The 55022-nt window shown below is 67.1% G+C and carries 56 protein-coding genes, 1 other RNA gene and 1 riboswitch (2 of these 58 cut by a window edge); of the genes, 37 read left to right on the top strand and 20 right to left on the bottom strand.

The window, feature by feature from the left end:
- From EJE94_RS04580 to ilvD, 3 genes are all read right to left on the bottom strand, one after another.
- A protein-coding gene (locus EJE94_RS04580; RefSeq protein WP_243642525.1) for a thioredoxin domain-containing protein crosses the window boundary here: on the bottom strand, window positions 1-71 show its start. The gene continues 1939 nt to the left of window position 1, outside the view; 71 of the gene's 2010 nt are visible here — the first part of the coding sequence; its start codon is at window positions 69-71; its stop codon lies beyond the left edge, outside the window.
- Between the two features lie 66 nt (window positions 72-137).
- On the bottom strand, window positions 138-557 hold the full coding sequence (locus EJE94_RS04575; protein WP_121240278.1) for a hypothetical protein: 420 nt from the start codon (window positions 555-557) through the stop codon (window positions 138-140).
- On the bottom strand, window positions 557-2404 hold the full coding sequence (gene ilvD, locus EJE94_RS04570) for a dihydroxy-acid dehydratase (protein ID WP_121240277.1): 1848 nt from the start codon (window positions 2402-2404) through the stop codon (window positions 557-559). Before ilvD ends, EJE94_RS04575 begins: the two co-directional genes overlap by 1 nt.
- A 481-nt stretch (window positions 2405-2885) precedes the next feature.
- Here ilvD and EJE94_RS04565 point away from each other — a divergent pair, with 481 nt between their 5' ends.
- Both EJE94_RS04565 and EJE94_RS04560 read left to right on the top strand, forming a co-directional pair.
- On the top strand, window positions 2886-3137 hold the full coding sequence (locus EJE94_RS04565) for an AbrB/MazE/SpoVT family DNA-binding domain-containing protein (protein ID WP_121240638.1): 252 nt from the start codon (window positions 2886-2888) through the stop codon (window positions 3135-3137).
- A 2-nt stretch (window positions 3138-3139) separates the two neighbouring features.
- Window positions 3140-3457, top strand: coding sequence for a type II toxin-antitoxin system PemK/MazF family toxin (locus EJE94_RS04560; protein WP_207855722.1), 318 nt, complete (start codon window positions 3140-3142; stop codon window positions 3455-3457).
- A gap of 252 nt (window positions 3458-3709) precedes the next feature.
- On the opposite strand, the gene EJE94_RS04555 is transcribed toward EJE94_RS04560, so the two are convergent.
- Window positions 3710-4036 (bottom strand): hypothetical protein, encoded by a 327-nt coding sequence (locus EJE94_RS04555; RefSeq protein ID WP_124962396.1) that lies wholly within the window; start codon window positions 4034-4036, stop codon window positions 3710-3712.
- Window positions 4037-4086: 50 nt separating this feature from the next.
- Here EJE94_RS04555 and EJE94_RS04550 point away from each other — a divergent pair, with 50 nt between their 5' ends.
- The 8 genes from EJE94_RS04550 to EJE94_RS04515 all read left to right on the top strand — a co-directional run bounded on the left by EJE94_RS04550 (window position 4087) and on the right by EJE94_RS04515 (window position 10319).
- Complete coding sequence (locus tag EJE94_RS04550) at window positions 4087-4716, top strand: hypothetical protein (protein ID WP_124962395.1); 630 nt, start codon at window positions 4087-4089, stop codon at window positions 4714-4716.
- A gap of 181 nt (window positions 4717-4897) precedes the next feature.
- A complete protein-coding gene (locus EJE94_RS04545; protein ID WP_121240275.1) occupies window positions 4898-5500 on the top strand; it encodes a DUF5625 family protein in 603 nt (200 codons plus the stop codon).
- A 178-nt stretch (window positions 5501-5678) separates the two neighbouring features.
- Entirely contained in the window at window positions 5679-5969 is a 291-nt protein-coding gene (locus EJE94_RS04540) for a BrnT family toxin (RefSeq protein WP_121240636.1), read from the top strand.
- Window positions 5941-6222 carry a hypothetical protein gene (locus tag EJE94_RS04535; protein WP_121240274.1) on the top strand — a complete coding sequence of 94 codons (282 nt, stop codon included), beginning with the start codon at window positions 5941-5943 and terminating at the stop codon, window positions 6220-6222. Before EJE94_RS04540 ends, EJE94_RS04535 begins: the two co-directional genes overlap by 29 nt.
- A gap of 367 nt (window positions 6223-6589) precedes the next feature.
- Complete coding sequence (lgt, locus tag EJE94_RS04530; protein WP_121240273.1) at window positions 6590-7366, top strand: prolipoprotein diacylglyceryl transferase; 777 nt, start codon at window positions 6590-6592, stop codon at window positions 7364-7366.
- 2 nt (window positions 7367-7368) lie between these two features.
- Complete coding sequence (locus EJE94_RS04525; protein WP_121240634.1) at window positions 7369-7848, top strand: VOC family protein; 480 nt, start codon at window positions 7369-7371, stop codon at window positions 7846-7848.
- Between the two features lie 2 nt (window positions 7849-7850).
- Window positions 7851-8939, top strand: a complete 1089-nt coding sequence (locus EJE94_RS04520) for an alkene reductase (protein WP_121240272.1) — start codon at window positions 7851-7853, stop codon at window positions 8937-8939.
- 12 nt (window positions 8940-8951) lie between these two features.
- A complete protein-coding gene (locus EJE94_RS04515) occupies window positions 8952-10319 on the top strand; it encodes a carbohydrate porin (RefSeq protein WP_124962394.1) in 1368 nt (455 codons plus the stop codon).
- Between the two features lie 3 nt (window positions 10320-10322).
- Here the strand turns inward: EJE94_RS04515 and EJE94_RS04510 are convergent, their stop codons facing one another.
- Genes EJE94_RS04510 through EJE94_RS04490 form a run of 5 tightly spaced genes read right to left on the bottom strand, consistent with a single transcriptional unit; the run spans window position 10323 to window position 16854 of the window.
- Window positions 10323-11096, bottom strand: coding sequence for a transporter (locus EJE94_RS04510; RefSeq protein WP_121240270.1), 774 nt, complete (start codon window positions 11094-11096; stop codon window positions 10323-10325).
- A 17-nt stretch (window positions 11097-11113) separates the two neighbouring features.
- A complete protein-coding gene (locus EJE94_RS04505; protein WP_121240269.1) occupies window positions 11114-12376 on the bottom strand; it encodes a TolC family protein in 1263 nt (420 codons plus the stop codon).
- On the bottom strand, window positions 12373-12684 hold the full coding sequence (locus EJE94_RS04500; RefSeq protein ID WP_121240268.1) for a DUF3240 family protein: 312 nt from the start codon (window positions 12682-12684) through the stop codon (window positions 12373-12375). The genes EJE94_RS04505 and EJE94_RS04500 overlap by 4 nt, the downstream gene beginning before the upstream one ends.
- Complete coding sequence (locus EJE94_RS04495; RefSeq protein WP_121240267.1) at window positions 12681-15752, bottom strand: efflux RND transporter permease subunit; 3072 nt, start codon at window positions 15750-15752, stop codon at window positions 12681-12683. Before EJE94_RS04495 ends, EJE94_RS04500 begins: the two co-directional genes overlap by 4 nt.
- Window position 15753: 1 nt before the next feature.
- Entirely contained in the window at window positions 15754-16854 is a 1101-nt protein-coding gene (locus EJE94_RS04490) for an efflux RND transporter periplasmic adaptor subunit (protein WP_121240266.1), read from the bottom strand.
- A gap of 102 nt (window positions 16855-16956) precedes the next feature.
- Between EJE94_RS04490 and EJE94_RS04485 the strand changes: the two genes are divergently transcribed.
- Complete coding sequence (locus tag EJE94_RS04485; RefSeq protein ID WP_121240265.1) at window positions 16957-17865, top strand: cation diffusion facilitator family transporter; 909 nt, start codon at window positions 16957-16959, stop codon at window positions 17863-17865.
- Window positions 17866-17954: 89 nt separating this feature from the next.
- Here the strand turns inward: EJE94_RS04485 and accC are convergent, their stop codons facing one another.
- From accC to scpA, 4 genes are all read right to left on the bottom strand, one after another.
- A complete protein-coding gene (gene accC, locus EJE94_RS04480; RefSeq protein WP_121240264.1) occupies window positions 17955-19943 on the bottom strand; it encodes an acetyl-CoA carboxylase biotin carboxylase subunit in 1989 nt (662 codons plus the stop codon).
- 20 nt (window positions 19944-19963) lie between these two features.
- Window positions 19964-21496 carry an acyl-CoA carboxylase subunit beta gene (locus tag EJE94_RS04475; protein ID WP_121240263.1) on the bottom strand — a complete coding sequence of 511 codons (1533 nt, stop codon included), beginning with the start codon at window positions 21494-21496 and terminating at the stop codon, window positions 19964-19966.
- Window positions 21497-21511: 15 nt separating this feature from the next.
- Window positions 21512-22528 (bottom strand): methylmalonyl Co-A mutase-associated GTPase MeaB, encoded by a 1017-nt coding sequence (gene meaB / locus EJE94_RS04470; RefSeq protein ID WP_121240262.1) that lies wholly within the window; start codon window positions 22526-22528, stop codon window positions 21512-21514.
- Window positions 22529-22893: 365 nt separating this feature from the next.
- On the bottom strand, window positions 22894-25083 hold the full coding sequence (gene scpA, locus EJE94_RS04465) for a methylmalonyl-CoA mutase (RefSeq protein WP_121240261.1): 2190 nt from the start codon (window positions 25081-25083) through the stop codon (window positions 22894-22896).
- A 134-nt stretch (window positions 25084-25217) separates the two neighbouring features.
- Between scpA and EJE94_RS04460 the strand changes: the two genes are divergently transcribed.
- The 12 genes from EJE94_RS04460 (at window position 25218) to EJE94_RS04405 (ending at window position 37123) form a co-directional block, all read left to right on the top strand.
- A complete protein-coding gene (locus EJE94_RS04460; RefSeq protein WP_121240260.1) occupies window positions 25218-25871 on the top strand; it encodes a GntR family transcriptional regulator in 654 nt (217 codons plus the stop codon).
- A gap of 74 nt (window positions 25872-25945) precedes the next feature.
- Entirely contained in the window at window positions 25946-26149 is a 204-nt protein-coding gene (locus tag EJE94_RS04455) for a hypothetical protein (protein WP_121240632.1), read from the top strand.
- Window positions 26150-26174: 25 nt separating this feature from the next.
- The gene (locus tag EJE94_RS04450) at window positions 26175-27443 is read left to right on the top strand and encodes an NAD(P)/FAD-dependent oxidoreductase (RefSeq protein ID WP_121240259.1); all 1269 of its coding nucleotides are present in this window, start codon (window positions 26175-26177) and stop codon (window positions 27441-27443) included.
- A gap of 96 nt (window positions 27444-27539) precedes the next feature.
- A complete protein-coding gene (locus EJE94_RS04445) occupies window positions 27540-29207 on the top strand; it encodes a cyclic-di-GMP receptor FimW-related protein (protein WP_121240258.1) in 1668 nt (555 codons plus the stop codon).
- A gap of 39 nt (window positions 29208-29246) precedes the next feature.
- A complete protein-coding gene (gene yrfG / locus EJE94_RS04440; RefSeq protein ID WP_121240257.1) occupies window positions 29247-29915 on the top strand; it encodes a GMP/IMP nucleotidase in 669 nt (222 codons plus the stop codon).
- Between the two features lie 74 nt (window positions 29916-29989).
- A complete protein-coding gene (locus tag EJE94_RS04435) occupies window positions 29990-30442 on the top strand; it encodes a DsrE family protein (RefSeq protein ID WP_121240256.1) in 453 nt (150 codons plus the stop codon).
- Window positions 30443-30553: 111 nt separating this feature from the next.
- Window positions 30554-31243, top strand: coding sequence for a GntR family transcriptional regulator (locus EJE94_RS04430; RefSeq protein ID WP_121240255.1), 690 nt, complete (start codon window positions 30554-30556; stop codon window positions 31241-31243).
- Window positions 31240-32499, top strand: coding sequence for a malonyl-CoA decarboxylase (locus tag EJE94_RS04425; RefSeq protein WP_121240254.1), 1260 nt, complete (start codon window positions 31240-31242; stop codon window positions 32497-32499). The genes EJE94_RS04430 and EJE94_RS04425 overlap by 4 nt, the downstream gene beginning before the upstream one ends.
- Before the next feature lie 16 nt (window positions 32500-32515).
- Complete coding sequence (gene dctP / locus EJE94_RS04420; protein ID WP_121240253.1) at window positions 32516-33532, top strand: TRAP transporter substrate-binding protein DctP; 1017 nt, start codon at window positions 32516-32518, stop codon at window positions 33530-33532.
- A 15-nt stretch (window positions 33533-33547) separates the two neighbouring features.
- Entirely contained in the window at window positions 33548-34060 is a 513-nt protein-coding gene (locus tag EJE94_RS04415) for a TRAP transporter small permease subunit (RefSeq protein WP_121240252.1), read from the top strand.
- A 166-nt stretch (window positions 34061-34226) separates the two neighbouring features.
- On the top strand, window positions 34227-35564 hold the full coding sequence (locus EJE94_RS04410) for a TRAP transporter large permease (RefSeq protein WP_121240251.1): 1338 nt from the start codon (window positions 34227-34229) through the stop codon (window positions 35562-35564).
- Window positions 35561-37123, top strand: a complete 1563-nt coding sequence (locus EJE94_RS04405) for a malonate--CoA ligase (protein WP_121240250.1) — start codon at window positions 35561-35563, stop codon at window positions 37121-37123. The genes EJE94_RS04410 and EJE94_RS04405 overlap by 4 nt, the downstream gene beginning before the upstream one ends.
- Here EJE94_RS04405 and EJE94_RS04400 read toward each other — a convergent pair.
- Both EJE94_RS04400 and EJE94_RS04395 read right to left on the bottom strand, forming a co-directional pair.
- On the bottom strand, window positions 37112-37915 hold the full coding sequence (locus tag EJE94_RS04400) for a sulfite exporter TauE/SafE family protein (protein ID WP_121240249.1): 804 nt from the start codon (window positions 37913-37915) through the stop codon (window positions 37112-37114). The genes EJE94_RS04405 and EJE94_RS04400 overlap by 12 nt on opposite strands.
- Entirely contained in the window at window positions 37912-38373 is a 462-nt protein-coding gene (locus EJE94_RS04395) for an EVE domain-containing protein (RefSeq protein WP_121240248.1), read from the bottom strand. The genes EJE94_RS04400 and EJE94_RS04395 overlap by 4 nt, the downstream gene beginning before the upstream one ends.
- Window positions 38374-38524: 151 nt before the next feature.
- Between EJE94_RS04395 and EJE94_RS04390 the strand changes: the two genes are divergently transcribed.
- The gene (locus tag EJE94_RS04390) at window positions 38525-38881 is read left to right on the top strand and encodes a PA2779 family protein (protein ID WP_121240247.1); all 357 of its coding nucleotides are present in this window, start codon (window positions 38525-38527) and stop codon (window positions 38879-38881) included.
- Window positions 38882-38931: 50 nt separating this feature from the next.
- Window positions 38932-39909, top strand: a complete 978-nt coding sequence (locus EJE94_RS04385; protein WP_207855720.1) for a PA2778 family cysteine peptidase — start codon at window positions 38932-38934, stop codon at window positions 39907-39909.
- A 26-nt stretch (window positions 39910-39935) separates the two neighbouring features.
- Here the strand turns inward: EJE94_RS04385 and ssrS are convergent.
- The 3 genes from ssrS to EJE94_RS04375 form a co-directional block, all read right to left on the bottom strand.
- Window positions 39936-40117: non-coding RNA, 6S RNA (gene ssrS, locus EJE94_RS15035), on the bottom strand.
- 29 nt (window positions 40118-40146) lie between these two features.
- Window positions 40147-40452 carry a cell division protein ZapA gene (locus EJE94_RS04380; RefSeq protein ID WP_121240246.1) on the bottom strand — a complete coding sequence of 102 codons (306 nt, stop codon included), beginning with the start codon at window positions 40450-40452 and terminating at the stop codon, window positions 40147-40149.
- 7 nt (window positions 40453-40459) lie between these two features.
- Window positions 40460-40654 (bottom strand): hypothetical protein, encoded by a 195-nt coding sequence (locus EJE94_RS04375; RefSeq protein WP_121240245.1) that lies wholly within the window; start codon window positions 40652-40654, stop codon window positions 40460-40462.
- 112 nt (window positions 40655-40766) lie between these two features.
- Window positions 40767-40966, top strand: a riboswitch (cobalamin riboswitch).
- 112 nt (window positions 40967-41078) lie between these two features.
- Here EJE94_RS04375 and EJE94_RS04370 point away from each other — a divergent pair.
- The 3 genes from EJE94_RS04370 to EJE94_RS04360 are packed head-to-tail and all read left to right on the top strand — an operon-like array spanning window position 41079 to window position 44358.
- Entirely contained in the window at window positions 41079-42962 is a 1884-nt protein-coding gene (locus tag EJE94_RS04370) for a TonB-dependent receptor domain-containing protein (protein ID WP_121240244.1), read from the top strand.
- Window positions 42959-43477 (top strand): bifunctional adenosylcobinamide kinase/adenosylcobinamide-phosphate guanylyltransferase, encoded by a 519-nt coding sequence (gene cobU, locus EJE94_RS04365; protein WP_121240243.1) that lies wholly within the window; start codon window positions 42959-42961, stop codon window positions 43475-43477. Before EJE94_RS04370 ends, cobU begins: the two co-directional genes overlap by 4 nt.
- Complete coding sequence (locus EJE94_RS04360) at window positions 43474-44358, top strand: cobalamin-binding protein (RefSeq protein WP_121240242.1); 885 nt, start codon at window positions 43474-43476, stop codon at window positions 44356-44358. Before cobU ends, EJE94_RS04360 begins: the two co-directional genes overlap by 4 nt.
- Here the strand turns inward: EJE94_RS04360 and EJE94_RS04355 are convergent.
- Window positions 44343-45098 (bottom strand): ABC transporter ATP-binding protein, encoded by a 756-nt coding sequence (locus EJE94_RS04355; protein WP_121240241.1) that lies wholly within the window; start codon window positions 45096-45098, stop codon window positions 44343-44345. The two genes, EJE94_RS04360 and EJE94_RS04355, sit on opposite strands and share 16 nt — an antisense overlap.
- Window positions 45095-46066 (bottom strand): FecCD family ABC transporter permease, encoded by a 972-nt coding sequence (locus EJE94_RS04350; RefSeq protein ID WP_121240240.1) that lies wholly within the window; start codon window positions 46064-46066, stop codon window positions 45095-45097. The genes EJE94_RS04355 and EJE94_RS04350 overlap by 4 nt, the downstream gene beginning before the upstream one ends.
- A 42-nt stretch (window positions 46067-46108) precedes the next feature.
- On the opposite strand from EJE94_RS04350, the gene cobT reads away from it, so the two are divergent.
- From cobT to EJE94_RS04305, 9 genes are all read left to right on the top strand, one after another.
- The gene (gene cobT, locus EJE94_RS04345; RefSeq protein WP_121240239.1) at window positions 46109-47149 is read left to right on the top strand and encodes a nicotinate-nucleotide--dimethylbenzimidazole phosphoribosyltransferase; all 1041 of its coding nucleotides are present in this window, start codon (window positions 46109-46111) and stop codon (window positions 47147-47149) included.
- Window positions 47146-47943, top strand: a complete 798-nt coding sequence (locus EJE94_RS04340; RefSeq protein WP_121240238.1) for an adenosylcobinamide-GDP ribazoletransferase — start codon at window positions 47146-47148, stop codon at window positions 47941-47943. Before cobT ends, EJE94_RS04340 begins: the two co-directional genes overlap by 4 nt.
- Complete coding sequence (gene cobC / locus EJE94_RS04335; protein WP_121240237.1) at window positions 47928-48467, top strand: alpha-ribazole phosphatase family protein; 540 nt, start codon at window positions 47928-47930, stop codon at window positions 48465-48467. The genes EJE94_RS04340 and cobC overlap by 16 nt, the downstream gene beginning before the upstream one ends.
- Window positions 48460-49533, top strand: coding sequence for a putative lipopolysaccharide heptosyltransferase III (gene rfaQ / locus EJE94_RS04330; RefSeq protein WP_121240236.1), 1074 nt, complete (start codon window positions 48460-48462; stop codon window positions 49531-49533). Before cobC ends, rfaQ begins: the two co-directional genes overlap by 8 nt.
- Window positions 49534-49669: 136 nt before the next feature.
- A complete protein-coding gene (locus EJE94_RS04325; protein WP_121240235.1) occupies window positions 49670-50824 on the top strand; it encodes a glycosyltransferase family 4 protein in 1155 nt (384 codons plus the stop codon).
- Between the two features lie 52 nt (window positions 50825-50876).
- Window positions 50877-52646 (top strand): lipid A export permease/ATP-binding protein MsbA, encoded by a 1770-nt coding sequence (gene msbA / locus EJE94_RS04320; protein ID WP_207855718.1) that lies wholly within the window; start codon window positions 50877-50879, stop codon window positions 52644-52646.
- 197 nt (window positions 52647-52843) lie between these two features.
- Complete coding sequence (locus EJE94_RS04315) at window positions 52844-53929, top strand: glycosyltransferase family 4 protein (protein ID WP_121240234.1); 1086 nt, start codon at window positions 52844-52846, stop codon at window positions 53927-53929.
- Window positions 53926-54738 (top strand): polysaccharide deacetylase family protein, encoded by an 813-nt coding sequence (locus tag EJE94_RS04310; RefSeq protein ID WP_121240233.1) that lies wholly within the window; start codon window positions 53926-53928, stop codon window positions 54736-54738. The genes EJE94_RS04315 and EJE94_RS04310 overlap by 4 nt, the downstream gene beginning before the upstream one ends.
- Window positions 54722-55022: the 5' end (the start) of an SGNH/GDSL hydrolase family protein gene (locus EJE94_RS04305; protein WP_121240232.1), read on the top strand. The gene runs 473 nt beyond the window's last position; the window shows 301 of its 774 coding nt (coding positions 1-301); the start codon lies at window positions 54722-54724; its stop codon lies beyond the right edge, outside the window. Before EJE94_RS04310 ends, EJE94_RS04305 begins: the two co-directional genes overlap by 17 nt.

The following is a 55022-nucleotide window of genomic DNA, read 5'->3' as shown; positions in this document are numbered from 1 at the left end:
GGAAACCATGCGACCGGGTTGTCGGCGTGCTGCAGCAGATAGGGGGAGGTTTCTTGCGCGAGTCGATTCATGATGTGCTCGGGACGGACAATCCCGAGGAATCTAGTCGACTGCTTACCCTGTGCGCAACGGGGATATCAGTTGAACAGCTTGGCCCACCAGCGCTTGCGCCCCTCGGGCAGCGGGTGTGCGGGCTTGAGATCGTCCGGCGGCACCTGGCACATGATCCAGCCGGGCAGCGGCGGGTTGTCGGAAAAGCCGCAGGACACGCCGAGGTTGTTGGGGTCGTAGATCTTGATGAAGCTCGGCTTCTCGATGTCGTCGGCGTAGACGATGGCGCAGTAGTCGTGGTGGTGCTCGCGCCGCAGCAGCTCGTCGATGTGATGGATGCAGCTGCTCGTCGCCTCGGCAGTGGCGGGCGCGATCGGCACCGCTTCGCCGACGGCGTAGAGGTACCAGCCGGCGGCGGGGTCGATGCGGCCCCAGAACGCGGTGAGCTGGTCCCACGACATGATGGACCAGAGGCGACCGGTGTAGAGGTCGTGAAAGGCGCTCATCACTGCAGTTGCGTCACGTCGCGCACCGCGCCGGTATCGGCGCTGGTGGTCATCGCGGCATACGCCAGCAGCGCCGCCGATACCGCGCGCACGCGGCCGACGGGCTTCCACGCGGCCGCACCCTTCGCCTCCATCGCCGCGCGCCGTGCCGCCAGCACCGAGTTTTCCACGGCGAGGTGGATGCGGCGGTGGGGGATGTCGATCTCGATGGTGTCGCCCTCCTCGACCAGGCCGATGGCACCGCCTGCCGCCGCTTCGGGCGAGGCGTGGCCGATGCTCAAACCCGAGGTGCCGCCGGAGAAGCGGCCGTCGGTGAGCAGCGCGCACTGCTTGCCCAGCCCCATCGACTTGAGATACGAGGTCGGGTAGAGCATCTCCTGCATGCCGGGGCCGCCCTTGGGTCCCTCGTAGCGGATCACCACGACATCGCCGGCGACGATCTGTCCGCCGAGGATCTTTTCGACGGCCTCGTCCTGCGATTCGCAGACCCGCGCCCGGCCGCTGAATTTCCAGACGCTCTCGTCGACACCCGCGGTCTTGACGATGCAGCCCTTCTCGGCGATGTTGCCGAAGAGCACGGCGAGGCCGCCTTCCTTGGTGTAGGCGTTGTCGTAGTCGCGAATGCAGCCGCCGGCCCGGTCGAGGTCGAGCGTGCGATAGCGGCGGTCCTGCGAGAAGGCCTCCTGCGTCGGCACGCCACCCGGCGCGGCGCGGTAGAAGTCATGCACGGCCCTGTCGCCGTTGCGCTTCACGTCGCAGCAGTCGAGCGCCTCGCCCAGCGTCTTGTAGAGCACCGTCGGGCAGTCGCGGTTGATGAGGCCGGCGCGGTCGAGCTCGCCGAGTATGGCCATGATGCCGCCGGCGCGATGCACGTCCTCCATGTGGTACTTCTGCGTCGCCGGCGCGACCTTGGCCAGGCAGGGCACGTTGCGCGACATGCGGTCGATGTCGGCCATGGTGAAGTCGACGCCGGCTTCCTGCGCGGCGGCCAGCAGATGCAGCACGGTGTTGGTCGAGCCGCCCATGGCGATGTCGAGGGCGATGGCGTTCTCGAAGGCGGAGAACGAGGCGATGTTGCGCGGCAGGACGGAGGCGTCGTCCTGCTCGTACCAGCGCTGGCAAAGTTCGACGGCCAGTCGGCCAGCCTTGAGGAAGAGCATGCGGCGGTCGGCATGGGTCGCCAGCAACGAACCGTTGCCCGGCAGCGAGAGGCCCAGCGCCTCGGTCAGACAGTTCATCGAGTTGGCGGTGAACATGCCCGAGCAGGAACCGCAGGTCGGGCAGGCCGAGCGCTCCAGCGCATTCACTTCGGCATCGCTGTTCTTGCTGTCGGCCGCCTCGATCATCGCATCGACGAGATCGACCATGCGGTATTCGCCGTGCCACTTGACCTTCCCCGCCTCCATCGGCCCGCCGGAAACGAACACGGTCGGGATGTTGAGGCGCAGGCTGGCCATCAGCATGCCCGGGGTGATCTTGTCGCAGTTGGAGATGCACACCATGGCGTCGGCGCAATGGGCATTGACCATGTACTCGACCGAGTCGGCGATCAGCTCGCGCGAAGGCAGCGAATAGAGCATGCCGCCGTGGCCCATGGCAATGCCGTCGTCGACGGCGATGGTGTTGAATTCCTTGGCCACGCCGCCGGCCGCCTCGATCTCGCGCGCCACCATCTGGCCGAGGTCCTTAAGGTGCACGTGGCCCGGCACGAACTGGGTGAAGGAATTGACCACGGCGATGATGGGCTTGCCGAAGTCGCCGTCCTTCATGCCGGTGGCGCGCCACAGCGAGCGGGCGCCGGCCATGTTGCGGCCGTGGGTGGATGTGCGGGAACGGTAGGCGGGCATGGGGTATCTCCTGCGGGCGGCGCGGGCGGCCGGGAACGAACGGATAATTCTAGCCCAAGGCCGGACCGAAAGCCCCGCGCTTGCCTAGACCGCAGGCCAAGGGTCGGGCCGCCGCCTCATGCGCTCCCGCCCTGCGGGTGCCCTTGCGCCGGCGCGCCCGCCGGCCGGCCTCTAAACTCGCGGCTGCGCCGCTCAAACAACGAGACCGGACCCCCCCGGCGAGCACCCCGTCGCGGCGGCGGTCGCGAAAATCGGCCGCACCCCGGCCCTCGGCCTGCTCTGTAGTTCGGCGAAATTGACGGCACTCGGCCAGGTGCGACCATTAATCACTGTCCCCCGAAGCGGACAATGGGCGGACTACGGGGATGCTATCGGCGTTTTTTCGGTCGGCAGCTCAACAATAACGCGAGCCAAGCTGCCTTTGCTATTTTGCGCTCACGGCGTATAGTTATAACAATGTAAAACATCGCAGGAGATGACCATGCGCACCGCCATTCGCAAGATCGGCAATTCACAAGGAGTATTGATCCCGAAGCCCATGCTGGCCGAAACCGGCCTGGACGCCGAGGTCGATATCTCCGTGGAGAACGGCACCATCGTTCTGCGCCCCATTCAGGATCACCAGCCGCGTGCCGGCTGGGCCGACGCGGCACGCGAGATCGCCGCGCAAGGCGCCGATGTTCCGGTCTGGCCGGAATTCGCCAACGCAGGGGATGCGGAATTGAAATGGTGAAGGTGAAACGCGGCGACATCTGGCTGGCCGCGCTCGATCCAACCATGGGTGCCGAAATCCAGAAGACGCGCCCCTGCGTGATCGTCTCGCCTCCCGAAATTCATGACTGGCTCCGCACCGTGCTGATCGCCCCCATGACCACCGGCAGTCATCCGGCACCGTTCCGCATTCCCGTCAGCTTCGGCGGCAAGAAGGGCTTGATCCTGCCCGAACAGATGCGTGCGCTCGACAAGGCGCGGCTCGTCAAGCGCATGGGCAAGGTGGATGCAGCAACCCTGTCCGCGCTCCTGGGCGTGTTGCGCGATACGTTCGAGGAATAGTCCTGCGTGAAAGTCGGCGCTGGTGGGACAGCGGCACTCGGCCAAGAGCGGACTCTGGCCTAATTCCCACGAAGCGGCCGTTCATTGATGCCGAGAGCATTGTCAGCGGCCGCCATGCGGAGCAGAATGCGTCCGGTCGACACGCGATCGCTGTATTAGGTCCTGCTAAATTGACACAACCTTCTGATTCGGCAGTGACACGCGGTCATGCGGATGAATTAGCCAGCCTAGTGTCGGAAAGTTTTCCGACTTTTAGGCGCCAGACATTACGTTAGGTGTCGTCGGCATGAACGAAAGATCGAGGAAGCACTCCCCGAAACTGAGCGCCAGCGTGAACACCATCCGTCCGTGCGCCTTCGTCACCGCTGGCCCGATCTGCTTCATACCGTGGTAGTGGCAAACGCTATCAACGCACTGCTGCGGTCTGACAGGTTCGTGGTGCCACGGAATCGCCACAAGATCAAAGTCACGCGAGAGGCTTCCGTGAACAGCCAGCGCCCATCCTTTCGTCCTAAAGCCCTCTGCCAGTTCAGGGTAAAGGCAGGCCGCGTAAATCGGTGCGTAATTCGCTGCTTGCATATCTCTCTCCGTAGTGACCAGCCACCTAACCCGGCAGTGCATCGGACGCCGTGCCGGCGCCGCTGACTTTTGCGTTGGGCTGCCACATGAACCGATTGCGGGGGCGGCTATGCGCATCGTTTTTGGTTGCAGCAATCTCGCAGGGCTGCGTCACTGTTCATGCACCGTTGGTGGCCGATTTGGAATACCCCTCCAGTGCTTGGGGAGAGCCACTAGCCTTAGGCCCCGAGTGCAAAGCGGTCGATGGCACATATTCCAATGAAGGGGTGGTAATTGGAGCCGATGGCGGAAACAGTCAGCCACTGTTGCTTACCTCCGCATTGAACATTTCCAGTAATGCTCAAACTGTTTCTTTGAGTGTTCGTACACGGCGGCTCGATCGCAATGGAGATGCTTTCATCACCCTCCGTGTAGTTCCCGACGGCAATCTAGCTGGCCTGCACGAACTCGAAGGCTGTTTCTGTATTAAGCAGACTCTGGCATGTACACAAGTCAGTGAAACCTACTGGTCGTTGCCTTACTTCGGCCTAGGTGGAACGCAGCAAAATGTCTATTTTGCGTTGTCGCATGATCACTCGTTGATTGCCAAGCTTCAGAACTACCATGCAGATGTAATCCTGGGCTTGCCTATTTTTGGCATGAAGGAACCATGGGCGCGGTTTCCTCGCCTCGATCGATAGGATGCAATTGGCAGCCCAACCCATCATTCCACCGGACCTTGCGCATAAAGCCGCATAGGCCGGCGAATTCAAACGTTGGGCGCCTTAGTCACGACCAGGGCTAAGTAACATCGGTGACGGTCGGCTGCGATTCGACATGCGAGGGGAAAACGGTGGAAATCACCAAGCTACGGGACAACCAATGAACAACAAGAAGGAGCATGTCATACGAAGCAAACGCAGCCTGTTGGCATTGCTGGCACTGTTTCCACTGCTTTCCACATGGGCCTATGCAGAAATAGGCATTCCGACGATTCCGCCCGGTCGCTTCTTCAAATGGGATATTGCCCCGAAAGGCAGCCGTATTGAAGTTGACTTCATTGTCACCGAGTACCGGGTGTACGAGTTCGATATCGGATTCGGCAACAAGAACGATCCAGATGCCAAGGACCAATCTTGGCGAGATGACGACAAGAACTGGCAATTCATTAGTGGCGGGCGCGACAAACTCAACAACGGTATGTACCCCCATCCGAGTGTCGTGGTGCCAGTGCACATCAAAGTGGAGAAGCTACTTAATGTCTCAGCAGCGCCTGCCTTGGTGACGGAACAAACCATTGACACAGAAAGCCGGTATGCCGGCGGTAATTTGGTGATGCGCAGAATCATCCATCAGAAACTCCGGCCCGGGAAATATCGAGTCACGGCGATCACCACGCGGGAGAGTTCGTTGCCAGATTCGCTTGGCACCTATCTGCGCATCGGCTTCTACGCCAAGGCCAGCATCCTGAATGACGACGAATAGGGACGAGAAAAGCATGCCGTTCGTAACGAACAACATCGCAAACAGAGGAACGCCAGAGACGCCCAACCCGGCAGTCGAGGGGACCTGCGCGGATTATCGCGCAGTCCGCTCACTTCTACGTTGAGGCTCGCCATATCTCCGTATGGCGTTTTGTATGGGCTGGTGCTACTCTGTATCCATGGCAAAAACTCGCTTTGATTGGGATCCCGACAAGGACGCCGAGAATCAGGAAAAGCACGGGGTCTCCTTCTCCCGTGCCCAATACGCCTTTGCGGACCCGCAGCGCGTGATTGCCAGGGACGAGACACACAGCCAGACCGAAGAGCGGTTCTATTGCTTCGGCGAAGTCGATGGTGGTGTTCTCACAGTGCGGTTCACTTACCGCGCTTCGGTTATTCGAATCATCGGCGCCGGCTATTGGCGCAAAGGAAAGGCAATCTATGAGCGCGAAAATCAAATACACGGATGAGCCCCTTGGCAAGGTTCAGGTGGTTCCCGACTTCCTCCCTTCGCCAGCCGAATTGGCATTTCGTGAAGAAGGCGTGAAGGTAACTCTGGCTCTTAGCAAGAAGAGCATTGAGTTCTTCAAGTCCGAGGCTACAAAGCATCACACTCAGTACCAACGCATGATTCGTCGGCTTCTTGACGCTTATGTCGATGGCCAAGCCCCAACCCGGCAGTCCACACGGACGCCGCGCGATAAGGCCGCGCAGCGCCGGTGACTTCTACGTTGAACGTCTGCTTTCGCACCCAAGCTAGTTCCGCTGAGGGTCGATTTGATACCCGCGCACGTGCCCGGCTCCTTACGGTATCGCTGATCGCACAGACGCATCTGCGACAAATGACGGACACGGCAGGCCGGGTTGCCGCCGATTTCGCGACCGCCGCGGCGCCGGGGTGCTCGCCGGGGATGTCCGGTCTCGATGTCTGAGCGGCGCAGCCGCGAGTTTCGAGACCGGCTGGCGAGCGGTCCGGCGCAAGGGAACCCGCAGGGCGGGAGCCCATGAGGCGGCGGCCCGGCCTGCCGTGGCCGGCGCACCACCGTACCGCCAGCGCCGACTTTCTACGGGCGGTTAGAATCACCCGACCATGCTGATCCATCCCCAGTTCGACCCCGTCGCCGTTTCGTTCGGGCCGCTGGCCGTGCGCTGGTACGGGCTGATGTACCTCGCCGGCTTCGTCGCCTTCCTCTGGCTCGGACGGCTGCGCGCGACGTCTCAGCCGTGGCACGTGATGACGGCGCAGGATCTCGACGACCTGCTGTTCTATGGCGTGCTCGGCGTGATCGTCGGCGGCCGGCTCGGCCAGGTGCTGTTCTACGAGCCGGGCTATTACCTAGCGCATCCGCTCGAAATTCTCGCGGTATGGAAGGGCGGCATGAGCTTCCACGGCGGCTTCCTCGGCGTGCTGGCCGCCATGCTGCTGTTCGCCCGCAAGCGTGGCTCGCGCTTCCTCGCCGTCACCGACTTCATCGCGCCGCTGGTGCCGCTCGGGCTTGGCGCCGGTCGCATCGGCAACTTCATCAACGGCGAGCTGTGGGGGCGCATCGCCTCGCCCGAGCTTCCGTGGGCCATGATTTTCCCTCAGGTCGACATGCAGGCGCGCCATCCCTCACAGCTCTACCAGGCCGGGCTCGAAGGCCTCGCGCTGTTCGCGTTGCTCTGGTGGTTCTCGCGTCGGCAGCGGCCGGTCGGTCAGATCTCGGGGCTGTTTCTGGTCGGCTACGGCGTATTCCGCTTCGCAGCTGAATACTTCCGCGAACCCGACGCCGGCATCTTCGGCCTGTCCTACATGGTCAGCATGGGACAATGGTTGAGCCTGCCGATGATCGTCGTCGGTATCGCGCTGATCGTCAGGGGAAAATGATCATGAGCCAGGACAGGCCATTCAAGGTGCTGGGCATCCAGCAGATCGCCATCGGCGGACCGTCGAAGGATAGGCTGAAGACGCTGTGGGTCGACAAGCTCGGGCTGGCCGTCACCGGCAATTTTGTCTCGGAGCGCGAGAACGTCGACGAGGACATCTGCGCCATGGGCGCCGGGCCGTTCAAGGTCGAGGTCGACCTAATGCAGCCGCTCGACCCCGAGAAAAAACCCGCGGTACACACCACGCCGCTCAATCACGTCGGCCTCTGGATCGACGACCTCGCCAAGGCCGTGGAATGGCTGACCGCACAGGGCGTGCGCTTCGCTCCCGGCGGCATCCGCAAGGGCGCGGCGGGCTTCGACATCTGCTTCCTCCACCCCAAGGCCAGCGACGAATTTCCGATCGGCGGCGAGGGGGTGCTGATCGAGCTGGTGCAGGCCCCGCCGGAAGTCATCGCCGCCTTCAAACAACAGGGAGCCTGATCATGCTGTTCGACAAATTCACCAACGGCGCCGTCACCTTCGCCAACCACATCGTCATGGCGCCGATGACGCGCTGCCGCGCCGACCACGCCGACGCGATCCCCAACGCCATGATCGTCGAATACTACCGCCAGCGCGCCGCCGCCGGCATGATCCTGTCCGAGGGCGTGCCGGTCTCCGACCGCGCCCGCGGCTATCTCGGCACGGCAGCCCTGTGGACCGAGGAACAAGCCGCCGGCTGGAAGAAGGTCACCGACGCCGTGCATGCGGCGGGCGGCCAAATCTTCGCCCAGCTCTGGCACTGCGGCCGCATCGCCCATTCGGCGCTGCACGCCGACTCCAGCCCTCCCGCCGGCGCCTCGAACAAGGCGGCGGCCAACAGCCAGACCTTCGTCATCCTCGATGGCCAGCCGGCGATGGTCGACTGCGAGGCGCCGGCCGCATTGTCCACGGCCGAGGTCAAGGACGTGGTGCAGCAGTTCGCGCACAGCGCCTGGCTCGCGCAGAAGGCCGGCTTCGACGGCGTCGAGATCCACGGCGCCAACGGCTACCTGATGGACCAGTTCCGCTGCCCCGTGCTCAACGACCGCAAGGATCAATACGGCGGCACGCTGGAGAATCGCTACCGCCTGCTGCTGGAGATCGTCGACGTCGTCGCCGAGCTGTTCGAGCCGCGCCGCATCGCCGTGCGCCAGTCGCCCTACGGCAACTTCAACGACATGCTGCCCGACCCCGATCCGCTGGTGACCTACCCGTATCTGGCAGCGGAGCTCGACCGGCGCGAGATCGGCTTCCTGCACGTCTATGACCAGAGCGCCTCATGGATCCACGACGCGGCGCATCCGCTGATGGCGGCGCTGCGCGCAGCCTACCGCGGCGCCATCATCGCCTGCGGCGGCTTCGACCGCGCCAGAGCGGAGGCCATCCTCGCCCGCGGGCACGCCGACCTGGTCGCCATCGGCAAGCCCTTCATCTCCAACCCCGACCTCGTCGCGCGGCTGCAGCAGGGCAAGCAACTGACGCCGTTCGACCAGGCAACGTTCTACGCCGGCGGCGCCAAGGGCTACATCGACTACCCCGCGGCCGACTGAGAGACGACCGCCTTGCGTCGACTCATCGTCGCCGCGTCCGCAGCAGTGCTCCTCGGTGCGGTCGCGGCGACGGCGGCGGAGAACGGCGCGGCACCTGACACCCCCGCGCCACCAGCGGAAGAGGCCGCTCCCGATTACGCCGCCACGACCCTGAGCGGCGACTGGGGCGGTTTGCGCGCGCACCTCTACAAGGCCGGACTGACGACGGAATTCATCTGGAAGCTCGATGCCCTTTCCAACAGCCGCGGTGGCATCCAGAGCGGTGACGAAGTCATGGGCAACCTTGACTCCAAGTTCAAGCTCGATCTCGACAGGCTGCTTGGCTGGAACGAGGCCACCGCCTACCTGCATGTCATCGCTCAGCAGGGCGGCAAGTTCAACGCGCGCCATGTCGGCAGCACGCTCGGCGTATCGAACATCGAGACGCCGACCAATACCACCAAGATTCTCCATGGCTGGCTGCAGAAGAACTTCGACGCCGGTCGTGCCTCGCTGCTCGCCGGCCTCTACCCGATCGACTCCGAATTCTCGGTCCTCGACTCGGCCGCGGTCTTCGTGCAGCCGCCCTATGGCGCATCGGGCGAGCTGGCGCTGACGCGCGGGCCGTCGATCTTCAACACCTCGAGCTTCGGCTTGCGCGGCAAGCTGGTGTCGGACGACCAGACGCTCTACGCGCAGGCCGCCGTGCTCGACGGCGTGCCGGGCGATCCCGTCAATCCCAAAGGTACGCATGTGCAGTTCAACAAGGGCGACGGCAGTTTCACCATCGCGGAGATCGGCTGGATGCCGGCGGAGTTCGGCCACGCCTTCGAGCCCACCCAGCCCGCCGCCGTGCCGCAGACGCCGGCGATGGTGGTGCACGAGCGCTATGACACCATCGCGAAATATGCGGTCGGTGCATGGCGTTACACGGCCAAGGCCGACGATCTTTTCGCCGTCGACGCCGCCGGCACTCCGCTGCGCCAGCCGAGCTGGGGCGCCTACCTGCTGGCCGAGCGCACGCTGTTCCGCCTCGACGGCAATCCGCTGCGGCGGCTCGCGGTCTTCGGCCGCTACAGCATGACCGACGGACGGTCGAGCGCCTTGCGCGACGCGTTCAATGTCGGCGTCAGCGTCCGCGGCATCGCGGCGAGTCGCGAAGATGACCATTTGGGCATCGCCTTCACGCGCGGGCGCTACGGCGGCGCCTGGCGCGAAGCCCAGGCGGCGGCCGGCAACGAGACGGTGAATTCGGAGGACGCCGTCGAGGTGCACTACCGCGCCCAGATCAGCCGCAAGTTCTACCTCCAGCCGCTGTGGCAGCGCATCGAACATCCGGGAGGCGACCGCACCGTGAAGAATGCCGACATCCTCGGCCTCAGGTTCGAGCTGGTGATCTGACGTCTACCAGAGCCGGGCAGTGAGGTAGGTCACGCCGAGGAACGCCGACCAGTTCGGCGCAGCCTCGGTCAGGCGGCCGTCCACGCCGAAGTCGAACACCAGGCGTTTCGTCATGGCGTAGCCGAGGGCGGCCAGCCACTGGCTCGAGGTCGCGTCGCCGCGCCGGTAGCTGCTGGACAGCTCCAGCGCGGCGGACCAGCGTTCGCCGAGCGGGCGCGACGCGGCGACGGCGCCGGCATACTGCCAGCGCGCCATGCCGGCGGTTTCGAGACCCAGCCGGGTCGCCCCGAGATTGGCGTCGATGCGCACATCGCCGATGTCGCGGCTGTAGATGCCGTTCATGACATAGTCCTGCTTGCCCGTGCCGAGCCCGTTCGATGCGGTGGCGAACTTGGCGCCCCATTCGAGGCCGAAGGCCGCGTCCTCGCCCGCGCCCCAGTGGTGCTTGAAGGTCAGCGTGGTGTCGCCATGGCCGCGCGTGCGCACACCCGCGGCATCGGTTTCGCCGAGGGCGGCATCGCCGCCCAGCAGGATGCCGAAGTCTTCGCTGAAGGCGAGCTTCAGCAGCCACGGCGTCGAGTCCTGCCAGGCAGCGTCGCCGCCCTTGCTGCGCGTGTGGCCCGCCTCGACCTCCAGCCAGCCCGGCGCAGACAGTTCGGCCGGATTGGATACCGTGGGCCGGTAGGGCGTGGCCGCCGGCGGTTCCTCGGCCCGTGCCGGCGATGCGCAGAGGCAAAGCGCCAGCAACAGCGTGGCGGTCAGGGCGGAAGAGGTCATCCGCGCATTATCGCGTGTCACTGCGGCGGCGTGCCGTCGGCGCCGGCCTCGTCCATATCCCACAGTTCGTGGGCGTCGAGCAGCAGTCGGTAGCGCGCCTCGTTGGCGTCGAGCTGCGCCTGCGTCGCCGCCAGACGCGTCTCGATCGCCTGGCGCCGGGCCTGCTGCAGGTCGGAGAACTGCCCTTCGCCGAGACGCCAGGCCTTCTCCAGCAGCCGCGCGTTGTCCTCCATGCGCGCGGCGACGTCGGCCAGGCGCTGCCATTGCACATGGGCGCTCCGCGCCAGGCTCAGCGTGCGGCGCGCCTCGGCTTCGACCTTGGCCAGCGCCAGCGCCTCGCGCGCGGCGGCGGCATCGGCCTCGGCGCTGCCGGCGCGCGCGGTCGCGGCGCGCGCCTCGCCCGGCAGGGGAATGCTCACGTGCAGGCCGACGATGCGTTCCTGGCCGTCGCGTTCGGAGGCGTACTTCACGCCGAGCGTCGGATCGGGCAGGCGCTCGGCGTCGAGCCGTTGCGCCATGAGTCGGCCGCGCCGGGCGGCGGAACGGGCGACGCCGAGTTCATGGTTGTGGGCGAGGATGCGCTCGCGCCAGGCTTCCGGCGAGGCCTCCGCGCCGGCAAGGGCCTGCGGCGTCTGCCGCGGAACCTCGGCGGGCAGCGTTATGCCCGGGAACTGCTGTGCCAGCTCGTCGGCAACCCGGTCAAGCCGCGAACGCGCCTGCGCCAGCTGCGCCTCGGCCTGCGCCAGCTGCGCCTCCGAGAGCAGGGACTCCAAGCGCGGCGTGTCGCCGGCGCCGACTTTCTTCAGCACCGCGCCGTGCAGCGCGCGCAGCGTCTCCGCCTGCGCCGCCCATTCGCGGACCGCGGCGGTCTCGCGCTGCCATTCGAACCAGCGGGAGAGCAGCAGCCGCGCGCTCTCGTGCAGGGCGTCGCCCAGCACGAGCTGCGCCTGCTCGACCCCGGCCGCGCCAATTTCTGCGTCCTTGCCTGCCTTTCCCGGCAAGCGCACGGCGCGCTCGACACCGACCTCGTATTCGCGGTAGGTGACGTCGAGGGGGCGATCCTGGCGCTGCTGGCTCAGCAGGCGCAGCGCGAACTCGTGCGGGCCCGCCTCGAGCCGGTCGCGGCCGGCGTTCTCGGCGCGCAGGCCCGCCTCCGCCACGCGCACCGTCGGATGCTTGCGCAGCGCCTGCGCCACCTGCGCGGCGGGCGGCAGATCGGGGAAGTCGGCAGCGACTGCCGCCAGGGGCAGGGCCAGGGCCAGCAGCAGAGAGCGTTTCATGCGAGCGTCCCCGCTGCGGTGACCGGCGACAGCCGCCAGACCACGTCGCCGCTTGGCAGTTCGGCGCGCAGTTCGCGCAGCAGGTCGTCGACGTAGTTCGCGTCCAGCAGGATCTCGATCTGCACGCGCTCGGCGCGGCCGCGCACCTGCTCGGCCGCGCTTTCGATGCGATCGGGATCGCCGTGCCCCTCGACCGGGTGGGTGACGAAGGGGCCGACCCACTGCGGATGCTGCAGCAGATGGTCGAGGATGCGCGCTTCCAGCGCGCGCGGCAGGGTCAGTTTGAGGCAGGCGTCGAGGCGTTTCATTGGGCTCCCCAGCGACGGTAGAGGATGGGCAGCATCACCAGCGTCAGCAGCGTCGAGGTGACGAGCCCGCCGATGACGACGATGGCCAAAGGCCTTTGGATTTCCGAGCCGGGACCGCTGGCGAACAGCAGCGGCACCAAGCCGAAGGCGGCGATCGAGGCCGTCATCAGCACCGGCCGCAGGCGCCGCTTCGAACCCTCGATCACCACGCGCTCGAGCGGCATGCCCAGCGCCCGCAGCTGGTTGAAGTAGGAGATCAGCACCAGGCCGTTGAGCACGGCGATGCCGAGCAGTGCGATGAAGCCGACCGATGCCGGCACCGAGAGATACTCGCCGGCGATCAGCAGCGCAAAAACGCCGCCGATCAGGGCGAACGGAATGTTGACGAAGACCATCGCCGCCTGCCGCACCGAACCGAAGGTGGTGAACAGGATATGGAAGATCAGCGCCAGCGCCACGGGCACGACCAGCATCAGGCGCTTGGCGGCGCGCTGCTGGTTCTCGAACTGGCCGCCCCAGGCCAGGCGATAGCCCGCCGGCAGCTTGACCTCGGCAGCGACCTTGGCCTTGGCCTCCTCGACGAAACCGACCAAGTCGCGTCCGGTGACATTCGCTTGGATCACGACGAGGCGTGCGGCGTTTTCGTGGTCGACCTTCACCGGCCCGGCGACGCGTTTGAGGCTGGCCACGGCCGACAGCGGCACGGTCTCGCCGTTGGGCAGCGCCAGATGCACGCCGGCGAACAGGGCCGGCGACATGCGCACTTCGTCGCTGCCGCGAATCACCAGCGGCGTGCGGCGGCCGCCTTCGAGCACCAGCCCCAGCGACTGGCCCTCGACCTGGGCTCGCAGCGCGGTGGCGATGTCCTCGATGGAGAGCCCGAAACGCCCGGCCATCAGGCGGTCGACGTCGACGGTGAAATACTGCACGCCCTCATTCTTGACGGTGAGCACGTCCTGCGCACCGGGCACGGTCTTGAGCAGGCCGGCGATCTTCTCGGCCAGCGCGTTGAGTGCGGCGAGGTCGGTGCCGAACACCTTGATCGCCAGATCGCCGCGCGTGCCGGTGAGCATTTCGGAAACGCGCATCTCGATCGGCTGGGTGAAGGCGATGTCCATGCCGGGGAACTCGGCCAGCACCTTGCGGATCTCGTCGGTCAGCCATTCCTTGTCCGGCCGGCGCCATTGCTCGCGCGGCGCCAGCACGAGGAAGCTGTCGGTCTCGTTGAGGCCCATCGGGTCGAGGCCGAGTTCATCGGAACCAGTGCGGGCGACGATGTCCTTGATCTCCGGCACCCGTTCGAGCAGCGCCTTCTGCACCGCCATGTCCGTCTGCGCGCTCTGTTCCAGGCCGATCGAGGGCAGCTTGGCCAGTTGCATCAGGATGTCGCCCTCGTCCATCGTCGGCATGAAGGTCTTGCCGAGCAGGAAGAAGGCGGCGACCGTCGCAGCGAGCGCCGCCACCGCCGTCATGATCACCTTGCGGGAATTGGCGAGGCTCCAGGCCAGCAGCGGTTCGTAAAGCCGCATCGCCTGGCGCGGCAGCCACGGCTCGTGGTGCCCCGCCGTCGGCTTCAACAGATACGACGTCAGCACGGGAATCACGGTCAGCGACAGCAGCAGCGAGCCCGACAGCGCGAAGACGATGGTCAGCGCCACCGGAATGAAGAGCTTGCCCTCCAGCCCCTGCAGCGTCAGCAGCGGCAGGAAGACGATGACGATGATGGCCATGCCCGACACCACCGGTTCCGTCACCTCGCGCACGGCGCGATAGATGCGATGGAGGAAGGGCAGCTTCGCGCCCGCCGGCTCGGCGAGCTGACTCTCGACGTTCTCCACCACCACTACCGCGGCATCGACGAGCATGCCGATGGCGATGGCCAGTCCGCCGAGGCTCATAAGGTTGGCCGACATGCCGAAGGCGCTCATCAGGATGAAGGTCACCAGCGCAGCGAGCGGCAGCACGCAGGCCACGGCGATGGCGGCACGCAAATTGCCGAGGAAGGCCAGCAGCAGCACCAGCACCAGCACGATGGCCTCGTACAGCGCCTTCGACACCGTGCCGACGGCGCGATCCACCAGGGCGCCGCGATCGTAGAAGATCTTCGTCGTCACGCCCGGTGGCAGCGAAGGCGCGATCTCGGCCAGTTTGGCGCGCACGCCCTCGACCACGGTGCGCGCATTGGCGCCGCGCAGGCCGAGCACCAGGCCCTCCACCGCCTCCTCCTTGCCGCCGCGGGTGACGAAGCCGTAGCGGGTCAGGCTGCCGATGCGCACCGTCGCCACGTCGCCGACGCGGGTGACATGCGGCGGGTGCGTCGTATGCGGATCGGGCACGAGGATGGCGCGCAGGTCGTCGAGCGTCTTGACGCTGCCCTCGACCCGCACCAGCAGCGATTCCTCGCCATCGGTGAGGCGCCCGGCGCCATCGTTGCGGTTGTTGGCCTCGAGCGCGCGGCGCAGGTCGTTGAGGGTGAGGCCGCGCGCCTTCAGCGCAAGCAGGTTGGGCACCACCTCGAAGCTGCGCACATGGCCGCCCAGGGCATTGACGTCGGCGACGCCCGGCAGCGTGCGCAGCTGCGGCCGAATCACCCAGTCGAGCAGGCTGCGCTTCTCCGCCAGCGACAGATTGCCCTCGACGGTGAACATCAGCATCTCGCCCAGCGGCGTGGTGATCGGCGCCAGCCCGCCGGAAACGTCGGCAGGGAAATCCTTCATCGCGGTCACCAGGCGCTCCGATACCTGCTGCCGCGCCCAATAGATGTCGGCCCCATCCTCGAAGTCGAGGGTGATGTCGGCGATCGCGTACTTGGCCACGGCGCGCAGGCTGCGCTGCTTCGGAATGCCGAGCATTTCCAGCTCGATCGGCATGACGACCCGCGCCTCGACTTCCTCCGGCGTCATGCCCGGCGCCTTGACGATGATCTTGACCTGGGTCGAGGAGACGTCGGGAAAGGCGTCGATCGGCAGTCCGCGGAAGCCGTAGATGCCGGCGCCGACCAGCAGCAGCGTCGCGATCAGCACCAGCAGGCGCTGGGTCAGCGCGAATTCGACCAGCTTCTGCAACATTTCACTGGCCTCCGCCGAGGCCCAGCCAGGAAGCCTTGAGCGTGGCTACGCCCTTCACCGCCAGCCGGGTGGCAGCGGGGAGGTCGGCCGCCACCATCGCGGCGTCGGGTGCCTCGTAGAGCACCGTGACGGCAACCGGACGGAATCCGCCGGCCGCCTCGACGAACACCCAGATCAGCCCCCGGTGGCGAACCAGCGCCGACGGAGGAACGCGCCAGGTCCGCTCAGCCAACAGCTGCGCCGAGGCAATTTCCGTTTGCACGTACTGGAAGGGCCGGATGCAGCCGTCGGGCTTGCGCAATTCCGCGCGAATCAGCAGCGACTGGCTGGTGGTCTGCATGTGCGGCGCGACCAGAATAACCCGACCGGACAGGGCACAGCCCGGAATGCTGACGGCATCGCCACGCGCGATGCCGGCCGCCTGCGCCGGCGCCGCCTGTATTTCCAGCCAGAGCGGGGCAAGCCGGCCCAGCTTGAACAGCGGCGTCATGGCGTCAACGCGGCTGCCCGGCTGGGCGGCAGCCTCGATCACCACGCCATCGAAGGGGGCACGGATCTCCGCGCTGCCCGACATGGTTGGCGACCCCGCCCCGGGGGCTGCTGCACCGGCGAGTTGCAAAGCCTGGCGCCTCTCGGCGAGAAGCAGGGCAGCCTGCCGTTCGGCCGCACGGGTAGCCGAGAGGCGCCCCTGGGCGATGATGCCATCGGAGAAGAGGTTTTCGTCGCGCCGCAGATTTTCGGCGGCAAGACCGGCCTGTGCCTGGGCGTTGGCATAGTCGCGCTGCAATTCGAGCAGCTGCGCCCCTCGCAGACGCGCCAGCAACTGGCCTTTCTTCACCGTCTCGCCGTAGGCGACACTTACCGCACCCACCATGGCCGGCAACGGCGCGGCCATGACCTCGATCTGCGACGGGGGCACTACCACCTGAGCCGGCAGACGGATGGCTCCGCCCGCCTTCATGTCGGCGAGGGTGGATGTAACCACCCCGGCACGGCTAAGCTGTTCCGGGGTGAGCCGGACCAAATCGTCGGCGGCGCAGGCGGGGCTCGCCAGCAGCGGCAGGAGGAGGATGCAAAGAAAGCTGCGAAGTGGGGCGGCCATGTGGACCCTTTGGCGTCTTTGAGTGGCGCGATTGTCGTGTCGCCCGATTAAGGCTTCCTTAAGGTTGGACCAAGTGTACCAGCCGCTAGAATGGCCCCTGCCATGCAACCTACTTCGCTCAAGCGCTACGCCTGGCTGTCCATTGCGGCAGCGCTATCCACCATCCTGCTCAAGGGCATCGCCTGGCGGCTGACCGGTTCGGTCGGCCTGTTGTCCGATGCCATCGAGTCGTTCGTGAACCTCGCGGGGGCGCTGATGGCCCTGTGGATGCTCACGCTGGCGGCGCTGCCGGCAGACGACGACCACGCCCACGGGCATGGCAAGGCCGAGTATTTCTCCAGCGCGTTCGAGGGCTTCCTTATTCTTCTGGCCGCGTTGAGCATCGGCTATGCCGCCGTCGACCGCCTGCTCCATCCGCAGGCGATCGAGGCCATCGGCATCGGCCTGGCCGTGTCGGTGGCGGCATCGATCATCAACCTGGCCACCGCCCGCATCTTGTTGGGAGTCGGCCGCAAGCACCGCTCCATCACGCTGGAGGCCGACGCCCATCACCTACTCACGGATGTGTGGACGTCCGCCGGAGTCATCGTCGGCGTCGGGCTGGTCTGGCTGACGGGATGGCTGTGGCTGGACCCGGCCATCGCCCTGCTGGTGGCGGCGAACATCGTCTGGACCGGCTGGCAACTGATGCACCGCTCGGCGGCGGGTCTGATGGACGTGTCGCTGGCAGCGCCGGAACTCGGGCAGATCGAGGCGGTACTCGACGGCTACCGCCGGCAGGGCCTGGACTTCCATGCGCTGCGTACCCGCCAGGCGGGCAGCCGCGCCTTCGTGACCCTGCACGTCCTGGTGCCGGGGCAATGGACTGTGCAGCATGGCCACGACTGGTCGGAACGGATCGAGGCCGACATCCGTGGCGCCGTGCCTTACGCCCATGTGACGACCCACCTGGAGCCGCAGGAAGATCCGCTTTCCCATCTCGACCGGGATCTCGACCGGCCGCCACACTGATCCTGCGCCGTATCGCCATCCGCTACGGCGAGGAGAGCGTTTCTTGCTCGACCGCCTTGTAGCGCAGTTGCTTTATCAGCGCCGACTTTTTACCTGAAGGCGATGATGGCCTGATCGACGGCCAGGCTCTCGCCCGGATTCGCCAGCAGCTTGTCCACCACGCAGTCGCGCTCGGCCTTGAGCACGTTCTCCATTTTCATGGCCTCGATCTTGGCCAGGATCTCGCCGGCCTTGACCTCCTGGTTCGCCTGCACCGCGATGTGGGTCAGCAGCCCCGGCATCGGCGACAGCAGGAACTTCGACATGTCGGGCGGCGCCTTTTTCGGCATCAGCGACTGCAGGCGCGCCGCGCGCGCCGTCATCACCAGGATGTCGGCCTGGGTGCCCCAGTGGAACAGGCGGTACTTGAGGCCGCGGCGCTCGACCTGCATGCAGAACGGCTCGCTGTTGATGCTGCCCTGGTAGAGCGCCTGGCCGAACTGCCAGTCGCTGCGGATCTCGTAGAGGTCGCCGGCGAAGGTGACGTTCCAGCCGCCCGCGGCCTCGAGCACCCTAACTTCATGGTCGCTGCCGTCCTCGAGGCGCACGACGAAGTCCGCGCCGGGCCGGTACTCGTGACCCGGCATCTGGCCGCTGATGTGGGCGTTGCGGGCGAGATACTGGCGGTGCATGGCGGCGGCGACGGCGATCAGCATGGCCGGATCGTCGTGCGGCACGTCGGCGGCATTGAAGCCCTTGGGGTATTCCTCGGCGATGAGGCCGGTGTTGAAGTTGCCGGAGACGAAGCGCGGGTGCTGCATCAGCGCGGCCTGGAAGGCGATGTTGCTGGCCACGCCGCGGATGACGAAGGCATTGAGGGCGTCGCGCATTTTGGCGATCGCCTGGTCGCGCGTCGAACCATGCACGATCAGCTTGGCGATCATCGAATCGTAGTACATCGAGATCTCGCCGCCCTCGTAGACGCCGGTGTCGACGCGCACGCCGTTCACCTCGGGCGGCGGCGCGTATTTCACCAGGCGTCCGGTCGAGGGCAGGAAGCCGCGGAACGGGTCCTCGGCGTTGATGCGGCACTCCATGGCCCAGCCGTCGAGCCGGAGGTCGGCCTGGGCGAAGGGCAGTTTCTCGCCGGCGGCGACGCGGATCATCAACTCGACGAGGTCGACGCCGGTGATGAGTTCCGTCACCGGATGCTCGACCTGCAGCCGCGTGTTCATCTCGAGGAAGTAGAAGCTCTTGTCCTTGCCGACGACGAACTCGACGGTGCCGGCCGACTGGTAATCGACGGCCCGCGCCAGCGCCACGGCCTGCTCGCCCATGGCCTTGCGGGTGGCGGGATCGAGGAAGGGGCTCGGCGCCTCCTCGATGACTTTTTGATGGCGGCGCTGGATCGAGCATTCGCGCTCGTGCAGGTAGACGCAGTTTCCATGCGCATCGCCGAGCACCTGGATCTCGATGTGGCGCGGCTCCTCGACGTACTTCTCGATGAAGACGCGGTCGTCGCCGAAGGCGTTCTTGGCTTCGGTCTTGCACGAGGCGAAACCTTCGTGCGCCTCGCGGTCGTTGTGGGCGACGCGCAGGCCCTTGCCGCCGCCGCCGGCCGAGGCCTTGATCATCACCGGGTAGCCGATGCCCTTGGCGATTTCCACGGCCTGCTCGGGCGAGTCTATGGCCTCGTTGTAGCCGGGGATGGTGTTGACCTTCGCCGCCATCGCCAGCTTCTTCGACTCGATCTTGTCGCCCATCTTGGCGACCGAGTAGTGCTTGGGACCGATGAAGACGATGCCCGACTCTTCCAGCCGGCGCGAGAACTCCTCGTTCTCGGAGAGGAAGCCGTAGCCGGGGTGCACGGCCTCGGCGCCGGTCTGCTTGCAGGCGGCGATGATCTTGTCCATCAGCAGATAGGACTCCTTCGACGGCGGCGGGCCGATGCAGACGGCCTCGTCGGCCATCTCGACATGGCGGGCGTCCTTGTCGGCCTCGGAGTAGACGGCGACGGTGCGGATCCCCATCTTCTTCGCGGTCTTCATCACCCGGCAGGCGATCTCTCCCCGGTTGGCAATCAATATTTTCTTGAACATGGTCTGTTTCTCCCCGGCGCTCACAGCGGAATGTTGCCGTGCTTACGCCACGGATTCGAAATGGCCTTGTTGCGCAGCATCACCAGCGAGCGGCAGATGCGCTTGCGCGTTTCGTGCGGCTGGATCACGTCGTCGATGAAGCCGCGGGCGCCGGCGACGAAGGGATTGGCGAACTTGGCCTTGTACTCCTGCTCGCGCGCCGCGACCTTGAACGGATTGTTCTTCTCCTCGCGGAAGATGATCTCCACCGCGCCCTTGGGCCCCATCACCGCGATCTCGGCCGACGGCCAGGCGAAGTTAACGTCGCCGCGCAGGTGCTTCGAGGCCATCACGTCGTAGGCACCGCCGTAGGCCTTGCGCGTGATCAGCGTGATTTTGGGCACGGTGCACTCGGCATAGGCATAGAGCAGCTTGGCGCCGTGCTTGATGATGCCGCTGTATTCCTGCGCCGTGCCCGGCATGAAGCCCGGCACGTCGACGAAGGTGATGATGGGGATATTGTAGGCGTCGCAGAAACGCACGAAGCGCGCCGCCTTGATCGACGACTTGATGTCGAGGCAGCCGGCCAGCACCATCGGCTGGTTGGCGACGATGCCCACCGTCTGCCCCTCCATGCGGCCGAAGCCGATGACGATGTTTTTCGCATGGTCGGGCTGCAGTTCGAAGAAGTCGGCATCGTCCACCGTCTTGATGATGAGTTCCTTGATGTCGTAGGGCTTGTTGGCGTTGTCCGGCACCAGGGTGTCGAGCGAGTGGTCGAGCCGCTCGGCCGGGTCCGCCGTCGGGCGGATGGGTGGCTTTTCCCTGTTGTTGAGCGGCAGGTAGTTGAAGAAGCGGCGCAGCATCAGCAGGGCATCGACGTCGTTCTCGAAGGCGAGGTCGGCGACGCCGGATTTCGTCGTGTGCGTCGTCGCGCCGCCGAGTTCCTCGGCCGTCACCTCTTCGTGGGTCACGGTCTTCACCACCTCGGGACCGGTGACGAACATGTAGGAAGTGTCCTTGACCATGAAGATGAAGTCGGTCATCGCCGGCGAATAGACGGCGCCGCCGGCGCAGGGGCCCATGATCAGCGAGATCTGCGGGATCACCCCGCTGGCCATGACGTTGCGCTGGAACACCTCGGCATAGCCGCCGAGCGCGGCGACGCCTTCCTGGATGCGCGCGCCGCCCGAGTCGTTGAGGCCGATCACCGGCGCGCCGACCTGCATCGCCTTGTCCATGATCTTGCAGATCTTCTCGGCGTGGGCCTCGGACAGCGCGCCGCCGAACACCGTGAAGTCCTGCGAGAAGACGAACACCATGCGGCCGTTGATGGTGCCGTAACCTGTCACCACGCCGTCGGAGGGCACCTTGTTGTCGGCCATGCCGAAATCGACGCAGCGGTGCTCCTTGAACATGTCCCACTCTTCGAAGGTGCCGTCGTCGAGCAGCAATTCGATGCGCTCGCGTGCCGTCAGCTTGCCCTTGTTGTGCTGGGCGTCGATGCGCTTCTGGCCGCCCCCGAGGCGGGCCTGTTCGCGCTTCCTCTCCAGTTGCTGAATGATTTCATGCATGGTGTTACTCCCCGGCTAATCGTAGTTCGGTGTTTCGTAATCGTGGCTCAGGCAGCCCAGCAGTTGCTGCGCGGCAGCGGCCGGCGTCACCGTGCCGCCGTCGACCGCGTCCAGCAGCTGAGGCAATGCGGCACGCACGCCCGGATGGTCGCGGAAGCGCGCGCGTAGGCCCGAGTCGATCAGCTGCCACATCCAGGCCAGAGCCTGGTGGCGCCGCTTGGCCACCAGCGCGCCGGCGGCTTCGAGCGCGGCACGGTGGGCCGCGACGCTCTGCCAGAATTCGGCGAGGCCCTCGTTCTTCGCGGCGCTGGCCTTGAGCACCGGCGGCTTCCAGTGTGCCGAGGCCGGACGCAGCATGGTCAGCGCCGTGCGCATCTGCGCGGCGGCCATTTCGGCGGCATGCCGATCGATGTCGGCCTTGTTGAAGACCACGATGTCGGCCAGTTCGACGATGCCCTTCTTGATCGCCTGCAGGTCGTCGCCTGCGTTGGGTAGCTGCAGCAGCACGAAGACGTCGGTCATGCCCGCTACTGCGGTCTCCGACTGGCCGACACCGACGGTCTCGACGATCACGACCTCGTACCCTGCCGCTTCGCACAGCAGCAGTGCCTCGCGCGTCTTCTCGGCAACGCCACCGAGGGAGCCCGACGACGGGCTCGGCCGGATGAAGGCCTCGGGGCGCTGCGACAGACGTTCCATGCGGGTCTTGTCGCCGAGGATGGAACCGCCGCTGATGGTGGAAGATGGATCGACCGCGAGCACCGCGACGCGCTTGCCCTGGTCGATCAGGAACAGGCCCAGCGCCTCGATGAAGGTCGACTTGCCGACGCCCGGCACGCCCGAGATGCCGACGCGTACGGCACCGCCGCTCCGCGGCAGCAAGGCGGCGAGCAGGTCCTGGGCGCGCGCCTGGTGGTCCAGGCGGGTCGATTCGATCAGCGTGATCGCCTTGGCCAGCGCGCGGCGCTCGCCGGCCAGCACGCCGTCGATCAGCGCGCGATCGGTTTCACCGGCAATGTCCGGCGCGTTCATTTCAGTGGCTCCATTGCGCTTGGTGCCAACCGCGACGGATGAAGCACGAGTGAAGATCCGAGCGCGCCACGGACGATGGGTGGCCAACGCTGCTCATGTCCTCCGAGCCGGGCCGGGCCCGGCTCTCCTCCTTTACTTCGCTGCGTTGGCCACCCACCGCCCCTGGCGGGAACCACCGGTGCCTCTTGACCTCCAAACAACCACTGCGCTGCCCGATCGGGCCGGCGGGGTGCTCTGCAGAGCGAAGTAAAGGAGGGCGTAGGCAGGGTTTCGCGGAGCACTGCTCCGCGCTGCCGAAGCCGGGAGACATGAGCGGCGCAGAGTACCCCGCCGGCCCGATCACCCACCAAACGTAGGGTGTCATCCTAGGCGCTGTGCGGCAAATGGGCGGCGCGGACAGCGCGCAGCACATCGTGGGCGGCCTGCGGGATCGGCGTGCCGGGGCCGAAGATGCCGGCCACGCCGAGGTGGCGCAGGAATTCGTAGTCCTGCGGCGGAATCACGCCGCCGACGAAGACGACGATGTCGTTGGCACCTTCCTGCTTCAGCGCCTCGACCAGTTGCGGCACCAGCGTCTTGTGGCCGGCAGCCAGGGTCGACACGCCGATGGCGTGGACGTCGTTCTCGATGGCCTGGCGCGCGGCCTCCTCGGGCGTCTGGAACAGCGGGCCGATGTCCACGTCGAAACCGAGGTCGGCGAAGGCCGTGGCGACGACCTTGGCGCCGCGGTCGTGGCCGTCCTGGCCGAGCTTGGCGATCATGATGCGCGGACGCCGGCCTTCCGCCGCGGCGAAGGTTTCGATCTGGCTGCGCAGGGCGGCGATCTCGTCGCGCATCTTTTCGTCCTGTCCGAGCATGGCGCCGTAGACGCCGGAAACGGTCTGGTGGGTGGCGCGGTGGCGGCCCCAGACCTTTTCCAGCGCGTCCGAAATCTCGCCCACGGTCGCGCGCAAACGCGTTGCCTTGATGGCGAGATCGAGCAGGTTACCACTGCCGTCCTTCGCGGCCGCGGTCAGCGCGTCGAGCGCGGCCTGCACGGCCGCGGCATCGCGCGTCGCGCGCACCTGGGCCAGGCGCGCGAGCTGCGCCTCGCGCACGGCATGGTTGTCGATATCCAGGGTATCGACCGGCGCCTCGTCCTTGAGGCGGTACTTGTTCACGCCGACGATCACGTCCTGGCCGGAGTCGATGCGCGCCTGCTTCTCGGCGGCGCACTTCTCGATCTGCAGCTTGGCCCAGCCGGACTCGACGGCATGGGTCATGCCGCCCATCCTCTCGACTTCCTCGATGGTGTCCCACGCCATGTCGGCCATGTCCTGGGTGAGCTTCTCCATCATGTAGCTGCCGGCCCAGGGGTCGATGACGTTGGTGATGTGGGTCTCTTCCTGGATCAGGATCTGGGTGTTGCGGGCGATGCGGGCCGAGAATTCGGTGGGCAGCGCGATGGCCTCGTCGAAGGCGTTGGTGTGCAGGCTCTGCGTGCCGCCGAACACCGCGGCCATGGCCTCGATCGCCGTGCGCACCACGTTGTTGTAGGGGTCCTGCTCGGTCAGGCTCCAGCCCGAGGTCTGGCAATGGGTGCGCAGCATCAGCGACTTCGGGTTCTTGGCGCCGAACTCCTTCATGATGCGCCACCACAGCAGGCGCGCCGCGCGCAGCTTGGCGATCTCGAGGTAGAAGTTCATGCCGATGCCGAAGAAGAAACTGAGGCGGCCGGCGAAAGCATCGACGTCGAGGCCCTTCTTCATCGCGGTGCGCACGTACTCCATGCCGTCGGCCAGGGTGAAGGCCAGTTCCAGCGCCTGCGTCGCGCCAGCTTCCTGGATGTGGTAGCCGGAAATGGAGATGGAATTGAACTTCGGCATTTTCTCGGCCGTGTAGCCGATGATGTCGGCGATGATGCGCATCGACGGCTCGGGGGGGTAGATGTAAGTGTTGCGGACCATGAACTCCTTGAGGATGTCGTTCTGGATGGTCCCCGCGAGCTGCTCCTGCGCCACCCCTTGCTCCTCGGCGGCGACGACGTAGCCCGCGAGCACCGGCAGCACGGCGCCGTTCATGGTCATCGACACCGAGACCTTGTCGAGCGGGATGGCGTCGAAGAGGATTTTCATGTCCGCAACCGAGTCGATCGCCACGCCGGCCTTGCCGACGTCGCCGACGACGCGCGGGTGGTCGGAATCGTAGCCGCGATGGGTGGCGAGGTCGAAGGCCACCGAGACGCCCTGCGCGCCCGCGGCCAGCGCCTTGCGGTAGAAGGCGTTCGATTCCTCGGCAGTGGAGAAGCCGGCGTACTGGCGGATGGTCCACGGCCGCGCCGCGTACATCGTCGCCTGCGGGCCGCGGACGAAGGGCTCGCAGCCCGGCAGGGTGTCGGCGAAGGGCAAGCCGGCGGTGTCGGCCGCGGTGTAGAGCGCCTTTACGCGCAACCCTTCGGGTGTCAGCCAGTCGAGGCCGCTCGCGTCGCCGCCGGGCGCGGACTTGGCAGCGGCCCTGGCCCAGCCTTCGATCGAGGCGGCGGGGAAATCGGGATGGGGCTTGGACTCTTGGCTCATGGCTCACTCCACAGGCGGCAGGCGGGAAGGCTGCTCAAGCCGGCAATTGTGCGGCGCAGGCTTGACAACTGCCTGACATCCATAATACGTTATCCATAATTATGAATGCAAGAGACACGGATAGCACCCCGTCCATGCCGATCACACGCCATGCACTCTACGAGGAAGTGGCGGAGCGGCTGCGCGCGCGCATCTTCGCCCACGAGCTGGCTCCCGGCGCCTGGCTCGACGAACAGGCCATCGCCGCCGAACTCGGCATCTCGCGAACGCCGCTGCGCGAGGCGCTCAAGGTGCTCGCCGGCGAAGGTCTGGTGCGACTGGAACCGCGGCGCGGCTGCTATGTCGCCGAACTGACCGAGCAGGACCTCGACGACATCTTCCCGGTGATGGCCCTGCTCGAGGGGCGCTGCGCCTGGGAAGCGGCACGCCGCGCCACCGCCGCCGACCTCGCGGAACTTGCTGCGATCCACAAGGATCTGGAGCGCCACGCGGCCGCCAACGATGCCGACCGTTTCTTCGAAGCCAACCAGGCCTTTCATGCGGCGGTGCAGCACATCGCCGGGAACCGCTTCCTCGCGCAGATGATCGACGACGCGCGCAAGGTGCTCAAGCTCACGCGGCGCGATTCTCTGCGCGTCGACGGCAGACTCAGGCAATCGCTCGCCGAACACCGCGCCATCCTCGCTGCGTTAAGGAAGCGTGAAGAAGGCGAGGCTGCCCGGCTGATGCACGACCACCTGCTCTCCGGTCGCGATGCCCTCGCGCGCCTGCGCGAGCGCAATAACTGATCCAGATCAAACCGCCGATCCCGATGCCCTTCCACAATACAGGGCTTTTTTTCGCATTCGAGGAGGAGACCACAATGAAAGAAAAGCCGATTTGGGAGTTGCAAAAGGGCGTCAAGATGGATGCGGACACCGCAAACGAGGTCGCGAAGATCGCCTGCGCCTTCAAGGCACTGTCGGCCTACACCGCTCTGGTGCTCGACCAGGAAGACAGCTCGGACGAACTACAGGAGATGGTACAGTCAGGGCTCGAAGCAATGAACCATATATTCAAGGTCTGACAAGACCCCAAGGAGACAAGCACACATGGCACATATCGTTATTCTCGGCGCCGGCGTCGGCGGCATGTCCGCCGCTTATGAGATGCGGGAAAAGGCTCGGCCGCAGGACACCGTCAGCGTCGTTTCGAACCACTCCTTCTTCCAGTTCACCCCATCCAATCCCTGGGTGGCCGTCAGCTGGCGCAAGAAGGAAGACATCACCATCGATGCCGGCATTTACCTCGAAAAGAAGGGCATCAAGTTCATCGCCAAGGGCGCGAAGAAGCTCCACGCTGACAAGAACCAGATCGAACTCGAGGACGGCAGCAGCGTCGATTACGACTTCCTGATCATCGCCACCGGGCCCAAGCTCGCGTTCGACGAAGTCGAGGGTCTCGGCCCGACCAAGCACACCCACTCGATCTGCCACGTCGATCACGCGGTCGAAGCCGCCAAGGCCTGGGAAGCCTTCTGCAAGGACCCCGGCCACATCGTCGTCGGCGCGGTGCAGGGCGCCTCCTGCTACGGCCCGGCCTACGAATTCGCCATGATCATGGACACCGACCTGCGCAAGCGCCGCATCCGCAGCAAGGTGCCGATGACCTTCGTCACCGCCGAGCCCTACATCGGCCACCTCGGCTTGGGCGGCGTCGGCGATTCCAAGGGCATGATGGAATCGGTGATGCGCAACCGCCACATCAAGTGGATCTGCAACGCCAAGGTGACCAAGGTCGAGGCCGGCAAAATGTTCGTCGCCGAGCACAACGACGACGGTTCGGTGAAGAAGGAGCACACACTCGACTTCAAGTACTCGATGATGCTGCCGGCCTTCAAGGGCATCGACGCCGTGTTCGGCATCGAGGGCCTGACCAACCCGCGCGGTTTCATCGTCGCCGACATGTTCCAGCGCAACCCGAAGTTCAAGAACATCTACTCGGTGGGCGTCTGCGTCGCGATTCCCCCGGTGGAAGCGACCCCGGTGCCGACCGGCACGCCCAAGACCGGCTACATGATCGAGTCCATGGTCACGGCCACGGTGCACAACATCCGCAACGTGCTCGACGGCAAGGAGCCGGACCAGCAGGCCACCTGGAACGCGGTCTGCCTCGCCGATTTCGGCGACAACGGCGCGGCTTTCGTCGCGCTGCCGCAGATCCCGCCGCGCAACGTCAACTGGTTCTCCCAGGGCAAGTGGGTGCACCTGGCCAAGATCGCCTTCGAAAAGTACCTGCTGCGCAAGATGAAGAAGGGCACCACCGAGCCGGTTTACGAGAAATACGTGATGAACCTGCTGGGTATCAAGAAGCTGAAATAGGCGCCATGGCTGCGTGGTAACCTTCGCCCCTGCCGGGCGATCGGACTCGTCGTTCCCATTCCGGCGAGCCGGACGCTTCGACAGGGCAAGGTATCCATGAGTTCAGCGACTTCGAGAATCGACAACGGCCGGGCCGCTTCCGCGGCGCCGGCCTTTTCGTCCCCGGCGACTTGCGGCACCTGGCTCGACGCCCTCGTCCGCAACCATCCGAAGAACCGCCTGGTCGAGCTCGAGCGCCAGATCGAGCGCCTCAATGGCCATCGACTGGCTGCCGCCGAACGATTCGCCATCCTGGAACTGCTGCGCGCGCCGGTTCACTCCGCGCTGACCGACAACCGGCGTGAATTCGTCGATCGACCGCTGCCCCTGAAGCCAGCCGAACAGGCGGCACTCGATGCGTCCCTGGTCACGTGGTGCGGCCTCGCCGACGGCTACCTGCGCTGTGTCGATGCCTGCCGCGGGCGCGAGACAGGCACCGAGGGACAGCTGGCCGTCACGGTCCAGCGCGCCCTGACGGCACTGGCCGAGCTGCAGCTCGATTGCTACCGCAGCGGCCGCAATGTGACCGCCGGTCATTGGCGCAAGGTGCATCGCGCCTATGCCGCGGCCGAGACGGCGGGCGTTGCGCAGGAGCCGGTGGCGGACGCGCTGCGCCGCGGACGCTCACCGGCCACGCCTTTCGGTGCCTGGAGTGAGGCCCTGCTGCTGCATCTGGCCAGCATGCAGGAGCTGCCGGCGCGGCAGGCCGGCTGGGTCGCACACTGGGTGCGCCGCTGGTCAAGCAAGCTCGAGCTGCGCAGCGAACTGCCGCCTCCAAGCCGGAGCGCGCCGCTCTTCGTTGACATTGAATCCGACCATCCCGCCGGCTACCGCGCCACGCCTTCCAGCGTTCAGCGCATCGTTGACACCTCGCAACTCAAGCGCAGCCTCAAGAAGCGCATCCTCGCGCTCGAGAACGGCCAGTCGCCGGCCGAGTTGGGATTAGGGGAGGACTGCGTGCAGCCACATGCGCGGGATCTGCTGGTCCAGATGTATTTCCGCTGGTGCAAGGGTGGGGCCGCGCGCCGACACGAGCGGCGCGGCGCCGCAGGCACTTGCGTCGTCATCGGCGGTCTCGAAGCTGCGCATTTCCACATTTCCGGCGGTATGGCCCTCGGGCGACCCGACCGCACGCTGAGCGACGAAGAGATCCGCCGCCAGCGCGAAGAAATGGCGGTATTCGGCAGGATCCTCGCCACGCCCGCGACGCCGGGCGCCCATCTGCCCCTGCAGGACACGAACAAGCACCGGGAGACGATGGAATTCTGGCGCCTCGTCGACCAGTCGCCGTCGGGCCTGCAACTGGTGCGCCGCGCAGACCAGCCCGGTCAGCGATTCGTCGGCAGGCAGCTGGTCGCCGTACGTGCTCCCGACATGAAGGTTCTCCACCTCGGCACCGTGCGCCGGGCGACTATCGATACCGACGATGCGCTGCATGCCGGCGTTCGCATTCTCGCCGGTGAGCCCATGGCGGTCATGGTGCGCGGAACGGGTCTCAACGAAATCCGCAGCAAGGCCGTCCCGGCATTCTTCCTCCCCGAAATCCCGTCCCTGGCCGAACCCTCGACCATCATCCTGCCGTGTGGCTGGTTCAAGCGCGAACGCGTGCTGGAGGTCTTGCCGAGCCAGGATCGGAAAATTCGCCTGACGGGCCTGGTCGAACGCGGCAGCGACCACGAGCGCGCGACCTATGAAACGGTGTCGGCGGCAGGCGGCAGTGCCTGACACCCGCTCGCCCCTGCCACGACTTTCCAGGCAGCGACCATGACTACCCGCCTCGACTGGGCAGCGATCGACACCGTTCTGCTCGACATGGACGGCACGCTGCTCGACCTCCATTTCGACAATCACTTCTGGCAGGCGCACGTGCCGGTACGTTATGCCGAGGCGCGCGGCATCAGCCGGGAAGCCGGCCGCGAGGAGTTGATGGCCCGCTACCATGCGCGCGCAGGCACGCTCGAGTGGTACTCCGTCGATTTCTGGGAAACCGAACTCGAGCTCGACATCATGGCGCTCAAGGAAGAGGTCGCCCACCTGATCGCCGTGCATCCGAGCGTGGTCGATTTCCTCGAAGCCGTGCGGGCCTCGGGCCGCCGCATCGTGCTCGCCACCAACGCACACCACAAGAGCGTGACGCTCAAGATGGCGAAGACCGGCCTCAAGCCCCATTTCGACGCCATCGTCACCTCGCACGAACTCGGCGTGGCCAAGGAGGATGTCGGCTTCTGGCGGCAGTTGCAGCAGATCGAGCCGTTCGATCCGGCACGCACGCTGCTGGTTGACGACAGCCTGCCGGTGCTGGACTCGGCGCGGGCCTTTGGCATCGCCCACCTGCGCGCCGTACGGCGACCCGATACGCGCCAGCCCGAGAAGGAAACCGGCGGCTACCTTGCCCTGGCCACTTTCGCGGAACTCATGCCCACGACGGAATAAAGTCCGCCGCATCGGCGTCTTACTCGCAGAGCCGCATTCACGGCCGCCAACCCCGACCCCTGGAGGAAAACCCGATGTCCATCGTCACCACGCTGCGCCGCCTTGGTGCCCTGCTGCTGCTCGGCACCCTTGCCGCCTACGCCGCCACCAGTTCCGCAGGATCGGCCAAGGATCCCGTCAAGGTCGTCTACCATCTCAACCTGGGCCTCGAGCAGGCCGCCGATGCCCTGCGCAATATCGGCAACCACCTGAGCGCCGACCCCACCGCCCGCATCGTCGTCGTTTCGCACGCCAAGGGCATCGACTTCCTGCTGCCCGGCGCCAAGGACGCGAACGGCAACACCTTCACCAGCCGCGTCGAGGATCTCTCGCTCAAGGGCGTCGAGTTCCGCGTATGCAACTTCACGCTCGAAAGCCGCAAGATCGACCCCAAGACCGTCCATCCCGACGCCAAGATCGTGCCGTCGGGCGTAGCAGAAGTCGCCCGGCTGCAGGCGCAGGAGGGCTTCGCCTACGTGAAGCCCTGAACGCGCCTGCACGAAGCCGCCGCGTCATTCACCGCATCGATTGATGCGGCGCAAATTGACGCGGTTTTCGTTTGTGGCTAGCTTGTATACAAAATACCGTATGCAGACTCCGTGAATACCTCCGCGCCCCAACCCACCCGCAGCACCGCGCTCAACCGCAGCTCGCTGAGCCAGCAGGCGGTCGAGGAGTTGCGCCGCCGCATCGCCGGCAACGACCTGGCGCCGGGCCAGCGGCTGGACGAGGCGGCGCTGGCCGGCGATCTCGGCATCTCGCGCACGCCGCTGCGCGAGGCGCTCAAGGTGCTCTCGGCGGAAGGCCTGGTCGAGATCCGGCCGCGGCGCGGCTGTTACGTCGCGGAAATCGTGCCGGCCGATCTCGAGGAAATCTTCCCGATCATGGCGCTGCTCGAAGGCGAGGTGGCCCGCGAGGCCGCGCTCAGGGTCTCCGCCGCCGACCTCAAGCGCCTCGATCAGCTCCATGCCAGCCTCGAACGCCATGCCGCCGACGGCGACGTGGACCGCTACTACGAAGTGAATTACGTCTTCCACGATGCCCTGCAGGGCATCGCCGGCAACCGCTGGCTGCAGCACGTGATCGGCGACCTGCGCAAGTTGCTGAAGCTCTCGCGTCACCGCTCGCTGCGGCTGGAGGGACGGCTCGAGGAATCGCTGGGCGAGCATCGCGCCCTGATGCAGGCCCTGCATCAGCGGGACGGCGATGGCGCGGAGCGGATCATGAAGGGTCACCTGCTGGCGCAGCTGGCTGCACTGCAACGGCTGATGCGGGGACTGTCGGCATGAATGCCCTGCCCGTGCGCGAACGCACGCGCCTGCTCACCCAGCTGCGGGATTGCGCCGAAGGCCTCGGCGGCGAGGTGTCGGCACGGAGCCGCGCCGCGCGCCTGGGCGAGACCTACCTGCAACTGTCGGAGAGCGGCCGCCACGATTTCCTGCGCCTGATAGCCCTCGAGTTCGGCCCCGAGCCGGCGCGCGTCGCCGCCGCCCATGCCGCCTGGCAGGCGGCAATCGGCACGCCGGCGCAGTGGGACGCCGAAGCCGAGCTGCGCACGGCGATGCGCTCGGCGCGCGTACGCATCCTCACCCAGTTCAATGCCCTGCCGCAGGGGGTGAAGTTCCTCGTCGACCTGCGCGCCGACTTGCTCGGCTTTCTCGAACACGACCCCGAGCTCGCCACCCTCGACCGCGAACTCGAAGCCCGGCTCACGGCCTGGTTCGATGTCGGCTTCCTCGAACTGCAGCGCATCACCTGGAACTCGCCGGCCGCGCTGCTGGAAAAACTGATCCAGTACGAGGCGGTGCACGAGATCCGCTCCTGGACCGACCTCAAGAACCGGCTCGATTCCGACCGCCGGCTCTACGCCTTCTTCCACCCGCGCATGCCGCAGGAGCCGCTGATCTTCGTCGAGGTGGCGCTGACCGACCACCTCGCCGACAGCGTCCAGGCCCTGCTCGACGAGTCCGCACCGCTGTTCGACGTGCGCCAGGCCGACACCGCGATCTTCTACTCGATCTCCAACACCCAGGCCGGCCTGCGCGGCGTGTCCTTCGGCAACTTCCTGTTGAAGCGCGTCGTCGACGACCTGCAGCGCGACTTTCCGCGCCTCAAGACCTTCGCCACACTGTCGCCGTTGCCGCAACTGGTGGGCTGGCTCAAGCGCAACCCCGAAGCGCTGAAGGAAGCCGGCATCGATCTCGACCTGGCCGCCCTGACGGCCGGCGACTGGGTCGGGGAACGCGAAACGGCGCGGCAGCTGCGCGAGCCGCTGCTGAAGCTCGCCGCACGCTACCTGGTCCATGCCAAGAGCAGGGATCGCCCCTTCGACCCGGTGGCGCGCTTCCACCTCGGCAACGGCGCCCGCATCGAGCGCATCAATCCCCTGGCCGACATCTCGGCCAAGGGTTTCAAGCAGTCCCTCGGTCTGATGGTCAACTATCTCTACGAGCCGAAGGACATCGAGGACAACGTCGAGGCCCACATCCGCGACGGCAGCATCATCACCTCGGCCGCCGTGCGGCGGCTGGCACGCCAGACATAACCACAAGGAGACACCCATGCGACGCAAGTTCCTGCTCACCGCCTGCAGCGCCCTCACCCTGATGCTCGCCGGCGGCCACGCCCTGGCCCAGACCCCCAAGGTCATCAAGATCTCCCACCAGTTCCCCGGCGGCACCATCGACGAGGGTGATTTCCGCGATCGCCTGACCCGCAAGTTCGCCGCCGAGGTCGAGAAGCGCACCAAGGGCGCGCTCAAGTTCGAGATCTACCCGGCCTCCTCGCTGATGAAGTCGGTCCCGCAATTCAAGGCGGTATCGACCGGCGGCCTCGACATGACGCTCTACCCGCTGGCCTACGCCGGCGGCGAGGTGCCCGAGGTCAATCTAACGCTGATGCCGGCGCTGATCACCGGCTACGAGCAGGGCTTGCGCTGGAAGGACGCGCCGATCGGCAAGGAGCTCACGCGCATCCTCGACGAGAAGAACGTCAAGATCGTGACCTGGATCTGGCAGGCCGGCGGCATCGCGGCCAAGAGCAGGAACGTCGTCAATCCCGACGACGTCAAGGGCATGAAGGTGCGCGGCGGTTCGCGCGAGATGGACCTGATGATCAAGGCCGCCGGCGGCGCCGTCACCAACGTGCCGTCGAACGAGATCTACAGCGCCATGCAGTCGGGCGTGCTCGACGCCGCGCTGACCTCGTCCACTTCGCTGATCAGCTTCCGCCTGCACGAGACCTCGAACTTCCTCACCACCGGCCGCAACCATTCCTTCTGGTTCATGTTCGAACCGCTCTTGATGTCGAAGAAGACCTTCGACTCGCTCACGCCCGAGCAGCAGAAGATCGTTATGGAAGTCGGCGCCTCGCTCGAGAAGTTCGGCATGGATGCGGCCAAGGCCGACGACCAGCGCATCACCGAGGTCTACACCAAGGCCGGCGACAAGGTGGTCGACATGGACAAGGCCGCCTTCGAGAAATGGCGCGAGGTGGCGAAGAACTCCGCCTGGAAGGACTTCGAGGAGAAGGTCAAGAACGGCAAGGCCCTGATGGATATGGCCACTTCAGTCAAATAAGGGTCAAGTATTCCAATGCGCGAAATCTGGGGACTTTTCAGCCGCGGCATCACCGCGGTCAACACGGTGGCGGGCTACCTGTCCGGCTTCGCCATCGTGGCCTGCACCGGCATCCTCGTCTTCGAGGTGGCGGTGCGCTACTGGCTGGCCTGGGCGACCGACTGGGAGATCGAGCTGTCGATCATGCTGCTGATCGTCGCCACCTTCATGAGCGCGGCCTTCACCCAGATCTCGCGCGGCCACGTCGGCATCGAGGTGCTCGACAGCCTGATGTCGGAACGCGCCAACCGCTGGCGCTACCTGGTCGGCGACATCCTGTCGCTGGCGTTCTGCACCTTCATCGCCTGGAAGTCCTGGGCCTTCTTCCACGAGGCCTGGGCCGACGGCAAGATGAGCAACACCGCCTGGGGGCCGAAGCTGTGGCCGGCCTACTTCTTCATGGCGCTGGGCATGACGCTGCTGTCGCTGCAGATGATCGCCCAGATCGGCGACCAGCACCTGCACCAGCACCGGGAGGACGAGGAATGAACGCCCCCTACCCTCCAGCCCCCTCCTCGCGGAGGGGGAGCCCGCAAGCTCGCTGCGCTCGACTGTCACGGGCGGCTTCGTGGGAACGTCCCAGCCGGTTGCGCCTTCGGCGCGTGCCGTCCGGGCTTGGGGCTGCCCTGCGCCCGGACTGCTTTGGAGCCATCGCATGAGCACCCTACAAATCGGCGTGCTCTTCGGCGTCGTCACCTTCATCGCCCTGTTCTCGGGCATGCCCATCGCTTTCGCCGTCGGCGGCGTGGCGCTGACGTTCATGCTCATCTACATGCCGGCCGAAACCGTCGGCCTCGTCGCCGAAACGCTCTACTCCGAGCTCGACAACTTCGTGCTGCTGACCATTCCGCTGTTCGTGCTGATGGGCGCAGCGATCGGCAAGTCGCGCGCCGGCGGCGACCTCTATGCCTCGCTCAACCGCTGGATGGGCCGCATCCCCGGCGGTCTCGGCGTGGCCAACGTCATGGCCTGCTCGGTGTTCGCCGCGATGTGCGGCTCCAGTCCGGCCACCTGCTCCGCCATCGGCTCCTCGGGCATCCCGGAGATGCGGAAGCGCGGCTACTCGCCGGCGTTGGCCGCCGGCATCATCGCCGCCGGCGGCACGCTGGGCATCCTGATCCCGCCGTCGCTGACGCTGATCCTCTACGGCGTGGTCACCGAGCAGTCGATCGGCAAGCTGTTCATGGCCGGCGTCGGCCCGGGCCTGCTGCTCACCGCGCTCTTCGCCGTCTGGGTGGTGATCCGCTTCCGCCAGGAGAAGGCACGCGTTCTGGCCGGCGACGAGTCGGGCGCGACGCGCGAGATCCTGCGCGAGGAAGGCTTCACCTGGCGCGAGAAGTTCGAGACCCTGCCGCGCCTCGCCCCTTTCATCGGCGTCATCGTCATCATCATGGTCGCGCTCTACGGCGGCTGGGCCACGCCTTCCGAAGTCGCCGGTATCGGTGCCTTCTTCTCGCTGCTGATGGTGATCGTCATCTACAAGTGCTGGCGCTGGCCGGACCTCAAGGCCATCCTCGGCGGCACGGTGCGCGAATCGACCATGGTGATGATGATCATCGCCACCAGCTTCCTCTACACCTACGTCATGAGCTACCTGCACATCACGCAGGAAGTGGCGCAGTGGCTGGTGGCCCTGCCGCTGGGCAAGTGGGGCTTCTTCGTCGCCGCCAACATCCTGCTGGTGGTGCTCGGCTTCTTCCTGCCGCCGGTGGCCATCATCCTCATGGTGACGCCCATCATCCTGCCGGCGCTCAAGGCCCACGGCATCGACCTCGTCTGGTTCGGCGTGATCATGACCATCCTGATGGAAATGGGGCTGATCCACCCGCCGGTCGGCTTGAACCTCTTCGTCATCAACTCCATCGCGCCCGACATCAAGCTGCGCGACATCATCTGGGGCACCATGCCCTTCATCGGCCTGATGGTGTTCGCGATCTTCCTGCTCGCCGTCTTCCCCGAAATCGCCATGTGGCTGCCGCAGAACGTCAAATGAATCTCTACGCCCTCCTCACCCGGCACTTCCCGAAGGACCCGCGGGCGCCGTGCATGATCCTGCCGGACGGCCGCGTGTGGACCTACGGCGACATCGAACGCGCCTCGGGTCGCATCGCCAACCTGATCGCATCGCTCGGCCTCAGGCCGGGCGACCGCGTCGCGGCGCAGGTCGAGAAGAGCGCCGAGGCGCTGGTGCTCTATCTCGCTTGCTTACGTGCCGGGATGGTGTTCCTGCCGCTCAACCCGGCCTACCAGCGCCATGAGCTGGAGTATTTCCTCGGCGATGCCCAACCCGGCCTGTTCGTCTGCCGGCCGCAGATGCGCACGCTCGCCGACGAAGTGGCGGCAAAGGCCGGCGTGGCGCACGTGCTCGAGCTCGACGATGCCGGCCACGGCTCGCTCGTCGACGCCGCCGCGCCGCATGCCGATGCCTTTAGGACGGTCGCGCGCCAGGACTCCGACCTCGCCGCCATCCTCTACACCTCGGGCACCACCGGCCGTTCCAAGGGCGCGATGCTGACCCACGGCAATCTTGGCGCCAACGCGAAGACGCTGCACGCCTACTGGCATTTCCGCAAGGGCGACGTGCTGCTGCACATGCTGCCGATCTTCCACGTCCATGGCCTGTTCGTCGCCTGTCACACCAGTCTGCTCAACGGCTCGGCCATGTTCTGGGAGCCGAAGTTCGACGCAAAACAAGCGATGTCCTTGCTGCCGCAGGCGACGGTCATGATGGGCGTGCCCACCTACTACGTGCGGCTGCTGCTCGAACCGGGCTTCACGCGCGAGACCTGTCGCAGCGTCCGCCTCTTCGTCTCCGGCTCGGCGCCGCTGCTCAGGGAAACCTTCGACGAATTCCGCACGCGCACCGGCCATACGATACTGGAGCGCTACGGCATGACCGAGGGCGGCATGTTCACTTCCAACCCCTATGACGGCGAGCGCCGTGGCGGCACGGTCGGCTTCCCGCTGCCGGGCACCGAGGTCCGAATTGTTATGCAAAGCGGTATCCACTCGGACGGCGCCGGTGACGCCCCGCAGGAAGTCCCCTTGGGGGACACGGCGGTGAAGCCCGGCGAAATCGGCGGCATCCAGGTCCGCGGCGCCAACGTCTTCGTCGGCTACTGGCGGATGCCGGAAAAGACGCAGGAGGAATTCACCGCCGACGGCTTCTTCAGGACCGGCGACATGGGTTCCTGGGACAAGGACGGCTACATCGTGATCAGCGGCCGCTCGAAGGACCTGATCATCACCGGCGGCCTCAACGTCTACCCCAAGGAAATCGAAGAGCTGATCGATGCCCTGCCCGGCGTGGCCGAATCGGCCGTGATCGGCCTGCCCCACCCGGACTTCGGCGAGGCCGTGACCGCAGTCGTCGTGCGACAGAAGAACGCGGCCGGCGAAGCGCTGAGCGAGGCCGGCATCATTGCGGCGGTGAAGGCCGAATTCGCCAACTTCAAGGTGCCCAAGCGCGTATTCCTCGTCGACGACCTGCCGCGCAACGCCATGGGCAAGGTGCAGAAGAACCTGCTGCGCGACGAGTACTCAGGCAAATAGCAGGCCGTGCAGCATCTTGGTGGCGAGCAGCGCGAGGAAGCCGCCGAAGGCGCGCTTGAGCTGCTTCACCGGCAGGCTGTGCGCGGTCTTCGCGCCCAGCGGCGCGATCAGCATGCTCATGGCCACCACGCCGAAGAAGGCCGGCAGATAGACATAGCCGAGCGAATATTCGGGCAGGCCCGTCGCCTTCATGCCGCTGAGGATGTAGCCGACGGTGCCGGCCACGGCGATCGGGAAGCCGAGCGCAGCCGAAGTGCCGACGGCCTGGTGGATCACCACGTTACAGAACACCATGAAGGGGATGGAGAGGAAGCCGCCGCCGGCTGCGACCAGGCTCGACACCACGCCGATGCTGCCGCCGGCGACGAGCATGCCGAAGCCGCCCGGAAGCTGACGGTGCGGCTTGGGCTTGAAGTCGAGCATCATCTGGATCGAGGCGTAATAGACGATGGCGGTGAACACCATCGCCAGCGGCCGCGTCGGCACCCAGGTGGCGATGAAGGAGCCGCCCAGCGTGCCGATGATCAGGCCCGGCGCGAAGACCTTGACGATGTCCCAGCGCACCGCGCCGTGGCTGTGGTGGGCGCGCATGCTGGAGATCGAGGTGAACACGATGGTCGCCATCGAGGTGCCCAGCGCCAGGTGCATGGTGTGCTCGAGCGGGAAGTTCTGCGCGGTGAACAGCATGAACAGCAGCGGCACGATGGTCAGCCCGCCGCCGACGCCGAACAGCCCGGCGACGAATCCGGCGAATATGCCCAGACCGAGATAGACCAGCAGCCAGGTCGTCATTTCATCAACCGCTTGACGATGAACTCCCACTCCGCCGGATCGACCGGCGTGATCGACAACCGGTTGCCGCGCTGCAAGATACGCATGTGGGCGAGTTCGGGGTGGGTGCGCAGTTCGGCGAGGCTCACCAGACGCGTCTTTTTCGTCACCCGCACGTCGACGTTCACCCAGCGCGGGTTTTCCGGCGAGGACTTCGGGTCGTAATAGTGACTCCCGGGGTCGAACTGGGTGCGATCCGGGTAGGCCTTCTTCGCCACCTCGGCCAGCCCGGCGATGCCCGGCTCCTTGCAGTTCGAGTGGTAGAAGAAGACCTTGTCGCCGACGGACATCTGGTCGCGCATGAAATTGCGCGCCTGGTAGTTGCGCACGCCCCACCAATCTACGGTCTGCCCGGGCATGGCCAGTACGTGGTCGACGCCCACGACCTCGGGTTCGCTCTTCATCAGCCAGTAACGCATAGGATTTCTCTGTTCTGCAACTCGTAAGGCGGCAATGTTACAGCGCTTGACCGGGAGCGCGCCCGGCACTAGAGTGGGATCGGTGGGTCGCGAGTCGCACCCGCAGGGTTGTTGGTCCCGTAAGCATTCCGAACAAGAAAGGGAGCATGCCATGTCACGCCAATTCATGAAATTTGTCAGCCGCCTGCTGGTTCTCTGCATGCTGGCGTTGCCGTTCTCCAGTCATGCAGGGATGATTCCGACCGACCAGATCGCCGCCGCGCAGCAGCAGGATGCGCGCGGGGTGGTGACCACTTATCTGGCCCGTGCCGACGTGCAGTCGGAATTGCAGGCACTCGGCATCTCGTCCGACAGCGCCAGGGATCGCGTCGCCGCGATGACCGACGAGGAAGTCGGCCGTCTCGCCGGCCAAATCCAGGCGCAGCCCGCCGGTGCCGCCAGCCCGTGGGCCGTGGCCGCCGCGGTGATCGTCATCGTCTGGGCTCTGTGGTACTTCTACTACCGTTGAGCGCCGGCAGGTTTTGCCCACAGGGGGCCCGCATCGCGGGCCTTCTGCTTTTGGCGGCCGCGCTGCTGTCCGGCTGCGCCGGGCTGCCCCAGGTCGACGCCGTGCGCGCCGCGCGCGACCGCGACCAGTTGCCGCGGCGTGTCGAGCTCGCCGACGTGCCCTTCTTCCCGCAGCAGGAACACCACTGCGGACCGGCCGCGCTGGCGACGGTGCTGGTCGCGAGCGGCACCGCAATCACCCCGGAGGCCCTGGCCGAGCAGGTCTATCTGCCGGGGCGCGAGGGCAGCCTGCAGGTCGAGATGCTCGCCGCCGCACGACGCAATGGCCACATCGCCTGGCAGCTCGCCCCCAGCCTCGTCGACGTGCTGCGCGAGGTGGCCGCGGGCAATCCGGTGATCGTGCTGCTGAACGTCGGCCTGCGGCCGATGCCCTTCTGGCACTACGCGGTGGTTATCGGCTACGACCTCGACAAGGGCGAGGTCCTGCTGCGTTCCGGCGACCAGCGCAGGAAGCGCGTGCCGTTCGCCCCCTTCGACTTCTTCTGGCGCGACAGCAAGTACTGGGCGATGCTGGCGATGCCGCCGCCGCGCCTGCCGGCCACCGCGAACGAAGCCGGCTACGGCACCGCCGTCGTCGCCGTCGAGCGCCTCGGTTACGCTGCGGAGGCCCGCCAGGCCTACGAAGCGATGCTGGCGCGCTGGCCCGAAAGCTACCTCGCCCTGATGGGCCTGGGCAATTCCCTGCACGCCAGTGGCCGGCTCGCGGCGGCGGCCGATGCATTCCGCCGCGCGTCGCTGGCAAAGCCAACGGACGCGGCCGCCTTCAACAACCTGGCACAGACGCTGGCCGACCTCGGCCAATGGCGCGAAGCGCTGGAGCCGGCGCGGCAGGCCGTCGCTCTCGGCGGTCCGTTGCTGGAGACGTCGCAATCGACCTTGTCCGCGATCGAGCGCGAGGTGGCGCGCTTGCCCGCGAACAAGGTACGCAAATCGTCGAAAAAAGGCGAAAAGAAAGCGCGGAACCCTTAACCGGGATTCCGCGCTTCTTCACAGTACAGTCCCCCGCCTGTGCCGTTAGGCCGGCATCCTGAACCTGGGTTCAGGGAGGTCGCGTTCCTGCCGCATCAGGTGCGCTCGACGAGGAGCGCTCGCAACAGCGGCGTCGATGGGCGGCGACCATGTCGCATGGACATTGGTTCAAAGGAATTTACGACCTTGACGAACACCGCAGGGGATTCGCGGGCGCGGGCTGCGATTTTGTCGCAGCTAGAACAGCTTCTCCTGCAGGGCCAGAGCCTCGTCCAGGCGCGCTTCCATGGCGCTGATTCTCCGCTTTAGATCGTACCTGTCAACGCCTGCGCCGGGATTTTTTTGCGACAACAGTTCGTGTGCGAGATTGAGCGCCGTCATCACCGCCAGGCGTTCGCCGGTGCTCTTGCTCTTCGTCGCCATTTCGCCCATGCGCTCGTCGAGAAGGTCCACCGCAGCCTGCAACGACTCGCGTTCCTCGGGCGGACAGGCGACGCGATAGTCCTTGCCCAGCAGCTTGATGTCGAGGGTGTTTCCGCTCATTTCCGGGTCATTGCTCGGGCAGGCGCTCCATCAGTGCTTCCAGCCGCACGCGCGCGGTCTGGATCTTGTCGGTCAGCGTCACCTTCTCGCCCTCGAGCCCGGCGACGCGCTCGCGCAACATGCGGTTCTCCTCGCGCAACTCCTGAAAGTTCGCGAGAAACTGGTCGAGCTTGGACTCGAGAGCGGTGACGTCGCCATTCATCCGACGAAGTTTCTTTGAAAATTCCCTTTCAGTCAAGAAGTAAGGCAGCTGACTTAAGGTAAATCCGAGAATCAAATGCGGACACCCCGAAAGCCTGCTCGCCGCATTGCTATACTGCGTGCCTGTCCGCGGTGCCCGGACGGCTCGCGCAAGCCAGCCGCCAGGTGAAACGGGAAACAGGTGCGATACCTGTGCTGCCCCCGCAACGGTAAGGAAGTGCGGATTCGTCACGATGCCACTGGGAAACCCTCCCGGGAAGGCGACGAATCAAGACTTCCAAGCCCGGAGACCGGCCACGGACAGTCGTTGGAAGCGCTGCGGGGAAGCGGCGTTCGGCGCTATCGTGGCACCGATCGAGCATTTTCCCTGAACGTTTCCGTTGTCCGCAACCGCCTGCGGGGACGCAGGCCGTCAGGGAGTCACCATGCATCGCAACGTCAGGCGCGCCGCCATCGCGGCCGCATTGTTCCAGATGTTCACCTCGTCCGCCGCCCATGCCGCCGATGACGCGGCCATCGTCGTCACCGGCACCCGCCAGCAGATGCGCGCCGCCGAGTCACTCAGCGATCTCAGCGTCGTCACGCGCGAGGATATCCAGCGGGCCGGCCAGAGCACGCTGGCGGAACTGCTGCAAACCCAGCCCGGTCTCGAGATCTCCTCCACCGGCGGCCCCGGCCAGCCGGCCACGGTGTTCATGCGCGGCGCCAACGGCGCCCACACCCTGGTGCTGATCGACGGCATGCGCGTCGGCTCGGCCACGCTCGGCACCACCGCATTCGAACACCTGCCGCTCGCCGCCATCGACCGCATCGAGATCCTGCGCGGACCGGCTTCGAGTCTTTACGGCTCCGACGCCATCGGCGGCGTGATCCAGATCTTCACCAAGCGCGGCAGCGGGCCGATCGCGCCCAACTTCAGCCTCGGTTACGGCACCTACGACACCTGGCAGGGCAGCGCCGGCATCGGCGGCCAGACCGAGGGCGGGCGCTTCAGCCTGCAGGCGGGCTTCGTCGACACCAAGGGCTTCAACGCGATCACCAACGACCAGAATTTCGCCTACAACAAGGATCGCGACGGCTACCGGAACACCAATTTCTCCGGCAGCTTCGCCCTGAACCTCGCACAAGGCCATGAACTGGGCGGCAACGCACTCTATTCCGACGGCACGACGCAGAAGGACGCGCTGCAGTGCGATCCCTTCTTCTTCGCCTGCACCACCGACTACGACTCGAAGACGCGCCAGACGGTACAGAGCGGCAACCTCTACCTGCGCAACCAGTTCACGAAGATCTGGGCCAGCACGCTGCGCATCGGCCAGAGCACGGACGACATGGCCGACCAGCGGCTCGACCCCTCGACCAACCGCGAATTCAAGGACACCTTCCGCACCACGCAGGACCAGGTCGTCTGGCAGAACGACGTGACGGCCGGCCCCGGCAAGCTGCTGCTCGCCGCGGAGCAACTCAAGCAGCGCATCGCCTCGACCAATGCCTACCCGGTGACGCAGCGCACGATCAACTCGCTGCTGGCCGGCTACCAGGGCTGGTTCGACAAGCACGGCATCCAGGTCAATCTGCGCGGCGACAGCAATTCGCAATTCGGCGACGAGACCACCGGCGGCATCAGCTACGGCTACCAGTTCACCCCGGCCTGGCGCTTGATGCTCGGCGCCCGCAGCGCCTTCAAGGCGCCGACCTTCAACGACCTCTACTTCCCCGCCAGCTTCTTCGGCGCGGGCAACCCGAAGCTGCAGCCGGAGCATTCACAGAACCGCGAAGGCGCGCTGGTCTACGACACGCCGCGGCAGCGCCTCTCGCTCACGCTCTACCGCAACGAGGTGCGCGACCTCATCGACTGGGTCGAGACGCCGCCGGGTTCCTGGTTCTACACGCCGACCAACGTCAATCGGGCGCTGCTCACCGGCGCGACGCTGGCCGGCTCGGCGACCTTCGGCAACTGGCAATTGCGCGGCAACCTCGACTTCCAGGACCCGCGCGACCAGACCACCGACAAGCTGCTGGTCAATCGCGCCCAGCATTACGGCACCCTCGGCGCCGACTATCGCGCCGAGCGCTGGCAGGTCGGCGGCGAGGTCGTCGGGTCCGGTGTACGTTACGACGACCAGGCCAACACCATCACGCTCGGCGGCTACGGTATCGTCAATCTCCATGGCCAGTATGCGATCGACAAGGGCTGGAACCTGTTCGCCCGCGCCAACAACGTCTTCGACAAGCGTTACGAACTGCGCCGCGACTACGCCACGGCAGGCGCCAATGTGTTCGTCGGCGTGAGGTACGAGCCGCAATGAAGGAGCTGATCCTCGGCGGCGCCCGTTCCGGAAAGTCGGCGCTGGCGCTACGGCGCGCCGAAGCGTTCGCGCAGTCGGGCCACGCGGTGGCCTGGCTCGCCACGGCCCAGGCGCTCGACGCCGAGATGGCCGGGCGCATCGCCCGCCACCGCGACGAGCGGCCCGCAGGCTGGCGCACGCTCGAGGAGCCGCTGCGGCTGGCGCAGGCACTCCATGACTGCGCCTCAGACGGCGCTTGCGTGGTGGTCGATTGCCTGACCCTGTGGCTGACCAACCTGATGCTGGCCGAGGATGCCGGGCTGCTCGAACGCGAGACGGCGGCACTGCTCGCGGCTCTGCCCGTACTGCCGGGCGAGGTGATCCTCGTCGCCAACGAAGTCGGCCTCGGCATCGTGCCGGACAACGCGCTGGCGCGGCGTTTCCGCGACGAGGCCGGGCGGCTCAATCAGGCCGTGGCCGCGCTGTGCGAGCGCGTCACCTTCGTCGCCGCCGGCCTGCCGCTGGTACTCAAATGAAGCGCCTGCTCGCGCTGTTCCTGCTCACGTTATCCGGCGCCGCGTTAGGCGAAGTCGCCGCGACCGACGACGCCGGCAAGCTCGTGCGGCTGGCGCGGCCTGCAGCGCGCATCGTCAGCCTCTCGCCCCACGTCACCGAACTGCTCTACGCCGCCGGCGCCGGCGAGCGGGTGGTGGCGGCCGTCGAATACTCCGACCATCCCGAGGCAGCGAAGAAATTGCCGCGGATCGGCAGCTACGCGGCGCTCGACCTCGAGCGCATCGCCACGCTCAAGCCCGACCTCGCCGTCGCCTGGGGCAGCGGCAATCCGCCGGCGCAGGTCGCGCAATTGGCGCGCCTCGGCATTCCGGTGTTCGTCAGCGAGCCGAAGAAACTCGAGGACATCCCCGCCACGCTGCGCCGCCTGGGCCGGCTGACCGCCAGCGCGGCCGCCGAGACGGCGGCGCGCGACTTCGAGCGGCGGCATGCCGCTCTGAGCGAGAAATACGCCGGGCGGCGCAGCGTCGGCGTCTTCTACGAAATCTGGAACCAGCCGCTGATGACCGTCGGCGGCGAGCACGTCATCAGCGCCGCGATCACCCTCTGCGGCGGCCGCAACGTCTTCGCCCGCCTGACGCAGCCGGCCGAGGCGGTCGAACTCGAGGCGGTGCTGCGGGCCGATCCCGAAGCCATCGTCTCCGGCGGAATGGAAACGGTGCGACGGGAATGGCTCGAACAGTGGCGCCGCTGGCCGCAGCTCACCGCGGTGAAGCGCGGCAATCTTTTCGTCGTGCCGCCCGACCTGCTGCAGCGCCATACGCCGCGCCTGCTCGAAGGCGCAGAGCGGCTGTGCGAAGCGCTGGAAACGGCGCGGCAGCGCGCCGTTCAGACAGGGAAATAGTGGCTGCCGTGCGGCGTGTCGATCGCGGCCACGGGGTGGCGGTAGAGTCGCGTCAAGACCTCGGCCGAGAGCATATCGGCCACAGGGCCGGCGCAGCACTGGCCGTCGCCGAACAGCAGCAGCACGTGGGAACAATAGCGTGCCGCGAGATTGACTTCGTGCAGGGTCATCACCAGGGTGCGCTCGCTCCAGCCGACCAGGAGGTCGAGCAATGCGATCTGCTGGTGCATGTCGAGATGGGAGGTCGGCTCATCGAGCAGCAGCAGCGGCACCTCCTGCGCCAGCAGCGCAGCCAGGGCGAGGCGGCGGCGTTCGCCGCCGGAGAGCGTCGCCGCGCGGCGCTCCTCGAGCCCGGCCAGTCCGACCGCTTCGATGGCGTAGCGCGCCAGCGCCTCGTCGCGACCCGTCTCGGCCTGCCACCAGGCGAGATGCGGCAGGCGGCCGAGCAGCGCCACCTCGCGCACCGTCGCCTCGGGATCGTCGCGATCCTCCTGCGCCATCAGGCCGAGGCGCTGCGCCCGATCGCGTGCGGGGGTTTCGTCGAGCGGCCTGCCGTCGAGCAGGACCTCGCCGCCTTGCGCCGGGCGCAGGCCGGCGAGCGTGCTCAGCAGAGTGGTCTTGCCGACGCCATTGACGCCGAGGATGGACCAGCGGCTGCCGGGCTCGACCGTCAGGTCGAGATCGCGGCAGACGTCGCGGCCGGCGATGGAGACGGAGAGCTTGCGCGTCGCCAGCGTCATCGGCGGTCCCGCGCCAGCAGCCAGAGGAAGATCGGGGCGCCGAGCGCCGCCGTCACCGCGCCGACCGGCAGCTGGCGCGGCGCGGCCACGGTGCGCGCGGCGAGGTCCGCCAGCAGCAGCAGCGTGCCGCCCGCAAGCACGCAGCCGGGCAGCAGCACGCGGTGGCGGCGCAGGCCGGCGAGGCGCAGCACATGCGGCGTCACCAAACCGACGAAGCCGATGCTGCCGGCAGCCAGCACCGCCAGCGTGGTCACCACCGCCGCGAGCAGCAGCGCCGCGGCGCGCAGGCGCCCGACCGCGACGCCCAGCGCGCGCGCCGCGACATCGCCCTGGCCCAGCGCATCGAAGCCGCGCGCCAATGGCCACGCCAGCAGCAGCGCCAGCGCTGCCGCCAGCGGTGGCGTCGCGGCGTGCGCCGGATCGACGCCCGAGAGGTCGCCCATGAGCCAGAACACCATGCCGCGCAGCGGCGCATCGGGCGCGAGGGCGAGGATCAGCGTGACCAGCGCCCCCCAGGCCGAGGACAGGATCACGCCCGCCAGCAGCAGGCGGTGCGGCAGCAGGCCGCCGCGCCAGCCCAGCAGCAACAGCACGGTGAGCGAGAGCGCGGCGCCGCCGAGTCCCGCGCCCGCGAGCCAGATGCCGGACAAGCCCGCCAGCATCGCCAGCAGCGCCATCGCACCCGCCCCCCCGGAGATGCCGAGGACGAAGGGATCGGCCAGCGGGTTGCGCAACAGCGCCTGCAGCAGGGCGCCGGCCAGCGCCAGCAAGGCACCCACGCCGAAGGCGGCCAGCGCGCGCGGCAGGCGCAGGTTCAGGATCACCTCGCGCTCGAGTCCGCCGGCACCATCCGTCAGCGCCTGCCAGGCGCGCGCAGGCTCGATGCCCTGCGAGCCTGCCGCCAAAGCCAGCAGGAAGCCGGCGCAGGCGACGACGGCGAGCAGCGGCAGCAGCAGGGCAGGGCGCATGGGCGGGCGGTCAGGGTAAAGTCGCGATTCTACGAGGGAAGCATGCACATCCACATTCCGGCCGTCGGCCGAACGCTCGAAGCGGAACTGCGCCGCAAGGTCGACCGCAAGACCAAGCCGCCGGGCAGCCTCGGCCGCCTCGAGGAACTCGCGCTGCAGCTTGGACTGATCCAGGGCACGCTGTCGCCGCGCATCCTCGCCCCGCACATCCTCGTCTGCGCCGGCGACCACGGCGCGGCGAAGGCGGGCGTCTCCGCCTATCCCCAGGACGTGACCTGGCAGATGGTGGAGAACTTTCTCGCCGGCGGCGCCGCGATCAACGCGCTGGCGCACACGGCCGGCGTCGAGCTGGTGGTGGCCGACGCGGGCGTCGCCCACGACTTCGGCCCGTGCCCGAATCTGGTTGATGCAAAAGTCTCGGCTTCCGGCACGGCCAATTACCTCGACGGCCCGGCCATGAGTACCGAACAATGCGCGCAGGCCATGGCCAACGGCGCGCGGGTCGCCCGCGATCTCGCGGTGCGCGGCTGCAACGCGATCGGCTTCGGCGAGATGGGCATCGGCAACACGGCTTCCGCTTCGCTGCTGACCCACTGCCTCACAGGCGCACCGCTGGTCGAGGTCGTCGGCCGCGGCACCGGGCTCGACGACGCCGGGCTGGCACGAAAACACGCCTTGCTGGAGCAGGCTCTCGCCGCCTGGCCCGAACGCAGCGGCGAACCTCTCGACGTGCTGGCGCGCTTCGGCGGCTTCGAAATCGCGATGCTCGCGGGTGCCATGCTCGCCGCCGCGGAAGGCGGCATGGTGCTGGTGATCGACGGTTTCATCGTCACCGCCGCCTTGCTGGTCGCCGCACGGCTGGCGCCGGCCATCCTCGACTACTGCGTCTTCGCCCACCGCTCCGGCGAACCCGGACACGCCGTCCAGCTCGCTCACCTCGGCACACGTCCGCTGCTCGACCTCGGCCTGCGCCTGGGCGAAGGCACCGGCGCGGCGCTGGCCTTCCCGCTGCTCGGCGCCGCCTGCGCCTTCGTGAACGAGATGGCCAGCTTCGAATCGGCAGGCGTCAGCGATAAATCGTGATCCGCAGGGAGATCGGGTACTTCTTCGCCGCGCTGCGCTTCTTCACGCGGCTGCCGGTGCCGGCGTGGGTCGGGCATTCGTCGGAGCAGCTGAACCACGCCGCGCGCTACTTCCCGCTGGTCGGCATCATCGTCGGCGCCATCGGCGCGGCCGTCACGCTGGCGGCGATGAAGCTGTGGCCGGCGCCGCTGGCCGTCCTGCTCGGCATGGCGGCGACCCTGCTCGCGACCGGCGCCTTCCACGAAGACGGGCTGGCCGACAGCATCGACGGCTTCGGCGGCGGCTGGACGCGCGAGCAGGTGCTGGCGATCATGAAGGACTCGCGCATCGGCAGCTACGGCGCGATCGGCATCGGCCTCACGCTGCTGGCGAAGTTCGAGGCGCTGGTCGTCCTCGCCACCGTCCCCCAAGGGGACTTCCTGCGGGGCGTGTCGCCAGCGCCGAGTTTTTTGGCGGCCTTGATCGCCGGCCATACTGTCTCGCGCTTCACCTCGACCATGCTGATCTTCACCCTCGACTATGCCCGCGACGACGATTCCTCGAAATCCAAGCCGCTGGCGACACGCATGGGCAGGGGCGAACTTGCGCTCGCCGCGCTTTTCGGCCTCGCGCCCTGCCTGCTGCTGCCCCCGACTCAAGTCGTGGTCGCACTGCTGCTGGTCACCGCCGTGACGCTGCTGGCGGCGCGTTACTTCGTCAAACGCATCGGCGGCTATACGGGGGATTGCCTCGGCGCGACGCAGCAGTTGGCCGAACTGGCCTTTTATCTCGGACTGATATGCGTTTGTTCCTGATCCGGCATCCGCTGCCCGACGTCGCGGCCGGCACCTGCTACGGCCGCACCGACCTGGCGCTGGCGGCCGATCCGCTCGCCTGCGCCGAAGCCCTGCGCCCGCTGCTGCCCGCAGACGCCCCGCTGTTTTCGAGCCCGCTGCGGCGCTGCCGCGAACTCGCCGAGTTGCTGCACCCAGTGCCGGTTATCGACGAACGCCTGCTCGAGCTGGATTTCGGCACCTGGGAAATGCAGGCCTGGGATGCCATCGACCGCGCCGCACTCGACGCCTGGGCCGCCGATCCGCTGCACTTCGCACCGCCGGGCGGCGAGGCGGTGGCGGACCTGCGGCTGCGGGTGCGCGACTTCCTCGACGAGCGGGCAGAAGATGCAGTGCTCGTCGCCCACGCCGGCGTGATGAAACTCTGTGCCGCCGAGTTCGCCGGCGTCGCGGCCGACGCGTGGTTCTCGATGCAGTTCGAATACGGCACCGCCACCCTGATCGAGGGTGGGCGCATCGTCTGGCAGAATAGGCGCCATGGTTGAAGACGCCGTCCCCCTCGCCGAAGTCCGCCGCGCGCTGGTGATCAAGCTGCGCCACCACGGCGACGTGCTGCTGACCGCGCCCGTGCTGGCCACGCTCAAGCGCGCCGCGCCGGGCTGCGAGGTCGATGCGCTGGTCTATGCCGATACCGCGCCGATGCTGACCGACCATCCGGCCATAGCGCAACTGCACCTGATCGACCGCAACTGGAAGCGGCAGGGCCTCGTGACGCAGGCGCGCGCCGAGCTGGGGCTGCTGTCTCACCTGCGCGCGCGCGGCTACGACCTGGTCGTGCACCTGACCGAGCACAAGCGCGGGGCCTGGCTCACCCGCCTGCTGCAGCCGCGCTGGTCGGTGGCACCGAAGCAGAAGGGCGACTTCTGGCGCGCCAGCTTCAGCCACTTCTACCCGCGCTCGAACCATCCGCTGCGCCACACCGTCGAGTCCAACCTCGACGCCCTGCGCCGCATCGGCATCCAGCCCGAGCCCGCCGACAAGCGCGTCGCCATGATGCCGGGCGCGGCCGCCGAGGTGCATGTCGGCACCCTGCAGCGCGAGCATGGCCTCGAGCCCGGACGCTACATCCACCTGCACCCGGCCTCGCGCTGGCTGTTCAAGTGCTGGCCGGCGGAGAAGGTCGCGGCGCTTGCCGACGCGCTGCACGAACAAGGCTGGCGCATCGTGCTCACCGCCGCGCCGGACGAGAAGGAGAAGGCGCTGATCGCCGCCGTGCTGGCCGCTGCCAAGACCGCTCCGCTCGATCTTTCCGGCCAGCTCTCGCTGCGGGAACTCGCCGCGCTCACGGCGCAGGCGCGGCTGTTCGTCGGCGTCGATTCGGCGCCGATGCACATCGCCGCCGCCATGGGCACGCCGACGGTAGCGCTGTTCGGACCTTCGGGCGACAAGGAATGGGGGCCTTGGAACGTCGCCCACCGTGTCGTCACCGCCGACTTTTCCTGCCGGCCCTGCGGCCTCGACGGCTGCGGCGGCGGCAAGGTCAGCGAGTGCCTGACGACGTTGCCGGTGGAGAAGGTGCTCGCCGCGTGTGACGAGCTGCTGAGCGCGTGAAGCTCGCCGTCGTCAGACAGAAATACACGCCATTCGGCGGGCGACCGTGCGCAGCGGAGGGGGCCCCGCGTAGCGGGGGCGCAGCGTCCGCGCACGGGATGCCTCCGCCGGTCGCTCGGCACTACGGAGTGGCGCCATGAAGCTTGCCCTAGTGCGTCAAAAGTACACGCCATTCGGCGGAGCCGAACGCTTCGTCGACCGCGCCCTTGGCACGCTTGCGGGGCAGGGTACGGAAGTGACCCTGCTGTGCCGCGAATGGAGCGGCGGTGACGCGAGCTTCCCCGTCGAGATCGTGAACCCGCCCTACGCGAGGCTCGGCGGGCGCAAGGCGCGCGACGCGAGCTTCGCCCGCGCCGTCCAGGACATCATCGCGACGCAGCGTTTCGATCTGGTGCAGGCGCACGAGCGCATCCCCGGCTGCCACATCTACCGCGCCGGCGACGGCGTCCATGCGACCTGGCTCGAGCTGCGCGACACGGCGCGCGGCGGCGCGGCGCGGCTCGCCACCGCGCTCTCGTCCTGGCACCGCTACACGCTGGCGGCCGAGGCGGCGATGTTCCGCCATCCCGCCCTCCGTGCCGTGATCTGCAACTCGCGCATGGTCAGGGACGACATCGCCCGCCGCTTCGGCGTGCCCGACGACCGGCTGGCGCTGATCCACAACGGCGTCGATACCGCCCACTTCCATCCCGGCCTGCGCCAGGACCACCACGATGCGTTCCGCAAGGAAGTCGGCTGTAGCGAGACGGCGCCGGTGATCCTCTTCGTCGGTTCCGGCTTCGAGCGCAAGGGCGTGGCGACGCTGCTGCACGCCATGACGCACTTGCCGCAGGCGCGGCTCTGGGTCGTCGGCCGCGACCGCGCGCAGGTTCGCTTCGAGCGGCTCGCGCACAAGCTCGGCGTCTCGAATCGCACGCGCTTCTTTGGCCCGCAGCCCGACGTGCGGCCGTTCTACGGCGCCGCGGACCTCGTCGCCCTGCCCACGCTCTACGACCCCTTCCCCAACGCGGCACTCGAGGCGCTGGCCTGCGGCCTGCCGCTGGTCACCACGACGAGCTGCGGCGCGGCCGAACTCGTGCGCCCCGGCGAGAACGGCGCCGTTTGCGCACCTGACGATGCGGCCTCGCTCGCGACCGCACTCGCCCCCCTGTTGAACGCCGGTCCTGCGCCGGCCCAGCGCGCCGCCGCGCGCGCCGCCGCCGAACCGCTCACGCTCGAAGCCACCGCCGGCGCGCTGCTCGCGCTCTACGGCCGCCTGCTGGGGCGGACTGGCGGAATGCCCCCGCTATAATCGCGGCTTCGCTCCAATACGGGCCGATTCCGCCCAATTGCGTCCGCCCTCGATGACCGCCCCCGATACCCCGCTCGACAGCTTCCAGATGTACGTGCGCCTGCTCGGCTACGTCAAGCCGTACTGGAAGGCCTTCGTCGTCGGCATCGTCGGCATGGCGCTGCTCGCCGCGATCGAGCCACTGTTCCCGGCGCTGATGAAGACGCTGCTCGACAAGGGCTTCTCCGGCAAGCCGCGCGACAACCTCTGGCTCGCGCCGCTGGCGGTGATCGCCATCTTCCTGCTGCGCGGAATCATCGGCTTCGTCACCGACTACACCATGTCGTGGCTGACCAGCCGCATCGTCTTCGACCTGCGCAACGCCATGTTCGCGCGCCTGCTGCAGCTGCCGACGCACACCTACGACAACCAGAGCACCGGCCTCCTGATCTCTAAGGTCACCAACGACGTCAACAACGTCACCGGCGCCGCGACCTCGGTGCTGACGGTGACGGTACGCGACTCGCTGACCATCGTGGCGCTGATGTCCTGGCTGCTCTACCTCAACTGGAAGCTGACGCTGGTGGCGCTGGCCATCACGCCGATGATCGCCATCGTCGTGCGCGTCTTCAGCAAGCGCCTGCGCTCGGCCAGCCGCGCCACGCAGACGGCCATCGGCGACATCACGCGCATCCTCGAGGAGACCATCGGCGGCCACAAGGTGGTGAAGATCTTCGGCGGCCAGTCCTACGAGACCGCGCGCTTCGGCGAGGCCAACCAGCGCTTCCGCCGCCAGAACATGCGCCAGGCGGTCGCGGCCGCGGCCACCGTGCCGCTGGTGCAGTTCTTCAGCGCCATCGCCGTCGCCGTGGTCATCTACATCGCGCTGCTGCAGGGGCAGACGGCCGAAACGACGGTCGGCGGCTTCGTCTCCTTCATCACCGCCATGTTGATGCTGCTGGCACCATTGAAGCGTCTCACCGACGTCAATGCCCCGCTGCAGCGCGGCCTGGCCGCCGCCGAAAGCGTCTTCGCCCTGCTCGACCAGGAGCCCGAGGACGACCGCGGCAGTGCGAGCTGCACGCGAGCGCAGGGCGCGGTGACATTCGACGGCGTCACCTTCACCTATCCCGGCACCGAGCGGCCGGCGGTAGCCGACATCAGCCTCGACATCGCGCCCGGAGAGACCGTCGCCCTGGTCGGCTCCTCGGGCAGCGGCAAGACCACGCTGGCCAACCTGCTGCCGCGCTTCTACCACGCCGCAGACGGCAACATCCTCATCGACGGCGTGGCGGTAGAGGAGCTGACGCTCGCCTGCCTGCGCGGCAACATCGCGCTGGTGTCGCAGGACGTGGTGCTGTTCAACGACACCGTCGCCGCCAACATCGCCTACGGCGGCATGGGCGCGGCCACGCGCGAAGAAGTCGAGGCCGCGGCGCGCGCCGCCCACGCCCACGAATTCATCATGGCCATGCCACAGGGCTACGAAACGCTGGTCGGCGAGCGCGGCGTCAAGCTCTCGGGCGGCCAGCGCCAGCGCCTGGCGATCGCACGCGCCCTGCTCAAGAACGCGCCGATCCTGGTGCTCGACGAAGCCACCTCGGCGCTCGACTCCGAGTCGGAACGCCATGTGCAGGCCGCGCTCGACAAGCTGATGGAGAACCGCACGACACTGGTCATCGCCCATCGCCTGTCGACCATCGAGCACGCCAATCGCATCGCCGTGCTCGACAAGGGCCGCATCGTCGAAATCGGCCCCCACGCCGAGCTGATCGCCCATGGCGGCATCTACAGCCGCCTCTACCGCCTGCAGCGCGCCACCGAAGAGGCGCTGGCGGCGTGAGCTGGGCTACCCCGACTAGCCTCGCCGCCGGGCCGCGCCCCGAAGGAAGTCCACTTGGGGGACCCCAAGGCGAGGCACAAACCGGAGCACGCGACGCGTGCGACCCCGCCGGTCGCAGCAACGAGGCTCCCCGTGACGATCCAGCGCAGCGGGCACGCGGGCTCCCTCCCGCGAGGGAGGGCCGGGGAGGGCGGGCCTTGACGATTCTGCACACAGAATCGTCTTTGGGCTGGGGCGGGCAGGAAAACCGCACCCTCAACGAGATGCTCGGCCTGCGCCAACTCGGCCACGCCGCGCTGGTCGCCTGCCAGCCCGGAGCGAAGCTCGGTGTCCGTGCGCGCGAGGCCGGCTTCGAGGTGTTCGAGACGCGCATGCGCTCCGCGGTCGACATCCCCGCCATCCTGCGGCTGCGACGCTTCATGCGCGAATGCCGCGCCGATGTCGTCAACACCCACAGCGGCCGCGACACCCAGCTCGCCGGCATGGCCGCGCGCACCCTGGCGCGGCGGCCGCGCATCGTGCGCACGCGCCACCTGGCGCTGCCCATCACCTCGCGCTTCACCTACAGCGTGCTGCCCGACCACGTGGTCACCGTCAGTGCGCACGTCGCGCGCACCCTGGTCACGGCCGGCGTGCCCAAAGAGAAGGTCACCGCCGTGCCGACCGGCATCGACCTCTCGCGCTACACGGCGGTGCCCGGCGGCAGCACGCTGCGCGCCGAACTCGGCCTTCCCCCCGCCGCGCCGCTGGTCGGGACCGTGGCGATCCTGCGCCGCAAGAAGGGCCACGCCGAACTGCTCGAGGCGATTCCCGCCGTGCTCGCCTGTTTCCCCGACGCCCACTTCGTCTTCGCCGGCGACGGACCGCAGCGCGAGAACCTCGAGCGGCGCATCGCCGAACTGGGCTTGAGCGAACGCGTCCACCTGCTCGGACTGCGCCGCGACGTCGTCAATGTGCTCGCCTCGCTCGACCTCTTCGTCCTGCCGACGCATCAGGAAGCGCTCGGCACCGCCTTCGTCGAGGCCGGCGCGATGGGACTGGCCGCCATCGGCAGCAAGGTCGACGGCGTGCCGGAAATAGTCGGCGCCGGCGAGACGGGGAAGCTGGTGCCGGTGAATGATCCGCAGGCGCTGTCCCGGGCCATCGTCGAACTGCTGGGCGACGCGGCGCTGCGGCAACGCATGGGTGCCGCGGCCCGGCACAAGGTGGCGACGCACTTCTCGCGCGAGGCGATGGTCGGCGGCATGATCGCCGCCTATCGGAAGCTGCTGGCTTCACGATGAAGACCGCCCGGGCCGTTCCCGTGCTGATGTACCACCACGTCAGCCCCTCGCCCGGGCTGGTGACCATCACGCCGGAAAACTTCCGCGCGCAGATGGGCTGGCTGGCCGGGAACGGCTACACCACCATCGGCTGCGACGATCTCGCCGGCTTCATCGCCGGCAAACCGCTGCCGGCGAAGAGCGTTCTGCTGACCTTCGACGACGGCTACCTCGACAACTACGTCTACGCCCATCCTATCCTCGCCGAGTTCGGCCTCAAGGCGGCGCTTTTCGTCATCACCGGCCGCATCGGCGACGGCCCGGCCCGCGCCTGCGCCGGCGAGGGCACGCTGCCCGACACCCCGGCGCACAACGCCTGCAAGGCGGCCGTCCAGGCCGGCCGCGCCGACGCGGTCATGCTGCGCTGGAGCGAGGTCGACCGCATGCGCGCGGCCGGCAGCTTCGAGTTCCATTCGCACACCCACAACCACACGCGCTGGGACCAGGTCGAAGCCGACCCCGACCGTCGCCAGTTGATGCTCGTCGACGACCTCACCCGTTCGCGCGCGACGCTGCAGGCCCGCCTCGGCCATGTCACGCCGCATCTTTGCTGGCCCCAGGGCTACTTCGACGACGCCCACATCGACGCGGCGCAGCAGTGCGGATTCAGCCATCTCTACACCGTCGAGCGCGGCAGCGTGCTCCCGCACGCGGACGCCAGCCGCATCCGCCGCATCGTCACCAAGGATCGCGGCGCATGGTGGCTGGGCAGCCGCCTCGCCATCTATCGCCGGCCATGGCTCGGCCAGCTCTATGAACGACGGAGTTAGGACGGCACGGCGCCCCGGGCCGTCCCTGCTCGCCAAACTGAAGAAGTCGGCGCGCAAGCAGGGCGCGCGGCTGGTCTGTCGTCTCAGGGGAGGCCGGAAGGTCCTCGGACTCTGCGATTCGCACGGCGGCGTGCTCGAATACATCCACGACCACGATCTGCTGCGGCCGCACCTCATCAACTGCGAGATCGTCGGCGGCGCCACCGCCTACGGCCTCGGCAACGACGAGTCGATCACCCAGGCCTTCAGGAGATTCACTCGCGCCGTCGCCCGCTTCGCCGACT

Origin of the sequence: Sulfurisoma sediminicola, from assembly GCF_003865015.1 — a bacterium.
In the GTDB taxonomy this organism is placed as follows: Bacteria; Pseudomonadota; Gammaproteobacteria; order Burkholderiales; family Rhodocyclaceae; genus Sulfurisoma; species Sulfurisoma sediminicola.
Note: the sequence above shows the minus strand (reverse complement) of the source record. Positions and strands in the feature narration are given on the sequence as shown.

What these genes read in the sequence shown, in the direction of transcription:
- EJE94_RS04400 (WP_121240249.1), bottom strand. Translation starts at nt 37,915, where the DNA reads ATGACGACCTGGCTGCTGGTCTATCTCGGTCTGGGCATATTCGCCGGA.
- EJE94_RS04555 (WP_124962396.1), bottom strand. Translation starts at nt 4,036, where the DNA reads ATGCAAGCAGCGAATTACGCACCGATTTACGCGGCCTGCCTTTACCCT.
- msbA (WP_207855718.1), top strand. Translation starts at nt 50,877, where the DNA reads ATGACCGCCCCCGATACCCCGCTCGACAGCTTCCAGATGTACGTGCGC.
- dctP (WP_121240253.1), top strand. Translation starts at nt 32,516, where the DNA reads ATGCGACGCAAGTTCCTGCTCACCGCCTGCAGCGCCCTCACCCTGATG.
- EJE94_RS04310 (WP_121240233.1), top strand. Translation starts at nt 53,926, where the DNA reads ATGAAGACCGCCCGGGCCGTTCCCGTGCTGATGTACCACCACGTCAGC.
- EJE94_RS04475 (WP_121240263.1), bottom strand. Translation starts at nt 21,496, where the DNA reads ATGCATGAAATCATTCAGCAACTGGAGAGGAAGCGCGAACAGGCCCGC.
- EJE94_RS04410 (WP_121240251.1), top strand. Translation starts at nt 34,227, where the DNA reads ATGAGCACCCTACAAATCGGCGTGCTCTTCGGCGTCGTCACCTTCATC.
- EJE94_RS04525 (WP_121240634.1), top strand. Translation starts at nt 7,369, where the DNA reads ATGAGCCAGGACAGGCCATTCAAGGTGCTGGGCATCCAGCAGATCGCC.
- EJE94_RS04545 (WP_121240275.1), top strand. Translation starts at nt 4,898, where the DNA reads ATGAACAACAAGAAGGAGCATGTCATACGAAGCAAACGCAGCCTGTTG.
- scpA (WP_121240261.1), bottom strand. Translation starts at nt 25,083, where the DNA reads ATGAGCCAAGAGTCCAAGCCCCATCCCGATTTCCCCGCCGCCTCGATC.
- EJE94_RS04390 (WP_121240247.1), top strand. Translation starts at nt 38,525, where the DNA reads ATGTCACGCCAATTCATGAAATTTGTCAGCCGCCTGCTGGTTCTCTGC.
- EJE94_RS04485 (WP_121240265.1), top strand. Translation starts at nt 16,957, where the DNA reads ATGCAACCTACTTCGCTCAAGCGCTACGCCTGGCTGTCCATTGCGGCA.
- accC (WP_121240264.1), bottom strand. Translation starts at nt 19,943, where the DNA reads ATGTTCAAGAAAATATTGATTGCCAACCGGGGAGAGATCGCCTGCCGG.
- EJE94_RS04505 (WP_121240269.1), bottom strand. Translation starts at nt 12,376, where the DNA reads ATGAAACGCTCTCTGCTGCTGGCCCTGGCCCTGCCCCTGGCGGCAGTC.
- EJE94_RS04535 (WP_121240274.1), top strand. Translation starts at nt 5,941, where the DNA reads ATGAGCGCGAAAATCAAATACACGGATGAGCCCCTTGGCAAGGTTCAG.
- EJE94_RS04455 (WP_121240632.1), top strand. Translation starts at nt 25,946, where the DNA reads ATGAAAGAAAAGCCGATTTGGGAGTTGCAAAAGGGCGTCAAGATGGAT.
- EJE94_RS04360 (WP_121240242.1), top strand. Translation starts at nt 43,474, where the DNA reads ATGAAGCGCCTGCTCGCGCTGTTCCTGCTCACGTTATCCGGCGCCGCG.
- EJE94_RS04495 (WP_121240267.1), bottom strand. Translation starts at nt 15,752, where the DNA reads ATGTTGCAGAAGCTGGTCGAATTCGCGCTGACCCAGCGCCTGCTGGTG.
- EJE94_RS04565 (WP_121240638.1), top strand. Translation starts at nt 2,886, where the DNA reads ATGCGCACCGCCATTCGCAAGATCGGCAATTCACAAGGAGTATTGATC.
- EJE94_RS04510 (WP_121240270.1), bottom strand. Translation starts at nt 11,096, where the DNA reads ATGACCTCTTCCGCCCTGACCGCCACGCTGTTGCTGGCGCTTTGCCTC.
- EJE94_RS04350 (WP_121240240.1), bottom strand. Translation starts at nt 46,066, where the DNA reads ATGCGCCCTGCCCTGCTGCTGCCGCTGCTCGCCGTCGTCGCCTGCGCC.
- cobU (WP_121240243.1), top strand. Translation starts at nt 42,959, where the DNA reads ATGAAGGAGCTGATCCTCGGCGGCGCCCGTTCCGGAAAGTCGGCGCTG.
- EJE94_RS04405 (WP_121240250.1), top strand. Translation starts at nt 35,561, where the DNA reads ATGAATCTCTACGCCCTCCTCACCCGGCACTTCCCGAAGGACCCGCGG.
- cobT (WP_121240239.1), top strand. Translation starts at nt 46,109, where the DNA reads ATGCACATCCACATTCCGGCCGTCGGCCGAACGCTCGAAGCGGAACTG.
- EJE94_RS04355 (WP_121240241.1), bottom strand. Translation starts at nt 45,098, where the DNA reads ATGACGCTGGCGACGCGCAAGCTCTCCGTCTCCATCGCCGGCCGCGAC.
- EJE94_RS04395 (WP_121240248.1), bottom strand. Translation starts at nt 38,373, where the DNA reads ATGCGTTACTGGCTGATGAAGAGCGAACCCGAGGTCGTGGGCGTCGAC.
- EJE94_RS04380 (WP_121240246.1), bottom strand. Translation starts at nt 40,452, where the DNA reads ATGAGCGGAAACACCCTCGACATCAAGCTGCTGGGCAAGGACTATCGC.
- EJE94_RS04445 (WP_121240258.1), top strand. Translation starts at nt 27,540, where the DNA reads ATGAGTTCAGCGACTTCGAGAATCGACAACGGCCGGGCCGCTTCCGCG.
- EJE94_RS04575 (WP_121240278.1), bottom strand. Translation starts at nt 557, where the DNA reads ATGAGCGCCTTTCACGACCTCTACACCGGTCGCCTCTGGTCCATCATG.
- ilvD (WP_121240277.1), bottom strand. Translation starts at nt 2,404, where the DNA reads ATGCCCGCCTACCGTTCCCGCACATCCACCCACGGCCGCAACATGGCC.
- EJE94_RS04450 (WP_121240259.1), top strand. Translation starts at nt 26,175, where the DNA reads ATGGCACATATCGTTATTCTCGGCGCCGGCGTCGGCGGCATGTCCGCC.
- EJE94_RS04490 (WP_121240266.1), bottom strand. Translation starts at nt 16,854, where the DNA reads ATGGCCGCCCCACTTCGCAGCTTTCTTTGCATCCTCCTCCTGCCGCTG.
- EJE94_RS04425 (WP_121240254.1), top strand. Translation starts at nt 31,240, where the DNA reads ATGAATGCCCTGCCCGTGCGCGAACGCACGCGCCTGCTCACCCAGCTG.
- lgt (WP_121240273.1), top strand. Translation starts at nt 6,590, where the DNA reads ATGCTGATCCATCCCCAGTTCGACCCCGTCGCCGTTTCGTTCGGGCCG.
- EJE94_RS04325 (WP_121240235.1), top strand. Translation starts at nt 49,670, where the DNA reads ATGAAGCTTGCCCTAGTGCGTCAAAAGTACACGCCATTCGGCGGAGCC.
- meaB (WP_121240262.1), bottom strand. Translation starts at nt 22,528, where the DNA reads ATGAACGCGCCGGACATTGCCGGTGAAACCGATCGCGCGCTGATCGAC.
- EJE94_RS04460 (WP_121240260.1), top strand. Translation starts at nt 25,218, where the DNA reads ATGCCGATCACACGCCATGCACTCTACGAGGAAGTGGCGGAGCGGCTG.
- EJE94_RS04500 (WP_121240268.1), bottom strand. Translation starts at nt 12,684, where the DNA reads ATGAAACGCCTCGACGCCTGCCTCAAACTGACCCTGCCGCGCGCGCTG.
- EJE94_RS04375 (WP_121240245.1), bottom strand. Translation starts at nt 40,654, where the DNA reads ATGAATGGCGACGTCACCGCTCTCGAGTCCAAGCTCGACCAGTTTCTC.
- EJE94_RS04540 (WP_121240636.1), top strand. Translation starts at nt 5,679, where the DNA reads ATGGCAAAAACTCGCTTTGATTGGGATCCCGACAAGGACGCCGAGAAT.
- rfaQ (WP_121240236.1), top strand. Translation starts at nt 48,460, where the DNA reads ATGGTTGAAGACGCCGTCCCCCTCGCCGAAGTCCGCCGCGCGCTGGTG.
- yrfG (WP_121240257.1), top strand. Translation starts at nt 29,247, where the DNA reads ATGACTACCCGCCTCGACTGGGCAGCGATCGACACCGTTCTGCTCGAC.
- EJE94_RS04370 (WP_121240244.1), top strand. Translation starts at nt 41,079, where the DNA reads ATGCATCGCAACGTCAGGCGCGCCGCCATCGCGGCCGCATTGTTCCAG.
- EJE94_RS04435 (WP_121240256.1), top strand. Translation starts at nt 29,990, where the DNA reads ATGTCCATCGTCACCACGCTGCGCCGCCTTGGTGCCCTGCTGCTGCTC.
- EJE94_RS04415 (WP_121240252.1), top strand. Translation starts at nt 33,548, where the DNA reads ATGCGCGAAATCTGGGGACTTTTCAGCCGCGGCATCACCGCGGTCAAC.
- EJE94_RS04520 (WP_121240272.1), top strand. Translation starts at nt 7,851, where the DNA reads ATGCTGTTCGACAAATTCACCAACGGCGCCGTCACCTTCGCCAACCAC.
- cobC (WP_121240237.1), top strand. Translation starts at nt 47,928, where the DNA reads ATGCGTTTGTTCCTGATCCGGCATCCGCTGCCCGACGTCGCGGCCGGC.